This window comes from Janthinobacterium sp. RA13 (genome assembly GCF_000745325.1).
GTDB lineage: Bacteria > Pseudomonadota > Gammaproteobacteria > Burkholderiales > Burkholderiaceae_D > Janthinobacterium > Janthinobacterium rivuli.
This window is the reverse complement of sequence record NZ_JQNP01000001.1, coordinates 4,118,338-4,176,008: the sequence shown is the minus strand read 5'-3', so window position 1 is coordinate 4,176,008 and position 57,671 is coordinate 4,118,338. Positions and strand designations below refer to the sequence as shown.

Genomic DNA, 57,671 nt, shown 5'->3' with positions numbered 1-57,671 from the left:
GGTCCATGTCGACCGCCTGAAACTGGCGTCGAATATCCAGCGCGCGCTACAGCAGCGCAAGCAAGTGTCGCTCGCCACGCTGATCGCCGAATATCCGCTCGAGCAAGGCCTGGCGGAACTGGCCACTTATCTGAGCCTGGCGACGCAGGAATTGCCAAGCGTGATCGACGATACGCAAGAAGAAACGATACACTGGAGCGATGCGCAGGGTCGTGCGCGGCTTGCCACCGTACCTCTTCTTATTTTCAGTGCATGATGAATTCATCCAGCGAAACTCATTACAGCCAGATCCTGATCGCCTTGATGCAAGGCGTGTTGTACCAGGAAAACGATGTCGCCTTATGGCAGCCACTGCTGCTGTTGCAAGCGCGCGTGCGCGATTATTACCAGCAAATCGGCCTGGAATTGATACTCGACGAAGCCGAGGGCTATGCCTATCTGCGCCAGCGTGCCACACCGGAAGGGGAAGTTGCACTACCGCGTCTGGTGCCTCGGCGCCAGCTCAGTTATCCGGTCAGTTTGATCCTGGTGCTGTTGCGTAAAAAGCTGGCGGAGTTCGATAGTCAAGCTGGCGATACGCGTTTGATTGTCAGCCGTGAGCAGATCACCGAACAATTGCGCCTTTTCCTGCCCGACACCGCCAATGAAGCGCGTTTGCTTGACCGCATGGAGGCGCATTTGAATAAAGTGGTCGAACTGGGCTTCCTGTATCGTTTGCGTGGACAGGATCAGCAATTTGAAGTGCGGCGCATTTTGAAGGCCTTTGTTGACGCGCAATGGCTTAGCGATTTTGAACAACGCCTGAACGATTACGCCAGTCATGGCGCGGGACTGTCGGAGGATGCGGAATGACGGCGCGGGATCATGAGGACGGCGTAAGTTCCCAATTAGATTTTGCGGAGCCGGCGCTACTTGAACGTGCGGGCTTCCGGCTGCATCACTTCGAAGTCCTGAATTGGGGGACCTTTCATGCGCGCGTGTGGAAAATGCATCCGGGCGGCGACAATCTGCTGCTGACCGGCGACATCGGTTCGGGCAAATCGACGCTGGTCGACGCGATTACCACCTTGCTGGTTCCCGCTCAAAAGATTTCCTATAACAAAGCCGCCGGTGCCGACGCGCATGAGCGCAGCCTGCGTACCTATGTGCTTGGCCATTACAAATCGGAACGCGGTGACACGGGCAGCACGGCGCGCGCGGTGGCCTTGCGCGACCAGAATACCTATGCCGTGATCCTTGGCGTGTTTTATAACGAAGGCTACGATCAGACGGTGACCCTGGCGCAGGTCTTCTGGCTCAAGGATGCGCGCGGCCAGCCCGAGCGTTTTTATGTTGTGGCGGACAGCGCCTTGTCGATCGTGGATCAGTTCGCTGGCTTCGGTACCGATATCACCCAGCTGCGCAAGCGCCTGCGCGCCAGCAAGGGTATAACCCTATACGACAGTTTTCCACCGTATGGTGCCGATTTCCGCCGCCGCTTCGGCATCGGCAATGAACAGGCGATGGAGTTGTTTCACCAGACGGTGTCGATGAAATCGGTCGGCAACCTGACCGACTTCGTGCGTGAGCACATGCTTGAAGCATTTCCCGTCGAAGAGCGGATTGCCGCCCTGATTGCCCATTTCGATGATCTGCATCGCGCGCACGAAGCTGTACTCAAGGCGAAGCAACAGATCGAGCAATTGCTGCCGCTCACTGCCGATTGCGCACGCCACGCCAGCTTGCAACAGCAGGATGAGCAGTTGCGCGGCTGCCGCGAAGCGCTGCGGCCGTGGTTTGCTGCCTTGAAAAGTGAGTTGCTGGAAAGCCGCCTGGAGCAACTGGTGCTGGAACTGGAAAAAACCGCCGCGCGCCTGCAGCGGCTGCAACAGCAGCGCGGCGAACAAGGCCTGCGCCGCGATGAAATACGGGAAGCCATTTCCGCCAACGGCGGCAATCGCCTGGCGCAGATCGACGCCGAGATCGCGCGCCGGCAAACGCTGAAGGATGAGCGTGCGCGGCGCGCAGCGCTCTACGAGCAATTGGCGCAAGCGCTGGGCTTGCCTGGTGCTGCCGATGACGAAGGCTTTCGCGCCAATTTGCGTGCTATCGACAGTGGCCAGGCGCAATGCGTCGCGCAGCGCGACGAGTGCCAGAACACCCTGACAGAGGCGGGTGTCATGGTGCGCGAACTGGGCGCCAGCCATGGCGAGTTATCGGCGGAGCTCGCATCGTTGCGCCAGCGCCGCTCGAATATTCCAGGCCAGATGCTGAAACTGCGTGACTTGCTGTGCGGCGCGCTTGATCTCGATGGTGATGAGCTGCCCTTTGTTGGCGAGTTGATCCAGGTACGCGACGATGCTGGCGCGTGGGAGGGCGCGGCCGAACGTTTGCTGCACAATTTCGGCCTGGCGCTGCTGGTGCCGGAAGCCCATTATGCGGCGGTGGCGGCATGGGTGGACCGCAGCCATCTTGGAGCGCGCCTGGTGTATTTTCGGGTACGCGCGGTCAATGTGCCGGAAGCACGGCCGCTGCATGCGGACTCCCTGGTGCGCAAGCTGTCCATCAAGCCGGATTCGGCGTTTTATCCCTGGATCGCCGGTGAACTGGCGCGGCGTTTCGACTACGCATGCTGTGAATCGCTGCAGCAATTCCAACGTGAAAAATTGGCCATCACGCACAACGGCCAGATCAAGGCGGGTGGCGAGCGCCATGAAAAGGATGACCGTCATCAGTTGCAAGACCGCACCCGTTATGTGCTGGGCTGGACCAACCAGGCCAAGATCGCGGCGCTGGAAAAGCAGGCGCGTGATTTGTCATTGCGCATCACCGCCCATCGTGCACGCATCAGTGCACTGGGCATTGATGTCAAAACGCATCAGGACCGCCTGGGTCACTGGCAGCAACTGGCAGTGTTCCAGCATTTCGACGAACTGGACTGGAAGCCCTTGCTGCTGGCGATCGAACAATTACTGCGTGAAAAAGAGGCACTGGAAGCGGCGTCCGATCTGCTGCAAGAGCTGCAGGGCCAGCTTGAGGCGTTGACGCAAGCGCAAGCCAAAACGGATGACGACATTAGCCGCCACACCACCGAGCACGCCAGACTCAGCGAACGCCAGGAGCAGGCCAGCGGTCACTTGGGCGATTGCGCACAGTTGCTGGACGCCACGCCGTCGCACGCGCGTGAGCTGTATTTTCCCTTGCTGCAGCGGCTACAGGGGGAAGCGCTGGGCGAACACAAACTGACGGTGGAGTCGTGCGACAACCGTGAAAAAGACATGCGCACTTTCTTGCAGGCGCGTATCGATGCCGACAGCAAGAAAATCGCCGGTTTGCGCGATCGTATCATCAACGCCATGAGTGATTACGTCACGGCGTGGCCGCTCGATACGCGTGAAGTCGATGTCAGCATCAATGCCGCTGGCGAGTTTGGCAAGATGCTGGCGGCACTGCAGGCCGATGACTTGCCACGCTTTGCGCAGCGCTTCAAGGAATTGCTCAATGAAAACACGATACGCGAAATTGCTGGCTTCCAATCACAGCTCAAGCGCGAACGTGAAACCATACGCGAACGTATCGATATCATCAACCGCTCGCTGCACGATATCGATTACAACCCCAACCGCTATATCGCGCTGGAGGCCGAGCCCAACCTGGACGCTGACCTGCGCGATTTCCAGGCCGACTTGCGTGCCTGCACGGAAGGCGCGCTGACGGGATCGAGCGATGAAGAATATACGGAAGCCAAATTTCTGCAGGTCAAAACGATTATCGAGCGCTTCCGTGGCCGCAGTGGGAGCGGCGAGGTGGACAAGCGCTGGACGCGCAAGGTGACCGATGTGCGCAACTGGTTTGTGTTTTCGGCCTCCGAGCGCTGGCGTGAAGATGACCGCGAGCATGAACATTACACTGATGCAGGTGGCAAGTCCGGCGGTCAGAAGGAAAAGCTGGCCTATACCGTGTTGGCCGCCAGTCTGGCATACCAATTCGGCCTGGAGTGGGGCGTCGTGCGTTCGCGATCCTTCCGTTTTGTCGTGATCGATGAGGCGTTCGGCCGCGGCTCGGATGAGTCCGCGCGCTATGGGCTGGAACTGTTCAAGCGCATGAATCTGCAATTGCTGATCGTCACGCCGTTGCAAAAAATCCATATCATCGAACCCTATGTTGCCGGCCTTGGCTTCGTGCATAGCGAAGAGGGCCGGCAATCGATGTTGCGCTGCCTGAGCATCGAGCGGTACCAGGCCGAGCGCCAGGCTCGCGGCGCATGAGTGCCATGAGCAGCAACTGGACCACGCCGGCCGACATTCGTACACAGTTACTGCGCCTGTGGGACAGCGGTCGCCTGCTGGCTGCGCATGTCAATCAGAGCGCGCTGTTTCCTTTGCACCTCAATCTGCGCCAGCCAGCCTCGGCGAACCTGGGCGAGCAATTCGATGAAGTGCGGCGCTGGATCCACCAACTTGACGAAGGCAGCAAGAGTCACAAGGGCTACGGCTACACCATCGAATGGCGTGATATCAATCATCGCCAGTTGGGGCGCAATCGCATGCCGGCTGGCTTGACCGTGGACGAAGAGGGCGACGCCTTGCGGCTGATCGGAAAAATGGCGGAGAAGCGGCATTTCGAGCAATTGCTGACGCTGACGCTGCAGGTTTTTCCTGCTTTGGCTGGCTGGATCGCGCGCCGTCCGATGCTGTTGCTCGAGCACGCGCCCGCATGGGAACGCATCGTGCTGATTTTGCAATGGTTTGTGGCGCATCCACGTCCGCAGCTTTACTTGCGCGAACTCGACATCGCTGGGGTGGATGGAAAATTCATCGAAACGCGCAAGGCCTTGCTGGCGGAATTACTGGATCAGCTAATGCTGCCCGAGGCGATCAACGCGCAGGCCGTCGGGGCGCGCCAATTTGAAACGCGTTATGGATTATTGAGCAAACCGGTATTGATACGTTTTCGCCTGCTCGATCCGCGTCATTATATCGCTGGTTTGTCTGACCTGAGCGTACCGGTAGCGCAGTTCGCTGCCTTGCATGTCAATGTAAAACGCGTCTTTATTACCGAGAATGAAATCAATGGCCTGGCGTTTCCGGAGGTTGAAGACAGCATGGTGATTTTCGGTGGCGGTTATAGTGTCGAACGCCTCGGCGATGTGCCCTGGTTGGCTGACAAGGAAGTAATTTACTGGGGCGATATCGATACGCACGGTTTTGCCATACTGGATCGCTTGCGCGCGTACTTGCCGCAAGCACGCTCCATGCTGATGGACATCGCGACCCTGGAAGCGCACCGCTTGTTGTGGGGAAGTGAAGAGCCGCATAAACGCCACGGTGGTAATCTGACCCGCTTGACGCATGAGGAACTGGCCCTGTTTAAAATACTGCATGAACATGCTTTGGGCGAGTGCCTTCGCATGGAGCAGGAAAGACTGGGTTTTCGCTGGGTCAGGACAGCGATACAAAACCTTGACTAATAAATCTTGGATGAAAGACTTGCTGCTATCGCGACGTAGGGCTATAATTCGCCCCCTCGCTGAACGACGCATGCAAATGCCGAGTAAAGCAGGAAAAAAGAAGGTTGACGAAATGCTGCAAACGCTTCATACTCTTCCTTCTTCGCAGCTGACAAACACAACGCTTTGTCGATAGCGCGAAAGTAGCACCGAATACAGTTCTTTAACAATTAACAGTCGATAAGTGTGGGCATTTGATGTAAGTGCAGCGTCAATCTTCGGATTGGCGTAAAACTTAAAATATCAAATGTTCACAAGAAATAATGAAATAGGATACTTCTTCGGAAGTAGCCTGTCAGTTTTTTGAGTGAGCGACCCGTCGCAAGACGGTGCCGGTAAAACGGCAAAGTAACAGAGATTAAACTGAAGAGTTTGATCCTGGCTCAGATTGAACGCTGGCGGCATGCCTTACACATGCAAGTCGAACGGCAGCACGGAGCTTGCTCTGGTGGCGAGTGGCGAACGGGTGAGTAATATATCGGAACGTACCCTAGAGTGGGGGATAACGTAGCGAAAGTTACGCTAATACCGCATACGATCTAAGGATGAAAGTGGGGGATCGCAAGACCTCATGCTCGTGGAGCGGCCGATATCTGATTAGCTAGTTGGTAGGGTAAAAGCCTACCAAGGCATCGATCAGTAGCTGGTCTGAGAGGACGACCAGCCACACTGGAACTGAGACACGGTCCAGACTCCTACGGGAGGCAGCAGTGGGGAATTTTGGACAATGGGCGAAAGCCTGATCCAGCAATGCCGCGTGAGTGAAGAAGGCCTTCGGGTTGTAAAGCTCTTTTGTCAGGGAAGAAACGGTGAGAGCTAATATCTCTTGCTAATGACGGTACCTGAAGAATAAGCACCGGCTAACTACGTGCCAGCAGCCGCGGTAATACGTAGGGTGCAAGCGTTAATCGGAATTACTGGGCGTAAAGCGTGCGCAGGCGGTTTTGTAAGTCTGATGTGAAATCCCCGGGCTCAACCTGGGAATTGCATTGGAGACTGCAAGGCTAGAATCTGGCAGAGGGGGGTAGAATTCCACGTGTAGCAGTGAAATGCGTAGATATGTGGAGGAACACCGATGGCGAAGGCAGCCCCCTGGGTCAAGATTGACGCTCATGCACGAAAGCGTGGGGAGCAAACAGGATTAGATACCCTGGTAGTCCACGCCCTAAACGATGTCTACTAGTTGTCGGGTCTTAATTGACTTGGTAACGCAGCTAACGCGTGAAGTAGACCGCCTGGGGAGTACGGTCGCAAGATTAAAACTCAAAGGAATTGACGGGGACCCGCACAAGCGGTGGATGATGTGGATTAATTCGATGCAACGCGAAAAACCTTACCTACCCTTGACATGGCTGGAATCCTCGAGAGATTGAGGAGTGCTCGAAAGAGAACCAGTACACAGGTGCTGCATGGCTGTCGTCAGCTCGTGTCGTGAGATGTTGGGTTAAGTCCCGCAACGAGCGCAACCCTTGTCATTAGTTGCTACGAAAGGGCACTCTAATGAGACTGCCGGTGACAAACCGGAGGAAGGTGGGGATGACGTCAAGTCCTCATGGCCCTTATGGGTAGGGCTTCACACGTCATACAATGGTACATACAGAGCGCCGCCAACCCGCGAGGGGGAGCTAATCGCAGAAAGTGTATCGTAGTCCGGATTGTAGTCTGCAACTCGACTGCATGAAGTTGGAATCGCTAGTAATCGCGGATCAGCATGTCGCGGTGAATACGTTCCCGGGTCTTGTACACACCGCCCGTCACACCATGGGAGCGGGTTTTACCAGAAGTAGGTAGCTTAACCGCAAGGAGGGCGCTTACCACGGTAGGATTCGTGACTGGGGTGAAGTCGTAACAAGGTAGCCGTATCGGAAGGTGCGGCTGGATCACCTCCTTTCTAGAGTTTGCACGAATCAGAAATGATTCACGCATCAAATGTTCACACTTATCGGCTGTTAAATGAAGAAGAAACAGTAGTCGTAGTAGTTCCGCGTTGGGGCTGTAGCTCAGCTGGTTAGAGCACCGTGTTGATAACGCGGGGGTCGTTGGTTCGAGTCCAACCAGCCCTACCAGTCATTACCCAGGGGGATTAGCTCAGCTGGGAGAGCACCTGCTTTGCAAGCAGGGGGTCGTCGGTTCGATCCCGTCATCCTCCACCAAAGTTTTACTCGAAAGTGCAAACGTAAGCCGGTCAATAAGACTTGGGTTTAGGTTTGATCTTTTAGCGATCAAAGCTGTTTCGTTCTTTAACAATCTGGAAGAAGTAAAGATTATTTATTGATCAAGTCTATGCGTGCAGCAATGCATGAGGCGACTTGATGGGTAATGATTGTATGTATCAACAAACAAGCAACAACGTTGTACTTTCTTATCCCTGTAGCGCTCTTTGATTATTTAGGTAATCAGAGGCTAACGTTATAGGGACAAGCGAATAAGTGCACATGGTGGATGCCTTGGCGATTACAGGCGATGAAGGACGTAGTAGCTTGCGATAAGCTGCGGGGAGTGAGCAAACACACTTTGATCCGCAGATTTCCGAATGGGGCAACCCACCCTTTTAGGGTATTGCATACTGAATACATAGGTATGCAAGGCGAACGCGGCGAACTGAAACATCTAAGTAGCTGCAGGAAAAGAAATCAACCGAGATTCCCAAAGTAGCGGCGAGCGAAATGGGAAGAGCCTGTACGTGATAGTCGGACCGATAACAGAATCCTCTGGAAATAGGAGCCATAGTGGGTGATAGCCCCGTATGTGAAATCGGACCGGTGGTACTAAGCGTACGACAAGTAGGGCGGGACACGTGACATCCTGTCTGAATATGGGGGGACCATCCTCCAAGGCTAAATACTCGTAATCGACCGATAGTGAACCAGTACCGTGAGGGAAAGGCGAAAAGAACCCCGGAAGGGGAGTGAAATAGATCCTGAAACCGTGTGCATACAAACAGTAGGAGCGGACTTGTTCCGTGACTGCGTACCTTTTGTATAATGGGTCAGCGACTTACATTCAGTGGCAAGGTTAACCATATAGGGAAGCCGTAGAGAAATCGAGTCCGAATAGGGCGATCAGTCGCTGGGTGTAGACCCGAAACCAAGTGATCTACTCATGGCCAGGATGAAGGTGCGGTAACACGCCCTGGAGGTCCGAACCCACTAATGTTGAAAAATTAGGGGATGAGCTGTGGGTAGGGGTGAAAGGCTAAACAAACTTGGAAATAGCTGGTTCTCTCCGAAAACTATTTAGGTAGTGCCTCAAGTATCACCATCGGGGGTAGAGCACTGTTATGGCTAGGGGGTCATTGCGACTTACCAAACCATTGCAAACTCCGAATACCGATGAGTGCGAGCTTGGGAGACAGACGTCGGGTGCTAACGTCCGGCGTCAAGAGGGAAACAACCCAGACCGCCAGCTAAGGTCCCAAAGATTGGCTAAGTGGAAAACGAAGTGGGAAGGCTAAAACAGTCAGGATGTTGGCTTAGAAGCAGCCATCATTTAAAGAAAGCGTAATAGCTCACTGATCGAGTCGTCCTGCGCGGAAGATGTAACGGGGCTAAGCCAGTCACCGAAGCTGCGGATATTGTTCTGTGATTTATCACAGATATATATGGTAGGAGAGCGTTCTGTAAGCCTGCGAAGGTGTCTTGTAAAGGATGCTGGAGGTATCAGAAGTGCGAATGCTGACATGAGTAGCGATAATGGGGGTGAAAAGCCTCCACGCCGTAAGCCCAAGGTTTCCTGTTCAACGTTCATCGGAGCAGGGTGAGTCGGCCCCTAAGGCGAGGCAGAGATGCGTAGCTGATGGGAAGCAGGTTAATATTCCTGCACCGTCGTATGATGCGATGGGGGGACGGATCGCGGAAGGTTGTCCAACTGTTGGAATAGTTGGTTTTTGGCTCATAGAAGGCACTTAGGCAAATCCGGGTGCGGAATTCAAGGGGTTGAGACGAGTGAACTTGTTCACGAAGCAATCGGAAGTGGTTCCAAGAAAAGCCTCTAAGCTTCAGTCATACGAGACCGTACCGCAAACCGACACAGGTGGGCGAGATGAGTATTCTAAGGCGCTTGAGAGAACTCGGGAGAAGGAACTCGGCAAATTGGTACCGTAACTTCGGGAAAAGGTACGCCCCGGTAGCTTGAATGGTTTACTCCATGAGGGTGAAAGGGTTGCAATAAACTGGTGGCTGCGACTGTTTAATAAAAACACAGCACTCTGCAAACACGAAAGTGGACGTATAGGGTGTGACGCCTGCCCGGTGCTGGAAGATTAAATGATGGGGTGCAAGCTCTTGATTGAAGTCCCAGTAAACGGCGGCCGTAACTATAACGGTCCTAAGGTAGCGAAATTCCTTGTCGGGTAAGTTCCGACCTGCACGAATGGCGTAACGATGGCCACACTGTCTCCTCCCGAGACTCAGCGAAGTTGAAATGTTTGTGATGATGCAATCTACCCGCGGCTAGACGGAAAGACCCCATGAACCTTTACTGTAGCTTTGCATTGGACTTTGAACCAATCTGTGTAGGATAGGTGGGAGGCTTTGAAGCGGGGACGCTAGTTCTCGTGGAGCCAACCTTGAAATACCACCCTGGTTTGTTTGAGGTTCTAACCTTGGTCCGTTATCCGGATCGGGGACAGTGCATGGTAGGCAGTTTGACTGGGGCGGTCTCCTCCTAAAGTGTAACGGAGGAGTTCGAAGGTACGCTAGATACGGTCGGACATCGTGTTGATAGTGCAATGGCATAAGCGTGCTTAACTGCGAGACTGACAAGTCGAGCAGGTACGAAAGTAGGACATAGTGATCCGGTGGTTCTGTATGGAAGGGCCATCGCTCAACGGATAAAAGGTACTCTGGGGATAACAGGCTGATTCCTCCCAAGAGTTCATATCGACGGGGGAGTTTGGCACCTCGATGTCGGCTCATCACATCCTGGGGCTGTAGCCGGTCCCAAGGGTATGGCTGTTCGCCATTTAAAGTGGTACGTGAGCTGGGTTTAAAACGTCGTGAGACAGTTTGGTCCCTATCTGCCGTGGGCGTTGGAAATTTGAAGGGGGCTGCTCCTAGTACGAGAGGACCGGAGTGGACGAACCTCTGGTGTACCGGTTGTCACGCCAGTGGCATTGCCGGGTAGCTAAGTTCGGAAGAGATAACCGCTGAAAGCATCTAAGCGGGAAACTTGCCTTGAGATGAGATTTCCCAGAGCCTTGAGCTCTTTGAAGGGTCGTTCGAGACCAGGACGTTGATAGGCTGGGTGTGGAAGTGCAGTAATGCATTAAGCTAACCAGTACTAATTGCCCGTACGGCTTGTCCCTATAACCTTAGCAGGTACAGAGGATAAGACGGTACAACGTTGCGTGTGTGTTGATACTACTATTCATTACCCCAATCTTTGCTTCTTCCAGATTCAGGCTTTGTCGTCCTACAGGAGACAAACGCCAGTACAAGTTATGCCTGATGACCATAGCAAGTTGGTCCCACCCCTTCCCATCCCGAACAGGACCGTGAAACAACTTTGCGCCGATGATAGTGCTGCAACCAGTGTGAAAGTAGGTTATCGTCAGGCTTGTTATTCGTAGTAAGAGAAAAACCCGTCAAACAATTGGCGGGTTTTTTTTCGTCTAGAGATTCGTGGCTTATGTCTGTGGTGTTTGTCGGCTTACGCGCTGCGCGCTAAGTGACGGTTTAAAAACTTCATAGCAACTTTTGTGTCAAAGCGTCTTTGACGTTTTGGAGTAGCTGTCATGTGGACACAAGAGAATCGTAGCAAGCATCAACAGGTACGGACACCGCTCAAACGTGGTTATCCTACGGATGTGAAAGATGAAGAGTGGCACCTGATCGCACCGCTGTTGCCGAAGCAAGCGAAGACGGGAAGACCTCGCAAGACGGATCTGCGCGCAGTGATCAATGCGCTGCGTTATATGGTGCGATCTGGATGCGAGTGGCGCATGCTGCCCAATGATTTTCCGCCCTATCAGACGGTTTATTACTGGTTCCGGCGACTGATGCGGCGCATGCTGTTTCGCACCATTCATGACTTGGCGCTGATGCTTGATCGCTTGTCCAATGAGCGGGAGGTGCTGCCGAGTGCCGGCATTGTCGATAGCCAGAGCGTGAAAGCGCCAGGGGCACGAACGAGAGGCTATGACGCCAACAAGAAAGTCAGCGGGCGCAAACGCCATATTGCGGTCGACACGGATGGTCGCTTGCTGGCGATGAACCTGACACCAGCCGATATCGCCGACTCCACTGGTGCTCAGATGGTACTCGACGGCTTGGTCAAACGCTGGCCGTGGGTGAAGCATCTGTTTGGGGATGCGGCATACGACCGCAGACAACTGATGGACAAGGCAGAGTTTCTCGACTTTACGGTGGAGGTCGTGCGGCGCCTGCAGCGGCAGCAAGGTTTCGCTGTTCAGCCAAGGCGCTGGGTGGTCGAGCGAACGTTTGCATGGCTGATGCGTTACCGACGCTTGGTGCGCGACTATGAACAGCGCATTGACGTGTCGGAAAACATGATTTACTTGGCCATGGGATCGCTGCTGCTGCATCGACTAAATTTCCGCTAAGTTATTAAACCGTCTCTAAGCCGACCTACGTCGATTTACCGCCGGCCGGGTCGGGTAGGTCGGATTAGCGCGGCAAGGCCGCGCGTAATCCGACAACTACGCCAGCACGACCAGGGTAGCAAAACCATACAAAAGACGAAAAAAAAGCAGCGCTGCGCGCTGCCTTTGTATCACTGCTGCCCTTTATTGACCGGCCACTACCGGCGCGGCGCCACTCCTGGCCACCCACTCGATCAGCGCATCGACGGCCGCGCGGCCGTTGCCATTACCCACCAGGTCGCTATTGATCATGGCGACCACCACACATAGCTGGTTGTTGGCGTCGGGTACGTAGCCGGCGATGGCAACCACATTCTTCAAGGTTCCCGTCTTGATGCGCGCGCGCGCGGCGGCCGGGGTGTTCAGCAGGCGCTTGCGCATGGTGCCGTCCAGCGCCACGATGGGCAGGCTGGACTGGAACTCGGGCGCCCACGGACTTTGCTGCATTGCCTGCAAGACGCCTGCCAGCTGCGCAGGCGCAATGCGCCCTGTGCGCGACAAGCCGGAACCGTTGTCGACCAGCATGCCCTGGGTGTCGATATGGTGTCGCTGGAACCATTCCTGGATGACTAGCCGCGCGCGCGTGGCCGTGTCTTCCGGCGCCGCCATGGCCACGGGGCGGCTGCCCAGCCAGCCATCGCTTTGCAAGCTACCCAGGCTCAGGAACAGGGTACGGGCCAGGGTGTTGTCGGATGTCTTGTTAATATCGCGCAAGACTTCCGGCAAGGCGCGCGCCACGTGGTCGGCCAGCATGCGCGTGCCGACCGGTTCGGCCGTCGGCGGCAAGCCTGTTGCCGGCGCTTCGCGCACCGTGCCCGTGATCGTGCCGCCCAGGCGTTTCCAGGTGGTACGGAACAAGCGGTCCGCATAATCATTGCGGTCGAGCACATTGATGCTGGTGGCCTTGCTGCAATTTTGCGGGAAGGTGCCGTGCAGGATGACCTGCAGCTTGCCGCTCGCATCGCGCCGGTATTCGGGCGGACGCCAGCCGTCTTCCCATCTGGCGCAACTGCCCTTGATGAGCTTCATGTCGCTCGTGATGCTGACGTTCTCCAGCGGCGGCTGCATCAGGATGCTCAATTGCCGCTCCGTCGAAGTCATATTGATATCGAGCAGATTGGTGTTCAGTAACAAGGCATCGGGGATGACGTTGTAGCGGAATTCGGCCGACTCATCGAACGGCGCTGCGCCGATATCGGGCCGGGCCGGCTGGAACAGTTGGCGGTCGAGGATCAAATCGCCCTTGATTTTCACGATGCCCTGGTTGCGCAGGGTCTGCAGCATGTGTGCCAGCACGTCCGCATTGAAATCCGTGTCGGCGCCGCCGCGCAGGATCAAGTCGCCCTTCAGCACGCCATTGATGACGTCGGCGCTGGTGCGCAACTCCGTGCGGCCGCGAAAGATGGGACCCAATTGCTCCAGGCCCACGGCCGCCGTCACCAGCTTCATGGTGGAGGCCGGTTGCATGCTGCGCTCGGCGCCATGCGACAGCACGGTGGTGTTGCCGCGCAAGACGATGGCGCCCATGGCGTCTTCGGGGATATTCGCGCTGCGCAGCAGCAGGCTGACGGATTCGGGCAATTGCGCGTGGGCGGTCGACAGGCCAAGACCGGCCAACAGCGCAGCCATCAGAACAGGACGTAACATGGTGCTCCTTAGTGGAAAAAGACGTAGGCGACGAAGACGGCCGTGATTACGCCAGCCAGATCGGCGATCAGGCCGGCCGTGATCGCATAGCGCGTCTTGCGGATGCCGACGGAACCGAAGTACAGGGCCACGATATAGAAGGTGGTGTCGGCCGAGCCCTGGAAGACGCAGGCCAGGCGGCCGACGAAGGAGTCGACGCCGTAGGTATTCATGGCATCGATCATCATGGCTTTCGAGCCGGAGCCGCTGAGCGGCTTCATCATGGCCGTCGGCAGGGCGGGCACGAAGTCCGTATTGATGCCCAGGTTGGCAAAGAACCAGTTCATGCCGCTCATCAGGAAATTGAACACGCCCGCGTTGCGGATCACGCTGATGGCCACCAGCATGCCGACCAGGTAGGGAATCACGGTAATCGAGGTCTGGATGCCGCCTTTCGCGCCCTCGATGAAGGCGTCGTACACATTCACTTTCTTGCGCAGGGCGCCGATGATGAAAATGGCGATGACGCTGATCAACACCAGGTTGCTGACCACCTTGGAAACCAGCTCGATTTCCTGTTTCGTCAGGTATTGCGTGAAATACCAGATCATGGCGACGATGGCGCTCGTCATGCCGCCCATCCAGCCCAGCACGACACGGTTGAGCAAGTTGATGCGTTGCTTGATGGACACCGTGATGATGCCGACCACGGTGGCCACATAGGTGGCGATCATGCAGGGGATAAAGATGTCGGACGGATCGGCCGCGCCGAGGATGGAGCGCTGCGCCATGATGGCCAGCGGAATCAGGGTCAGGCCCGAGGTGTGCAGCACCAAAAACATGATTTGCGCATTCGTCGCCTCTTCCTTGTTCGGATTCAAGGTTTGCAGGCTTTCCATGGCCTTCAGGCCGAACGGCGTGGCCGCATTGTCCAGGCCCAGCAGGTTGGCCGAGAAATTCATCACCATGTGGCCCGTGGCCGGGTGGTCTTTCGGAATTTCCGGAAAGATGCGCGAAAAGAAGGGGGCGATCACTTTGGCCAGCCAGCCGACGATGCCCGCCTTTTCGCCGATGTTCATGATGCCGAGCCATAAGGTCATCACGCCGGCCAGCGGCAGGGCGATATCCATCACGCCCATGCGCGCCGTCTCGAAGGTGCCGTCGATGATGCGCTTGAAGATATCGGTATCGCCGAGAAACAGCCACTGCAGCACTGCGGCCAGAAAGCCAACGAGGAAAAAGCCGGACCAGATGTAATTAAGTGCCATATGCGATCAGTTCTGTGTGTCGGGAGTGAAAAATGTCTGCAAACAAAGTATAGGGGCAGCCCGATACGAGTTGATGAAAGAATGCAGCAATCGCATGCCAAAAAGTTATAAGCTGGCAGCCTGTTTTCATTGGCGCCCCGTCGCTTGCCCGCGTAGTGTGGGGGATGCCTGTCGCTTACCGCTGTTCCTTACCCTTGTCTGCACTGGATCATTGATGATGTTTTTACGCAAAACCGCCTGCGCCGCCGGCCTGGCCCTGCTGACGCTGTTCACTGTAGCGGCCCACGCCGCCGCCGATGCCCGCGCGAACAAGACCTTGCACTTGTTTTTGAGCACCAGCGAGACGGGCCTGGACCCGGCCGTGGCGTCCGACCTGGCCAGCCTGAATTTGATGGAAAACATTTTTGATCCGCTCTTGCGCTACGACTACCTGGCGCGGCCGGTGCAACTGCAGGGCAATACGGCGCGCGGCATGCCCACCGTGGAAGACGGCGGTCGCACGTATATCTTTCACTTGCAGCCAGGTATTTTCTTTACGCCCGATCCCGCTTTCAAGGGTCAGCCGCGCGAAGTGACGGCGCAGGATTATGTCTACAGCCTGACGCGGCTGTATGACCCCAGCCTGAAGTCGCCGTGGTTGTTCTTGCTGGAAGACAAGCTGGTGGGCGATGCGGTCCTGAAAGCCAAATTCAGCTACGACACGCCGATCGCCGGCCTGCAGGCGCTGGACAAATACACCCTGCGCATCCGCTTGAACGGCGTCGATCCGAACTTCCTGTTTTACCTGGCCATGCCGGCGACAGCGGTGGTGGCGCGCGAAGTGGCCGAAGCGTACCCGGCGGCAGGGCAGATCGGCAACCACCCCGTGGGCACGGGGCCATTCCTGGTCAAGGAATGGAAGCGCAGCGACAAGATCGTGCTGCAAGCCAATCCGACTTTCCGTCCCACCGTGTTCCATACGGAAACCAAGGCGCTGGCCGCCTTGCCTCCGGACGCGCGCGCCATCGCCACCGCCCTGGAAGGCCAGCGTCTGCCCCTGGTCGGGCGCATCGAGGTGCGCATCGTTGAGGAATATCAATCGCGCATGCTGGGTTTCCTGAAAGGCGAATTCGATTACCTGGAACAAGTGCCCGAATCGATGACGGACATGGTGCTGGAAAACGGCGCCCTGAAACCGGCGCTGGCCGCCAAGGGCATGCAGCTGACGCGCTTCCCTGTGCTGCAGACGTATTACATGTGGATGAATATGGACGACCCCGTGCTGGGCGGCACTGGCAAGGACAAGCTGGCCCTGCGGCGCGCCATCGCCCTCAGCTACAACAGCCGCGAAGACATCGCGTTATTAAAAAAGGGACTGGCCTTGCCGGCCCAGTCGCCGCTGCCGCCGAATGTGCTCGGTTACGACAAGAACTACCGCAGTCCCGTCGGCTACGATCCCGTGCTGGCGCGCGCCTTGCTGGAGCGCTTCGGCTACAAGGCGGGTCAAGATGGTTTCCGCACGCAGCCCGATGGCACGCCCTTGATTTTGACCATGCACACGGAGCCGAGCACGGTGGGCCGCTTGCGCGACGAACTGTGGCGCCGCAACCTGAACGCCATCGGCGTGCGCGTGGAATTTAAAAGCGACAAGAAGACGGAAATCATCAAGGCCTCGCGCCTGGGCAAGGTGCAGATGTTCGAGACCAACTGGATCGCCGACTTCCCCGATGGCGATAACTTTATGCAATTGTTGTACGGTGGCAACGTTGGCCGCGCCAACTATGCCCGCTTCAATTTGCCCGATTACAATAAACGCTATGAGGAGGCGCGCCTGCTATCCGATACGCCGCGCCGCCGCAGTCTGTACTTCGACCTGTTTCAGCTGATCCACGCCTACACGCCGTGGGTGCTGCTGACGCATCCCATCTCTGCCGACCTGCAGCAACCGTGGCTAAAAAACTACAGGCGCCACCCTGTGGAATTCACGTCCTGGCGCTATCTGGACGTCGATATGCGCAAGGGTAGCCCCGCAGGCAAGTGACCATGTCACTGAAAAGGGCATTCATTCCAAAAAGTTATGGTTAGGAAAGCATTTTTCATTGGCTGGTCCCGGATGCATCGCGCTACTCTGAAAATGAAAACAAATAAAGTCATGCGCAAATGTCATAAAAAAATGTACTGCGAGACAGACGTTGCGACATATCTAACAGCCTGACTTGAGAACTCAAGTTTCGATTGCCCAAATAAAGGAGAGACCCGTGAAATTGAAGAAGCTAGCGCAATTGGTGGCATTGATGGGGGTGGTGGGGCCGGTGATGGCACAGGAAGCGGCACCAGCAATGCAACGGGTCGAAGTCACGGGCAGCAGCATCAAACGTGTGGCCAAGGAAGGCGCGCTGCCGGTGCAAGTCATCAGCTTTGAGCAGATGGAAAAGCAGGGCATCACGACGGCCGAGCAACTGGTGCGTACCCTGTCGGCGAATGGCACGGGTGCCGAGAACATGACTTCGGGCAATAATGTGTTTGGCGCCGATGCGGACCGCCTGGCTGGCGGCGCCTCGTTCGCCTCGCTGCGCGGCCTGGGACCGGGCGCGACCTTGGTGCTGCTGAACGGCCGCCGCGTGGCCACGCATGGCGCCAGTGGCCGTGCCGTCGACTTGAATTCCATTCCGCTCGGTGCCATTTCACGCGTGGAAATCCTCAAGGATGGCGCGTCGGCCATCTACGGCACGGACGCCATCGGCGGCGTGATCAATTTCATTCTGAAAACCAATTACAGCGGCGTGGAAGCGTCCGTTTCCACTAACGACACGCAGGCAGGCGGCGGCGCCACGCGCCGCGCTTCCATCCTGGCTGGCACGGGCTCGCTGGAAGAGGACGGCTACAACCTCATGGCCAGCCTGACCGTCGACAAGGCGCAGCGTCTGAACGGCAGCGACCGCTCCTTCGTCAATGGCTACCAGCCGGGCCGTGGCCTGTCGCCTGACACCACGGGCACGCCGTTTGCCAACCAGATGGCGGGGGCCGGCACGGCATTGGGCACCGCGTTCCAGCTGCCTGGCGATGCGAATCAATACCTGCAAGCCAATCCCCTGAGCTTCCAGGGCAAGTGCGACAGCGTCGCCGGCATGTCGCAATACCAGACGGCACTGTGGAAAGACGTGACGTCGCCGTTGCGCACCAAGTATTCCTGCGCCTACGACTATGGTGCCGACTATGTGCTGCAATTCCCTGTTGAACGGGCCAATTTCCTGTCGCGCGGCACGTTCAAGCTGGCACCCGACCACCGCATGTTTGTCGAAGCGCTCGGTTCGCGGACCAAGGCCACGGCGATTTTGACGCCGATGCAGGTGCAGACCAGCATCGCCAACAAGGCCGTGTATCCGGTGGGTGGCGCGTATTACCAGGATTTGTCGGCCTATATTCCCACGTTCGACAATACCAAGCCGATTGCCTACAAATGGCGCGCCAATGACGTGGGCAACCGCACGCAGGAAAACACGACCGACAATGCCCGCGTGCTGCTGGGTTTTGAAGGCAACTTCGGCAAGTGGGATTACAAGACCGGTATTTCCTACGCGCAAAGCACCACCAAGACCAAGCTGACGGATGGCTATTCCTACACGGACAAGTTGTACGCGGCACTGGGGACAGGCATCATCAATCCGTGGGTGGGCGCGGGCCAGAGCCAGACGGAAGCGGCCAGGCAATTGATCGAGTCGACCAAGTTCCGTGGCGCCTTCCAGCATGGCAAGACGACCCTGACCCAGATCGATGGCGCCGTTTCCGGTGAGCTGTTCCAGCTGCCGGCTGGCGCCGTGGCGATGGCCGCCGGTTTTGATTTGCGCCGTGAAGGCTACAGTTTCGGACAGGATGTCGATGCCAACCTGATTCTGTTGGCGCCAGGAAATGCCGCATTGAAGGATGTCAGCCGCAACGTCAAGGCCGTGTATGCCGAGTTGCTGGTACCCGTCATGAAAGACCTGGAAATGCAGCTGGCCGTGCGCCGTGATGATTACAGCCAGGTGGGCGCCACCACGAATCCGAAGATTGCCTTGCGTTACCAGCCGGCCGACTTCATCCTGTTCCGCGCCTCGGCCAGCAAGGGATTCCTGGCACCGAGTTTCGACCAGCTCTATTCAGGTGTATTGACGCAGGAATTGCCGAATGGCGTGAAAGATCAGGAAGGCTGCGCCAAAAATCCTGGCGTGAAGGAATATTGCAGCATCGATCGTCTCAGCTACACGACGGGTGGCAACCTGAACCTGAAGCCGGAGACGTCGAAGCAGGGCAGCGTCGGCATCGTCATCGAACCGGTGAAGGGGTATTCCGCCTCGTTCGATTACTGGGCCATCAATACCCAGGACCAGCTCCTGAAACGCACGCCGCAAGTCGTGCTGGCCAATTACCAGGCGCTGAACCAGTACATTTTCCGCAAGGCCGATGGCACCATCGATTACGTACAGGCGGGCTGGTTCAATGCGGGCGGCAGCCGCGTGCGCGGCCTGGACGTCAGCTTGCGCGGCGAAGGCAAGGTCAAGGACGCGAAATGGACGGCCACCCTGGACGGCACGTACATGGACAGTTTTAAATTTGCCGAATACAAGGGGCAAGAATACAAGGAGCTGGTCGGCAATTTCTACACGCGTGATTTGTACCTGCGCTGGAAACACAACGCCAGCTTCAGCGTGTCGCGCGGCGACTGGAGCGGCTTGCTGGTCCAGAGTTTTGCTTCCGGCTACAAGGACCAGGTACCGAATGACGGCAAGGGCACGCCGCCGCCGGGCTTCAAGGCCGATGTGTCCAGCTACACCACGTATAACTTGTCGGGCACGTACACGGGCTTCAAGAATACCACCTTGACCCTGGGCATCCAGAACCTGTTCGACCGCGATCCACCATTCACCGCGCACAACGTGGATGAAGTGGTGGGCGCCGGCTGGGATCCGCGCGTGGCCGACGCGCGTGGCCGCGCCTTCACCTTCCAGCTGAAGTACAAGTTCATGTAAGGCGGCCATGCCGGCGGCAAGCTTGCCGGCATGCTACTCTCGTGCGGCGGCGCCTGGCGTCGCCGTTTTTATTTCAGGAAAGGGCCGCATGTCCAGTCAGACCAATCTCAGCCGGCGCCACTTCGGCGGCTTGCTGGCCGCCACCCTCGGGGCGGCAGGCACACCGGCCTGGGCGGCGGCCGCGCAAGGGAAGGGCAAACGCATGCAACAGCCACACGCATTGATCAAGCCGGCGCGCCTGCAGCCGGGTGACCTGGTCGCCATCATCGCACCGGGCGGCTTTACGGATGAAGACGCCATCGCCAGGGCCCAGCGCAATATCGAAGCGCTGGGATTGCGCGCCAGCCTGGGCGCGAATATTCGCGCCGTGCACGGCAACTATGCGGGCACGGTGCAGCAGCGCCTGGACGACCTGCACGCGGCGTTCCGCGACCCGGAAGTCAAGGCGGTGTGGGCCATTCGCGGCGGCTCCGGCTGCATTTCGCTGCTGGCGCTGCTCGATTACGCCTTGATTCAGCGCAACCCGAAAGTGCTGATCGGCTATTCCGACATCACGGCCTTGCACCTGGCCATCGCCAGCCAGACGGGCCTGGTGACCTTCCACGGCCCCGTGGCTTCATCGACGTTTTCCGAGTACACGGTGACGCAGCTGCAAAACGTGCTGATGACGCCGCAAGAGCAGTACACGATCCCGATGGCGCAGGACAACCACCGCCGTGCGCAGACGCAGCCGAACTTCGCCATCCGCACCGTGCACGGCGGCCAGGCGACGGGGCGCTTGACGGGCGGAAATCTGTGCATGGTCAGCGCGCTGGCCGGCACGCCGTATGCGGCCGATTTCCGCCAGCATATTTTGTTCCTCGAAGAAATCAATGAAGTGCCGTACCGCATCGACAGGATGTTGTGCCAGCTCGACCTGTCCGTGGGGTTCAACAAGGCGGCGGCCCTGATGCTGGGCATCTTCGAGCATTGCGAGGCGGCCGACGGCGACACGTCGTTGACCCTGAACGACACCCTGGACCAGCATTTGCAGCCATTGAAGGTGCCGGCCGTCAGCGGCTATTCGTTTGGCCACATCCGCCACCAGTTCACGCTACCGATGGGCATCCTCGCCACCCTGGACGCGGACCGGCAAACCTTGACCTTATTGGAGCCAGGCGTCTGCTAGCGTACGGTGCAGCGGGGTGATTGTCAGTATGCTAGTGTGATTGCAGGCGTGGCACGAGGCCGCGTCGCCTTTTCACCGCACCCGACATGATCAACCGCCACGCCAGTACCTACATCCTCAGCCATCCGCTGGCCTTCGTGCTGCAGGTGCTGAAGGGCTTTCGCGCCAACCAGGGATTGCTGCTGGCGGGCGCCGTCGCGTATTACTCGCTGCTGTCCATCGTGCCCCTGCTGATGCTGGTGGTGGTGGCCCTGTCGCACGTGATCGCGCAGGACGAATTGCTGCAAACCATAGGCCATTACCTGGAATGGCTGGTGCCGGGGCAATCGAAAGCCATCGTGGGCGAGATCGCACATTTTCTCGACAACCGGGGCGTGATCGGCTGGCTGCTACTGCTGACCATGCTGTTCTTCAGCTCCTTGGCGTTTACCGTGCTGGAAAACGCCATGAGCGTGATCTTTATCCACCGCGTGGCCATCCGCCGCCGCCATTTCCTCATTTCCGCCGTGCTGCCGTATTGCTACATCCTGTGCCTGGGCGTGGGCATCTTGCTGATTACCCTGGTGGCGGGCGGCTTGCAGGTGATGGGCGAGGAAAGCGTGCGTTTCCTGCGCCACGACTGGGGCCTGGAAGGCGTGTCCGGCGTGCTGCTGTATCTGCTGGGGCTGGCGGGCGAAATTCTCGTGCTCAGTTCGATCTACCTGGTCATGCCGGTGGGAAGATTATCGATCACGCATGCGCTGATCGGCGGCGTGACGGCGGCCCTGCTGTGGGAAATCGCCCGTCACGTGCTGGTCTGGTATTTTTCCACCTTGTCGCAGGTCAATGTTGTGTATGGCTCGATGACGACGGCCATCGTCGTGATGTTCAGCCTGGAAATCGGCGCCACCCTGCTGCTGCTGGGCGCGCAAGTGATTTCCGAATACGAAAGAGTGGCCCGTGGCGGGCAAGAGGACAAGCCGCTGGCGCTAAGGACTTGATTTTAAATATTTATTGCACCGCACAAAATGCTGTGCTATACTCCGTTCAGTGATTGAGATTTGGCAGCAAATCATCTCACCATCCAGTTTCAGCGCGGCGACCGACAGGTGTAATGTCGATGGCGTGACAGTGCGAAGAAATGGATTTTGTAATTCCGGATACGATGGTCGATTTTACACTTGGAGTCACCATGCAGATAGCATGGGAGTCCGAAAATCAGGAGGCACTTTGCAGATAGCACTGGCGTCCATGACACGATTAAAGCATTGGTAATACATTGGAACGAAGCCCGCGCTAGCGGGCTTTTTTTTCGTCTGGTGGGCGCGTTTATAAACCTACTGCGCAGCCCGCTATCGAATTGGCGTTACTCGCCGTACCGAAGTACGGCTGCGTTACTCAATCCGATATCGAGCTTGCTCGCTACGGTTTCTAAAAGCGCTGAGACCGCTACTTCTAGATATTTTTACAAGGCTCTGGCGATAAGAATTTTCTGAATATCGCTGGTTCCCTCATAAATCTGGCACACGCGCACGTCGCGGTAGATGCGCTCGACGGGGAAGTCGGACACATAACCATAGCCGCCGTGCACCTGGATGGCGGCCGAGCACACTTTTTCCGCCATTTCTGACGCAAACAGCTTGGCCATGGCCGCTTCCTTCAGGCAGGGCAAGCCCGCATCCTTCATCGATGCCGCGTGGCGGATCAGCTGGCGCGCCGCTTCGATTTGCGTGGCCATGTCGGCCAGGCGGAATTGCACGGCCTGGTGTTCATAGATGGGTTTGCCGAAACTTTCGCGCTCGCGTGCGTACTGCAGGGCTGCTTCATACGCGGCGCGCGCCATGCCCACGGCTTGCGAAGCGATGCCGATGCGTCCTCCTTCCAGGCCGGACAGGGCGATCTTGTAGCCTTGTCCTTCTTCACCGATCAGATTTTCCGCCGGGATGCGGCAATTGTCGAACAGGATTTGCGCCGTGTCCGACGAATGCTGGCCCATCTTCTGTTCCAGTCCCGCCACAATGTAGCCCGGCGTGTTCGTCGGTACCCAGAAGGCGCTGATGCCGCGCTTGCCAGCCGCCTTGTCGGTAACGGCCATGACGATGGCCACGTCCGCATACTTGCCGCTGGTAATGAACTGCTTCGTGCCGTTGAGCACGTATTCATTGCCGTCGCGGGTGGCCGTCGTGCGCAGGGCCGAGGCGTCGCTGCCCGTGTGCGGTTCAGTCAGGCAAAACGCACCGAGCATGGCGCCTTGCGCCAGCGGGCGCAGCCATTGTTCCTTTTGCGCGTCGTTGGCGTACATCATGGCGATGCTGCACACGGGGCAATTATTCACGGAAATGATGGTCGAGGTGCCGCCATCACCGGCGGCAATTTCTTCCAGCACCAGGGCCAGCGACACGTAGTCGAGGCCGGCGCCACCGAGCGCTTCCGGCACGGCCACGCCAAAGGCACCCAGCGCGGCCAGTTCCTGCAATTCTTCTTTCGGGAAATGATGTTCCTTGTCCCAGCGGGCCGCGTTGGGCGCCAGGCGCTCGCGCGAAAAACTGCGCAGCGCTTCCTGGATCATCGTTTGTTCTTCATTGAGTATCATGGGACGTCGTCTCGTATTTTTATAGTGGAGGCAGGAATTACCAAGCGATGGGCTTGCCATCGTAGTTGCGGAACACGGCCTTGTCCGTGGCCGGCAGGCTGGCCAGGGTGGCGCGGATGCCGGCAGCGCTTTGCTCGGATGAAATATCGGCACCGGCGCCGCCCATGTCCGTGCGCACCCAGCCCGGGTGGAAGGCCACGCAGCTGACGCCTTGCGGGCCATGCACGAGGGACGTGTCGATCAGCACGGAATTCAAGGCCGCCTTGCTGGCGCGGTACAGCGAACCGCTGGGATTGCCCCGCTCGCTCAAGGAGCCCATGTGCGAGGACAGTACGGCCAGTTTCCCTTTGGCATTGCCGACCAGCGGCGCCAGGAGCGGCAGCAGCCGCATGGCCGCCAGCACGTTCGTGTGCATGACGGCATCGAAATCTTCTTGCGTGGGGGTACCGTCGTGACGGGGGCCGTACACGCCCGCGTTGAGGATGGCCACGTCGAGTTTTTCATCGTCGAGCTTCCAGCCCAGGCCGGCACAGCCTTCCACATCCGTCACGTCGAGCTGGTGCGCTTCCGCGCCCAGTTGCGCGAGGGCGTCGCAAGCGTCTTGCGTGCGCGCCGTGGCGATCACCCGCCAGCCATCGTGGCGGTATTGACGGACGATTTCGTGGCCGATGCCGCGCGAGGCGCCGATGATCAATGCGGTAGGCATATTTATTCTCCCTGAAAATAAAATGAAAGCGCACACCGTAAACCGCGGTGCGCGCCCGTGCTCAGGAAGAGCTTATACCAGTTCGATCGCCATCGCCGTCGCTTCGCCGCCGCCGATGCACAACGCTGCCACGCCGCGCTTGCCGCCGGTTTTTTTCAAGGCGCCCAGCAGGGTGACGATGATGCGCGCGCCCGAGGCGCCGATCGGGTGGCCCAGCGCGCACGCGCCGCCGTGGATGTTGATCTTGCTGTGCGGAATGTCGAGGTCGTGCATGGCGGCCATCGGCACGGCCGCGAACGCTTCATTGATCTCGAACAAGTCCACATTGCTGCTGTTCCAGCCCGTCTTGGCGTACAGCTTTTTCACCGCGCCGATGGGGGCTGTGGTGAATTCGTTTGGCGCCTGCGCATGCGTGGCGTGGCCATGGATTTTCGCGATGACGGTGCAGCCGAGTTTTTTCGCCGTCGACTCGCGCATCAGCACCAGGGCTGCCGCGCCATCGTTGATCGACGAGGACGAGGCGGCCGTGATGGTGCCATCCTTCTTGAACGCCGCCTTCAAGGTCGGGATTTTTTCCAGGCGGGCTTTTTGCGGGCCTTCATCGATGCTGACCACGGTGTCGCCGCCGCGGCCGGAAACGGTGACTGGCGCGATTTCCCACTCAAAACTGCCATCCTTGGTGGCCGCTTGCGCGCGTTTCACGGATTCGATGGCGAACGCATCCTGCGCTTCGCGCGTGAAGGCGTATTGGCTGGCGCACTCTTCGGCAAACGTGCCCATCGAGCGGGCATTGCCCTTTTCATCGCGGCTGTAGGCGTCTTCCAGGCCATCCATCATCATGTGGTCATAGATCATGCCGTGGCCGATGCGGTAGCCGCCGCGCGCCTTCGGCACCAGGTAGGGAGCGTTGGTCATCGATTCCATGCCGCCCGCCACCACCACGTCGGCGCTGCCGGCGAGCAAGGTGTCATGCGCGAACATGGTCGTCTGCATGGCCGAGCCGCACATTTTCGACAGGGTCACGGCGCCCGTGGAATCGGGCAAGCCCGCCTTGCGCAAGGCCTGGCGCGCGGGCGCCTGGCCTTGGCCAGCCATCAGGCAATTGCCGAAATACACGTGTTCCACGGCATCCGGCGCCACGCCGGCCCGTTCGACGGCGGCGCGGATGGCCACGGCGCCCAGGTCGCTGGCGGTGACGTTGGCAAAGTCGCCCTGGAAGGCGCCCATGGGGGTGCGTGCGGCACCGACGATTACGACTGGATCATTCATGTTGGATCTCCGGTTAAAGGTGGGGATGGTGACTGCATACAAAAACGCAGGTGCTGCGGATACGGGAAGACGTCCTCGATATGGCCGTCTTCGATGCGCTGCTTGCGCGCCTGCCAATATTGCGCCGTCAGCAGGTCGGCATGGTGCTGCATGAAATACTTGCGGATGCGGGGATTGCCCAGCAGGAAGGTGCCGAATTGTTCGGGAAACACATCGTGCTTGCCGATGGGATACCACGGTTCGGCCGACATTTCCTCCTCCTCCGTGCGCGCCTCGGGAATGACGCGGAACTGGCAATCGGTGATGTACTCGATTTCATCGTAATCGTAAAAAACGACGCGCTGATGACGGGTCACGCCAAAGTTTTTATACAGCATGTCGCCGGGGAAAATATTGGCCGCCACCAGTTCCTTGATGGCATTGCCGTACTCGACGATGGCGTGTTCGACCAGGTCAGCGCGGCCTTCCTTCTCGGCATTGCTCAGCCACATGTTCAGCGGCACCATGCGCCGCTCGATGTACAGGTGGCGGATGATGATCTGCTCGTGGTCTTCTTCGATCAGCGAGGGGGCGAACTGTTTCAGCTCGGCCAGCAGTTCTTCTGCAAAACGGGCGCGGGGAAAGGCCACGTTGGAATACTCGAGCGTGTCGGCCATGCGGCCCACCCGGTCGTGGTGTTTCACCAGCAAATACTTTTGCTGGACTTGCGCGCGCGTGGTTTCCTTGGGCGGCGGGAAAAAATCCTTGATGACCTTGAAGACATACGGAAACGAGGGCAGGGCAAACACCAGCATCACGAGGCCGCGGATGCCGGGCGCGCTTTCGAAGTGGTCCGATGAGTGTTTTAAATGCTGCAGGTAGTCGCGGTAAAACAAGGTCTTGCCCTGCTTCTGCAAGCCCAGGATCGTATAGATTTCGCTGCGCGGTTTGCGCGGCAGCAAGCTGCGCAGGAATTGCACATAGGCCGACGGCACTTCCATATCGACCAGGAAATAGGCGCGCGTAAATGAAAACAGCACGGCGATTTGCTGTTGCTCGAACAGCACCGTGTCGAGCACCAGCTTGCCGTGCCGGTTGTGCAGGATGGGCACGACGAACGGATATTCGCGGTTGCCGTTGATGCCCTTGCCGACCAGATAGGCGCCCTTGTTGCGGTAAAACAAGCTGGTCAGGACCTGGATCTGGTGGTTCGGTTCGATCCGCTCGCCGCCGAACAGCTGCTGCAGCCGCGCTTCCACCTGGGCCACGTCACGCTCGAGGTTGGCAAAGGCGCAGTCCAGCTGGAAGTCCGTCACCATGCCTTGCAGGGTATGGCGCAAGCCATCCTTGCCCGGGTAATACACGCGGTAGGTGGGGATTGGATCCTGCGTTTCGATGTATTCCGTGGACACGACGGGGCGCACGAAAATATAGTCGTTATTGAAATACGTGCGGTGCAGGATGTTGCAGCAGACGGAATTGAAGAAGGTTTCCGCCAGTTCCGGCTGCTTGTGTTCCGTCAGCATGCCGATGTAGTGCAGCTTCAGTTCGCGCCACACTTCGTCGCTCAACTCCGACTCTTCGTACTCATCTTCGAGCATCTGCACGCATTCCTGCACGCGCTTGTCATAAAAGTCGATGCGTTCGCGGGCTGCCGTCTGCGCCGCGCTCCAGGCGCCTTGCTCGAAATACTGCTTGGCTTGCTGGCTGGTTGCGCGGAACAAACGATAATGCTTGTCGAAGCCGTCGCGGATGGTGCGCGCGATATCGAATGCAATCTGGGAAGAGAGCAATTTGGGGAAGGCAATGTGCGTCATAGTTGTGCTCGCATGAATGGCTCATCACCCAGTCGATCGTCGCGCGCCCGTGCTTACTTGGTTTCCGCAAACAGTTCGCGGCCTATCAGCATGCGGCGGATTTCGCTGGTCCCGGCGCCGATTTCATACAGCTTGGCATCGCGCCACAGGCGCCCGGCCGGATACTCGTTGATGTAGCCGTTGCCGCCCAGGGCCTGGATCGCTTCACCCGCCATCCAGGTCGCTTTCTCTGCACTATACAGAATGGCGCCGGCCGCATCCTTGCGCAACTGGCGCACGGCTTCCGGCGTGGTGGCGCGGTCGCAGGCCTGGCCCACGGCGTAGACATAGGCCTTGCAGGCCATCATGGTCGAATACATATCGGCCAGCTTGCCCTGCATCAACTGGAATTCGCCGATGGCCTGGCCGAATTGCTTGCGGTCATGCACGTAGGGCACGACCAGGTCCATGCAAGCCTGCATGATGCCCAGCGGGCCGCCGGACAGCACGGTGCGCTCGAAATCGAGGCCCGACATCAGCACGTTGACGCCCTTGCCCAGGCCGCCCAGCACGTTTTCGGCCGGCACTTCGCAATCCTGGAACACCAGTTCGCCCGTGTGCGAGCCGCGCATGCCCAGCTTGTCGAGCTTTTGCGCGATGGAGAAACCCTTGAAATTCTTTTCGATCAGGAACGCCGTCATGCCGCGCGGACCCGCTTCCAGGTCGTTTTTCGCGTACACCACCAGCACGTCCGCGTCGGGGCCGTTGGTGATCCACATCTTGGTGCCGTTCAAGACCCAGCGGTCGCCCTTGAAGTCGGCGCGCAGCTTCATGCTGACGACGTCCGAGCCCGCGTTCGGTTCCGACATGGCCAGCGCGCCGATGTGCTCGCCCGTGATGAGCTTTGGCAAATACTTGGCTTTTTGTTCGGCCGTGCCGTTGCGCTTGATCTGGTTCACGCACAGGTTCGAGTGGGCGCCGTAGGACAAGCCGACGGACGCCGAGGCGCGCGAGATTTCTTCCATGGCAATGATGTGCGCCAGGTAACCCATGCCGGCGCCGCCGTACTCTTCGCTGACGGTAATGCCGAGTAAACCCATGTCGCCCATCTTGCGCCACAGGTCCATGGGGAACTGGTCCGTGCGGTCGATGTCGGCCGCGCGCGGCGCGATTTCGGCGGCGGCGAATTGTTGGATCGCTTCACGCAGCGAGGCGATGTCGTCGCCGTGGTCAAAGGTCAAGCCTGGGAGATGGAGCATGTCGTCCTCGTCGTCGTTATCTTCGTTATATTGGTGGCGGTCATGGATGCCGGGTCAGTGAAGCTATGATACTCAGTTGTGACGTTTACGTAAACGTCAACCGATGCGCGGCAGCGGTCTGCTGCCCGCGCCTTTAGTTGGTTTGCGCCTTATCAAGGTTCAAGTCCGCCAGCATGCGCGCGCAAGCGTCTTCATGCGCGCTGATTTCCGCCAGCGCCATTTCGATATCGATGCGCTGCTGCTCCAGCGTTTGCCGGTGCTGCGCCAGCACGCCCAGGAAGCGGTCCATCTGCGCGCGCGTGTCCTTCGGCGACTCGTACATGTCGACCAGGCTCTTGATCTCCGACAACGCCAGGCCCAGGCGCTTGCCGCGCAGGGTCAGCTTCAGGCGGGTGCGGTCGCGCGGCGTGTAGACGCGGCTGCGCCCGCCGGCGCCTTCGCGTTTCGGGCTGAGCAAGCCCTGGTCTTCATAGAAGCGGATGGCGCGCGCCGTGATGTCGAATTCCCGCGCCAGTTCGGTAATCGTATAGGTCGTCATGGGTGCGGGCGGTGTCGGTTGCATGGGCGGTCGATAGCTGGATGGATACTGTGAGGCAATGGGTGGCAAAGTGCCGTTTACGTCAACGTCAATACTATTGTAGCGTGCCCTGCCCGTGCTGCAACAAAGAAAAGAGAAGGCGTGAACGCGGGAATTTGGCGAATCAGACAACAATTACTGAAAATAAATTGATTCTTCTTGCGCAAACGCGCTTAAGATCGAGAGTTGGTGGCCAAGATGACACCAAAAAGAGCTTTCCTGGCATAACGGCGACATTCTTTTCGCTGCGATGGCAGTAAAATTTTTGGACGCAGTCTCTTTCCAGTGGGCACGATCAAAAAACAATGTCTCGCGATAAGCACGCTGTTCAGATCGTTTCCATGTTGGAAACAAAATGGCCCTTCTGAAAACTTTGTCTACAAGAAATTGTATGGCATGGGCATTGCGTGTATCGGTAGAGCAGGGCATTATCCGATACCGTACGTTGTAATGCCAAACCGAGGCTTTGAATCGTGCTGCAGTGCGAAAATCAAGGCTAACCGCGAATTTGACCCGAAGCCACGCAGAATCGCAAGAGAAAATTCGGCCCACTTTTTGACCTGAAAAGGCCGGCCGGAGTGTTAATTGTTAATTGATACTCTTTTCAAATGTAACAATCTGTATGGTCATTCAAGAAACTGACTTTCATGTTACAACATGAAATAGTACACCTATGAATTCTTCTAACGAACGCGAAAGCTTCAGCCAGCGACTTCAGTTGGCTCTCAAAAACGCCCATTATTCTCCAGACAGCCCGACCAGACTGGCCCGGGAATTCAATATCCGTTTCGACGGGCGCCCGATTACCGTGCATGCAGCTAGGAAATGGTTAGTAGGTGAAGCAATTCCGACGCAAGAGAAATTGCGCATGATTGCTCAATGGTTGGGCGTTCCGGCGGAATGGTTGCGCTTTGGCGGCCCGGAAAGCGCCACGCCGAATGGCGAAGCGGGCAGCGCTTTGTCGCGTTTTGAGTCCGCCGATGTGAAATTAATTGCCGATTTGCAAAGATTAGATGAACATCATCGTCAAATCGCGCGAGAATTTATTCGCATGCTGGTAAGAGTCAACTACCAAAAGTAAGCATTCAGGCCCTCCCCGGCCGGCACCGTCCGCCTTTCGTGGGCGGTGCTCCCCCTGTCCTTTTATTTGCGCAAGGTCATACTGGAGACATGATTTTGCCGCACAATAAGACCTCGCATGTTGCGCTGCAGCGGAATTATTTGACAATAATCCCGCACGCAGCGGCGCAGCGGCCAATACCAGCGCATAATCACATCAGAAGCAGCCAGTTCATCCACTACGGAGCCGAGCATTTGAGCCGTCTTATGAAAAGTAACTACAGCAATACCGCGCAGCTGAAGGACTTGATGACCGTGCCCCCCATGACTGCCGCGCAACATGCGGAAGTGATGCGCAAACGGATCGCCCACCGCAGGATGGTTGAAGAAGCCAGGGATTTGAAGCAGGCAAGTGCCACGCAGTTCGAAAAACGCTGAGTGGTGGATGCCTGACCAAAGCTACTGCGCGTCGCGCTTTGCGGCCGGCGATGCTCACCGTGCTTCAGCACGGTTGCGCTTCTCGGCCACAAATCACTGACGCTCGCTACGCTTTTGTCAGGCATCGTGACGCCAGAGCTAGATCGTGACGCCAACTAGAGGATAGGGGTGTCGCCAGTGGACTTAAGACCATTCCACCGCGGCGCCAGGGCATGCTCAATGCCGAGCAGGTCGATGACGCGCGCCACCGTATGGTCGACCATTTCCGCGATGCTGTGCGGGTGGTGATAAAAGCTTGGCAAGGGCGGGAAGATGATGCCGCCCATTTCGGTCACGGCCGTCATATTGCGCAGGTGCGCCAGGTTGAACGGCGTTTCGCGCACCATCAGGATCAGGCGGCGGCGCTCCTTGAGCACCACGTCGGCTGCCCGCGTGATCAAATTATCCGACAAGCCATGGGCCACGGCCGCGAGTGTCTTCATCGAGCACGGTGCGATGACCATGCCGTCCGATTGAAACGAGCCGCTGGCGATAGAGGCGCCGATATCGCGCAGCTTGTGCACCACGTGCGCCTGCGCTTCGATGTCCTTGCGCCCCACGCCCGTTTCCTGGTGCAGGGTCAGTACGGCCGCATCCGACAAGACCAGATGCGTCTCGACGCCGGGGATGGCGCCGAGTAATTGCAGCAGCCGCAAGCCATACACGGCGCCCGTGGCGCCCGTGATGGCCACGACGATACGGCGCGGCCGCTGCGTTTGGCTATCAGGCATCCAGCAGGGACTTCAGCTCGCCCGATTCAAACATTTCATTCATGATATCGGAACCACCGATGAACTCGCCTTTGACATACAGCTGCGGAATGGTTGGCCAGTTCGAGTAATCCTTGATGCCCTGGCGCACTTCCGGGTCATCCAGCACGTTGACGGTAGCGATGTTTTCCACGCCGCACGCTTTCAGGATCTGGATGGCGCGGCCGGAAAAGCCGCACTGCGGGAATTGGGCCGTGCCCTTCATGAACAGCACGACTGGCGTGCTCGTCACGGTTTCTTTGATCCAGGTTTGTACGTCGCTCATAGCTGCCTCTGATGGGGTAAATAAATAGATGCCGTCATTTTATAAGAAAACGCCGGCACGGGTATGCGCTCAAGTCATAAATCGGGCAAGTCAGCCACGTTGACGCTTATAAGGTCTTGCCCAGGCACACCGATTGTGCCGCACCCACGTATTTGCCCCAGGCAATGACGGGTGCATAGCCGTGTTTGGCATAAAACGCCACGGCGCGGGTATTTATCACGCGGGTGGACAGGTGCAAGGCCTGGTAGCCATTCCGGCGCGCCTGTGCCTCCACATGGGCCAGCAGGGCCGCGCCCACGCCGCAGGAGCCGGGGCGCGCATACATGCGCTTGAGTTCGCCTATGGGGCTGTCCGCCTCGCCCAGCGGCCGCAGAGCGGCGCAGCCGAGCAATTCTCCAGCCGCATCGCGGGCCAGGTAAAAGCCGCCGCGCGGCGTTGCCGCCTCGACATCGAAGGAAGAACGGCCGCTGTCGCCATTGATGCGCAGCAATGCCTCCGACAATGCATCGAGCAGCAGCTGCGCATCCAGGCTGGCAGCGTCCACCGCCAGGATGATCAGATCATGCCTGGCGGCCATGGACTTAGCCGCGCAGCTTGGCGAACGCGGCGGCCATGCTGCCGGCCGGCTCGGGCGCGTTGCGCGACTGCGACTGGTGCTGCGCCATGCTGCGGCGGTCGTTGCGGTCGCCCTTTTGCTCGGGCTTGCTGCCCGCCTGCGGCGCGCTGTCCGTCAAACGCATGGTCAGGGCGATGCGCTTGCGCTTTTCATCGACTTCCAGCACTTTGACGCGCACGACCTGGCCAGCTTTGACCACCGTGTGCGGGTCTTTCACAAACGTGTTCGACAGGGCCGAAATGTGCACGAGGCCATCCTGGTGCACGCCGATGTCGACGAAGGCACCAAAGGCGGCCACGTTGGTGACTACGCCCTCTAAAATCATGTCCGGGCGCAAGTCGCGGATCTCTTCCACGCCTTCCTTGAAGGTGGCGGTGGTGAATTCCGGACGGGGGTCACGGCCCGGCTTTTCCAGTTCCTTCAAAATGTCGGAAATGGTCGGCACGCCGAATGTTTCATCCGCATATTTTGCCGGGCTGAGGGTTTTCAGCAAGGCCGTTTCGCCGATGACGGCCTTGATGTCCTTCTTGATGTCCGCCAGGATCTTTTCCACAAGCGGGTACGATTCCGGGTGGACGGCCGAGGCGTCCAGCGGGTTTTCGCCGCCCATCACGCGCAAAAAGCCGGCTGCCTGTTCGTAGGTTTTATCGCCCAGGCGCGGCACGGCTTTCAAGGCCGCGCGCGAGGTGAACGCGCCCTTCATGTCGCGGTAGGTGACGATGCTTTGCGCCACGCTGGCCGACAGGCCGGACACGCGCGCCAGCAGGGGCGCCGACGCCGTATTCACGTCCACGCCGACGGCGTTCACGCAATCTTCCACCACGGCATCGAGCGAGCGGGCCAGCTGGCTTTGGCTCACGTCGTGCTGGTACTGGCCCACGCCGATCGATTTCGGGTCAATTTTCACCAGTTCGGCCAGCGGGTCTTGCAGGCGGCGCGCGATCGAGACGGCGCCGCGCAGGGACACATCCATGTCCGGCAATTCTTTCGAGGCGAATTCGGACGCCGAATACACCGACGCGCCCGCTTCCGAGACGACGATCTTCGTCATCTTCGCTTCCGGATGCTGCTTGATCAGGTCCTGCGCCAGTTTGTCCGTTTCGCGCGAGGCGGTGCCGTTGCCGATGGAAATGAGCGACACATTGTGCTTGGCGGCCAGGCGGCCCAGCGTATGCAGCGAGCCATCCCAGTCGTTCTTCGGCTGGTGCGGGTAGATCACGGCCGTGTCGACGACTTTACCGGTGGCATCAACGACAGCAACCTTGACGCCCGTGCGCAGGCCAGGGTCCAGACCCATGGTGGCGCGCTGGCCGGCCGGCGCTGCCAGCAGCAGCGCTTTCAAATTGGTGGCGAAGACGTTGATGGCGTCGAGTTCCGAGCGTTCGCGCAGCGCGCCCATCAGTTCCGTTTCCAGGTGCATGAAGCTTTTCACGCGCCAGGTCCAGCGTGCCGTGTCGGCCAGCCATTTGTCGGCCGGGCGGCCTTGTTGCTTGATGCCGAAGCGGGCGGCGATGCGGCCTTCGCACGGGTTGTGCGGCGCATCCCATTTCGGCTTTTCCGCTTCCGTGTCCAGACGCAGGGTGACGTCGAGGATACCCTCGCGGCGGCCGCGCAGCAGCGCCAGCGCGCGGTGCGAAGGGACGGTCGAGATGGTTTCCGAGTAATCGAAGTAATCGGCGAATTTTTCGCCTTCGTCCTGCTTGCCTTCCACCACTTTCGATTCGACGATGCCGTGTTCCTGCACGTATTCGCGCAAGGTTTGCAGCAGGGTCGCGTCTTCGGCGAAACGCTCCATCAGAATCTGGCGCGCGCCGTCGAGGGCCGCCTTGGTGTCCGCCACGCCCGGATTGTTGCCGTCGGCACTGGTAAACGCGTCGCGCAGGAACTTGCCCGCTTCCATTTCCGGCGTCAGTTCCGGATTGTCCAGCAAGCCGTCGGCCAGCGGCATCAAGCCCGCTTCGATGGCGATCTGCGCCTTCGTGCGGCGCTTCTGTTTGTACGGCAAGTACAAATCTTCGAGGCGCGTCTTGTCTTCCGCGTGCATGACGGCGTCCAGCAGCTCGGGCGTCATCTTGTTCTGTTCCGTGATCGAGGCCACGATGGCGGCGCGCCGCTCTTCCAGCTCGCGCAGGTAGCGCAAGCGCTCTTCGAGCAGGCGCAGCTGGATATCGTCGAGGCCGCCGGTCGCTTCCTTGCGGTAACGGGCGATGAAGGGCACGGTGGCGCCTTCGTCGAGCAGTTCGATGGCGGCGGCAACCTGCACCGGTTTGGCGGCAAGTTCAAGGGCAAGACGTTGTTCGATAGTGGGCAGCATGGTTGTTTCCAGAGCGATCAAGCCTGGAATGATACGCAATCGGCGCGATTGCGCAATCTTGACAGCGCAAATGGACTGTGCGTTGACAACAAGGTCAGCGGGCCGGCAGCAGCGGGCTGGCGGGCGCGGGAGCTGGCGGCCTCTGCGGCGTGACGGATTTGCCAAAGGCATTGCCCATGCGGTGTTCGAGGGCGGCGCGGTTGTACAGGCCCAGCTGGTTCGACGGGCGCTGCATGACGGCTTCCGCACCGGACAGGGCAGGCGGCGGCCGGTTCATGGTGTTGCTGTTTGGCAATAATTTTTCACTCAGGCAAGACATCGACGGCGCGCGCTGGCCATCGATGTCCACTTCCACGCAAGCCTTCTGCGGCGCGGCGGCCTTCACGACGACGGTGTGCTCGTCCGCCTGTACGGGCAGGGCGGCGCAGGCCAGCAGCAACAGTGAGAACAGGCGTGCCATGACGGCTCCCGGAGCGGTGGATGAAGCGTTCAGCATAGCAAGATCATGTGTCGCGGCGATGACACAGGCGGGGATGCGGGCTGGCGCCATGTCATGCAGTTGTCATTTTATGAAGCTACCATCTTGCCATTCTGCAGACAACATTGCAGTCAAGACACTTCATGAGCAGGATTTTTCGTTGCTTCCCCTGGAAAATGACACTAAGCCACCGCCGCGCCGCAAGGGGCAATGCCCTGTCCGCCTGCTTGCTGATGACATTGATGACCTTGATGACATTCGTGCGGCCGGCTGCGGGCGCGGACGGTGCTGATGCCGGCGCGCACGCCCTCCTACGCTTCGACTTGCCCGCCCAGCCGCTCGATGTGGCCCTGGTGGCGTTTGGCGAAGTGACCGGGTATTCCGTGCTCGTCAGCAGCCAGCTGGCGGCCGGTAAAGTGGCCGCACCCGTGCGCGGCGACTATACGCCGGCCGAAGCGCTGCAGCGCCTGCTGGTCGGCACGCAGCTGGGCGCGCGCTTCAGCGGCAGCAATGCGTTTACCTTGCTGGCGCTGGCCGATGCGCCCGTGGCAGCAGCGCCCGTGCCGGCCGAAGTGACCCCCGCCAGCGCAGCATTGCAAGGCTATGCAGCCATCCTGCAGCGCTCGCTCACGCGCGCCCTGTGCCGCTTGCATCCGGAGACCTTCGGCCGCTACCGGCTGGCCTTCCAGCTGTGGCTTGACGAGCGGGGCAAGGTGCGCGCCGTGCATGTGCTCGAACCGAGCGGCGTGGAACAGCGCGACCGCGCCGTGCTGCAGCGCCTGCGCAGTTTGCTGATCGATGGCGCGCCGCCGGCGGGCTTGCCGCAGCCGCTGACGATTTTACTGACGCCGCGGCCTGATCCCGATGCCGATTGCGCGCCCTACCTCGTGGCCGGGGCGCCCTGAGCATGCCGGAACTGCTCAAAACCACCTTGCGCAAGCTGTTCCTGGAACGCTACGGACAGTTTCGCCGCCACCTGCAGCGCCGCCTCGGCTCGGAAGACCTGGCCAATGACGCGTTGCATGAAACGTATTTGCGGGTGGAACGGATGAACGCGCCCGAAGCGATCAGCTACCCGTCCGCCTACTTGATGCGCATCGCCATCAACATTGCGGAAGATCAACGCCGCGACAATGCACGCCTGCTCAGCCTGCCCGACATCGACGATCTGTACGAGATGGCCGATGAGCTGGCCGACCCGGCGCGCACCTTCAGCGCGCGCGCCGAACTGGAAGAATTGGAACGGGCCTTGCAGGAATTGCCGAAACGCCGGCGCGCCATCGTCATCGCCGCCCGCGTCGACCAGTTGCCGCACCGCGACATCGCCGAGCGTTTCGGCATTTCCGCCCGCACCGTCGAGAAGGAATTGCGCGCCGGCCTCGAACATTGCTGCGAACGCATGGGACGCGATTTCATCCAGCGCTTCGGTCCCGGCGCGGGAAAAACGTCTAAACATCATGACTGAACAAGCGGAAGACGATATGGGTGTCATCCAGAAGGAAGCGCAGGCGTGGGTCGTGCGCCTGGCCTCGGGCCAGGTCAGCGAGCGCGACGCGCAAGTGTTTCGCCACTGGTGCGCGCGCAGCCGCAAGCATGCCAACGCCTTTGCCGAGGCGCGCGCCGTGTGGGGCGCCATGGCGCCGGCCGCGCGCGCCGTCAAGCGGGCGCAGGCGCCTGTCAACGTGGCGCGGCGCGCCTGGCTCGGCGGCGCCGTGGCCGCCTCGCTGGGTTTACTGGTGCTGCGTCCGCCCACGGATCTGTGGCCGGCCGTGGCCGGTCTTGCCGCCGACTATGCCACCGGCACGGGCGAGCAGCGCGAAGTGGCGCTCGACGGCGGCGTGCTGGTGCAGATGAATACGCAGACGCGCCTCGATGCGGCGCCGCTGCAGGATGGCGCCGCGGCGCTGGTGCTGCTGGCGGGCGAGGCGGAATTCCAGGCTGGCTTGCGCGGCGCGGCGCGGGTGCGCGTGCAGGCGGGCGACGGCACCGTGTCGGCCGGCAGCGCGCGCTTCAATATCCGGTTATTCGGCCAGGAAGTGTGTGTAACGTGCCTGGCGGGCCGCTTGCGCGTGGCGCAGGCCGGCAACGACGCGGAACTGGCGGCCGGCCAGCAACTGCGTTACCGGCCCGAGCATTTCGGCATCGCCCGCGCCGTGGCAAAAAGCGACGTCAGCGCGTGGCGCCACCGGCTGCTGGTTTTTAAACAAAGCACCCTGGCCGAGGTGGTGGACGAGGTGAACCGCTACCGTCCCGGCAAGCTGATCCTCAATGGCGAGGCCTTGAAACTGACGCGCGTGCAAGCGAGCTTTTCGCTCGACCGCCTCGACGACGTGATCGCCCTGATCCAGGACGCGTATGGCGCGCGCGTGACGCGGCTGCCGGGCGGCATCGTGCTGTTCGGCTGAGCCCCGCCTTGGCGCCCCGAGGTGCTCACCCAATTATGACATTTTCATGACCTTTTGCAGTCCCGGACCTTGTTCCCTGTCAATGCTGCTGGAAGCCGCGAATCAGTGCCTGCCGCCCGCCACCGTGCGTGCCGCGCGCCGCCTCGCGATATCGGTCAGCAACGGAACATGAAAAGGGAATGTCGCCATGCAGCGAAGCAAGTCGGTCACGAAACACGCATCCTCCTCCGCCATGGCGGGCAGCCACAACGGGCGCCCGGTGCGCTTGAAACCGCTGGCGCTGGCCATCGCCATGCTGCTGCAGGCGGGCGGCGCGCAGGCGCAGCAGCCGTTCAGCGGCGCCTGGTTCGCGGGCAAGGGCGCGCAGCAGGGCACGGCCGCCGCCACGGGACGCTTGCCGAATGGCCAGCCGGCCACATCGCTGAACAATCCTTTGCTGCAGCAGCAAAAGGCCGAAGGCAAGCTGCAGCAATCGCTGAACAACCTGTTGCTGGCCGCGCGCGGCATCGCCGCCGAACAGGCGGTGCAGGCGGCCGCGCGCCAGGCGGCGCTGGCCGCCGGCGGTGCGTCCGATGGCCTGGTCAAGGGCGGCTTGCAGGTCGACACTAACAGCCTGACGGCGGGCTGGCTCAACGCCCAGGGCCCGGTGCAGACCCAGGCCGACGGCAAGACCGTCGTGAAGGTGGTGCAGACGGACGACAAGGCGATTTTGAACTGGGAAAGTTTTAACGTCGGCAAGAACACCACCTTGCAGTTCGACCAGAAATCGAACTGGTCCGTCTTGAACCGGGTCAACGATCCGCTGGCGCGCCCCAGCCAGATCCAGGGCCAGATCAAGGCCGACGGCACGGTGATGATCGTCAACCGCAATGGCATCGTGTTTACGGGCAGCAGCCAGGTCGATACGCGCAACCTGGCGGCGGCCGCCATGGGCATGAGCGACAGCCAGTTCAAGAGCGGCCTGTACGGCAAGGCGCAGGGCGCGGGCGCCGTGCCGACCTTCGCGAATGATTTATTGCTGGGCCAGAATACCTTTACGCATGGCAAGGCCGAGGCCGACGTCGTCGTCGCCGCCGGCGCGCGCATCGACACGCGCAAGCCGCAGACGGTGACGGAAGGCGGCGGCTATGTGCTGCTGGCCGGCCGCAGCGTCGACAATGCGGGCGCCATCACCACGCCGAATGGCCAGACCACCCTGGCCGCCGGCGACGCCATCGTCGTGCGCCCGGGCCAGGGCACGGACAAGAACCAGTATTCGAGCACACGCGGCAATGAAGTCGAGATGCTGCGCACGGCCGGCAGCGGCGCCGGCGCCGTCGTCAACCGCGGCTTGATCCAGTCGGCCGGCGGCGACATCACGCTGAGCGGCAACACGCTGCGCCAGGACGGCATGCTGCTGTCGAGTACCTCCGTCAACGGACGCGGCGCCATCCACCTGTCGGCGGCGGGCGAGGACGCCAAGGTCACCATGGGACGCGGCAGCGTCAGCGCCATTTTTATCGACGACAACGGCGCCACCGCCCTTGACGTGCAGCGCGATACCTTGCTGAAAGATACGGGCAAGGGCACGGACACGCCGCTGGACCGGCGCGACCAGTCGCTGGTGCGCATCGTTTCGGCCGGCAACGTGGAATTCGAAGGCGATTCGCTGACCCTGGCCACGGGCGGCCAGGTGCTGGTCGACGCGGCCCGCCGCAGCCACGTGGCGCGCGACGCCGCCATCGACGTCTCCGGCGCCGTCGGCGTGAAGGTCGACATGAGCAGCAACAATGTGCTGATCAATGTGCAGGGCAACGAACAGCGCGACGCACCGGGCAGCCGCGACGCGAAATACCTGAACAACAGCGACGTGTGGGTCGACCGCCGCGACCTGGTGCTGGTGCCGGCCGGCACGAATGGCTACGCCACGGATCGCTGGTACACGGCCGGCGGCTTGCTGGAAGTGAGCGGCTACCTCAATACCAGCGGCCACGGCATCGGTGAATGGGCGGCCCAGGGCGGCACCGTCGGCTTTGGCGGCGGCGAAGTGGTGACGCAGGCCGGTTCGCGCATCAACATCGCCGGCGGCTCGCTGGACGTGCAGACGGGCATGGTCAAGCAGACGTGGCTGAAGGGCGCCGATGGCGCGATGTACAAGCTCAGCACTGCACCCGGCGACAATCTGTACACGGGCTTGTACCGCGGCTATGAAAGCACGCATGCGCGCTGGGGCGCGAACACGACGGAGACGTACGCGAATGCCTTGATCGGCCCGCGCGAACGCCTGGAAAACGGCTACACGGTGGGCCGCGACGCGGGCCGCCTGATCGTGTCCACGGGCGCGGCCGTGCTGGAAGGCGATATCGACACGTCCGTGTTCCAGGGCGAGCGCCAGCAGCGCAAGCGCGATGACGGCATGGATAGCTACAAGCAGGCGCAGACGTCGGCCGCGCGCGCCGGTCAATTGATCGTCGGCAAAATGACGCCCGTCTTCGATACGAAGGCGGGCCAGCTGCGCGACAGCCCGCAAGCCGTGCTGGAAAAAGTCGAGATCGGCAAGGTGGCGCCCGTCGCCGATGGCCAGCTGCTCACTGAAGCCTTGCCGGCCGCGCGCAGCAAGACCCTGCAGCTCGATGCGGACTGGCTCAATGGCCTGGAACTGGGCGCCCTGAATATCTACGCCTACGACAAGCTCGACGTCAACGCGGACGTGCGCGTGGCCGATGGCGGCGACGTCGCCCTGCACGCCACCGACGTGGCCATCAAGGCGAACGTCAGCGCGCGCGGCGGCAGCATCGCCGCCGGTGACATCATCTCGCGCTACCTGGCGAATGCGGGCGCGGTATGGGTCGAAGGCAAGCTGGTGCCGGACAACCGTCCCACGGGAGCGGCCGGCGTGCGCGTGGCGCCCGGCGTGCGTCTCGATGCGCGCGGCCTGTGGAGCAACCTGGAACTCGATCCGGGCGCGGTCGCCGGCTTGCCGTATGTGAATGGCGGCAAGGTCACATTGAAAAGCTCAGGCGGCGTTGAGCTGGCGGGCGGCAGCGTCATCGACGTCTCGTCCGGCGCGGCCCTGATGAGCAATGGCAGCCTGCAGGGCGGGCGCGGCGGCGACATCACCCTGGCGGTCGATCTGCCGACGGAGAAAGCGCCGACGGGCGCCATGCTCAAGCTCGACGGGGAATTGCGCGGCCATGGCGTGAAAGGCGGCGGACGCCTGGTGATCGACAGCGGCGCGGCCGTCAGCATCGGCGGCAAGCTGCAGGGTGGCGACGTGTTGCCAGGTGGCAGCAGCGCCCCCATCGGCCTGCGCCTGGCCGATGAATTCCTGATCGCCAAGGGCGAGAAGATCCCCTTCGATTTTGCACTCAGTACCAGCCTGATCAAGCCGGGACAGGCCTTGAGCAAACCCGTGACGGCGGACGTGTCGGCGCAGAAACCGCTGGTGCTGGGAGCCGACCTGCTGGTGCCGCCGGGCGCCTATGTCACCACCGCCAGCGGCGCGTCTGTCTACCAGGGTTCCATTGCGCCCGCCGGCAGCGTGCTGACTGCCATCAATAGCCTGCCTGCCGGCTTCGTGGTCTCGGCGGCGGTCTTTCCAAACGGCTTGCCGATCCAGCCGGTGATGACGCAGTATGCGGCCGGCAGCGTCGCCGCCGACGACTTGCGCGCGCCGCGCGGCATGCTGCTGCCGGCCGGCACGGTGCTGGGGCGCGACGTGACCGTCCAGCCTATGCTGGCGCTGGACGCCAGCCTGTTCCAGAGCGGTTTTGCCGACTACGCCATCACGGGCCGCGATGGCGTCGTGGTGGTCAAGGATGCGCATGTCGATGTGAAGATGCCCGTGCTGCGCTTCAATCCCGCCACGGGCCACACGGTGGCGAGTGGCACGGATCCGGCTGCCGCGCTGGAACTGTGGACGCCGGAGCTGTACCAGGAAGATGCGCGCAAGGCCCGTCTGACGCAGCGCGCCGGCGCCGACCTGTCGCTGACGGCCGGCAGCCCGCACGTGAAAGGGGATCTGGCGGTGGCGCAAGGCGCCGTCGTCACGGTCGATCCGGGCCGCCAGATCAGCCTGACGGGCAATGCGCAGATCACCATCGATGGCCGGCTCGAAGCCCGGGGTGGCAAGATCGCCGTCCTGCCCGGCACGTTTGGCACGGGCAATGATGTGGATGTACCGAACGGCAAGGGACAAGCCACGTCGATCTGGATCGGCGACAGGGCCGTGCTCGACGTCGCCGGCCGCGCGACGGTCGCCACCGACATGCGCGGCGACCGCTATGGCCGTGCCGACAAGGGCGGCAGCATCGAGATCGGCGCCCGCTACAAGGCCGACGCGGCCAGCGTCGACGCGGCCGATGCCTTTGTCGTCGTGCGTCCTGGCGCGCTGCTTGACGCCAGCGGCGCGCAAGCCACGCTGGACTTGCCGAACCAGGGCGCCGTCAACGTGGCCGGCAACGGCGGTTTGATTTCGCTCAGTTCGTATAACGGCATCTTTGCCGACGGCACTCTGCGCGCCGTGGCCGGGGGCGCCGGTGCGGCCGGCGGCACCCTGGCGCTGGCGCTGGACACGCCCAATTATGGCAAGGTCAACCGCTACAACTTGCAAGGCGACAACGTGGACAACGCGGTGCGCGTGCCGCGCGAAATGCAGCTGGCGCAGGTGCAGGGCGACAGCGCCTTGCCCGAGGACTTGCGCGCCGGCCAGCAGGATGCGGCGCTGCGCTACGGCAGCGCGCGCCTGGGCGCCGACCGCGTGCAGGCGGGCGGTTTCGACAACCTGGCCCTGCATGTGAACGGCATGCTCAGTTTTGACGGCGACGTCAAGCTGTCGCTGGGCCAGAGCCTGCGCCTGAGCGCCACCTCGCTGGGGCTGGCGCAGCAGCCTTTGCCTGATGGCCAGGACAAGGCGGGCAGCCTTGCCAGCCAGGTGCACCTGGCGGCGCCGTACGTGCGCCTGGGTACGGCCGTGCGTGCGCAGAAGGACGATTACATCGTGCCCAATGCCGTGAAAGGTTCGAAGAACCTGGGCAAGGGACGCGGCATCCTGGGCGTGCCGCTGGTGGCCGAGGATTCCCTGCTGCAGATCGATGCGGGCATGCTCGATATCGCGGGCGAGGTCAACATGGGTACGCGCGGCACCATCGCGCAGAGCAGCGGCGCCGACCTGGTGGTCGAGCGCGATGCCTTCGAGCAGCTGACCCTGAACAGCCGCGGCGACATGCGCCTGTCGAACAGCGCCGCCCTGTACCAGCCCGGCAATGCCACGCTGGTGGCCGCGCAAATCTACCCGGCCACGGGCGACAGCGGCATGGTCACGGTGGGCCAGCAGAGCGGCATCGACGAATACGGCAACCTCCGCGTCACGCTCGATCCGCTGCGCACGCTCAATATCGGGCGCAGCGGCGACGGCGCCACGCCAAACCAGCCGTTCTCCGTGTTCGGCACCCTGAGCCTGGTTGCGCCCACCATCAACCAGCATGGCGTGCTGCGCGCGCCGCTGGGCCAGATCAACCTGGGCGCCGAAGGCTTTGAAGCCAATACGGGCCGCGTCAACCTGTTGCCTGGCAGCCTGACCTCGGTCAGCGCGAAAGGCTTGACGATGCCGTACGGCGGCACGCTCGATGGCTTGAGCTACCTGTATGACGGCAACGATGTCGTCTTCAAGGGCGTGGGCAACGGCCCCGAGATCGCCTTGACGGGCGCCGCCATCGACGTGCAGGCCGGCGCCGTGCTCGACATGTCGGGCGGCGGCACCTTGACGGGCGCGGCCTTCCTGGCCGGACGCGGCGGGTCCACCGACGCGCGCCTCAATCCGCTGGTGCAGATGAAGCCGAACGGCGGCTTTACCTTGCCCGGCCTGAATACCAATCCCGTGTACGCCATCATTCCCGGGGTACAGCCTGACGTGGCGCCTTTGATGGCGGAGCAGGGCGCGGGCCAGCCCGCCGTGGGACGCCAGATCACCATCGCGGCGGGCGTGCCTGGCCTGGCGGCCGGCACCTACACCCTGCTGCCGTCGAATTTCGCCCTGCTGCCCGGTGCTTTCCGCGTGGAACTGAATGGCCTGGCCGGCGCCGTCGAGACGGGCGGCACGATCGCCATGCGCAACGGTTCGTTTGCCACGGCGGCGCAGACGGGCGTGGCGGGCACGGCGATCCGCGACGTGGTGGCGCAACAAGCGATCCTGACGCCGGCCGACGTGCTGCGCAGCTATTCGCAATACAATGAAACGGGCTATGCCGCCTTTGCCGTGGCGCAAGCCACGCGCGACGGCGTGCCGCGCGCCGCGCTGGAGCGCGATGCCAAGGGCGTGCGGGTGCAGCTGATCGCCCCATCCGTGCACAGCGTCAAGGATAACCACACGCCGTTGATGATGGATGGCAGCGCCCTGTATGCACCGGCCGAGGGCGGCTTCGGCGGCTCCCTGTTGCTGGGCACGGGCAACCATGCGTCGACGCGCTACGAAGTGCTGGCCGACGGCACGGCGCCGCTGGCCGATTTCGATGGCGTGTCCGTGCATGCGTCGCAGATCAATGCCTTCGGCGCTCAGCGCGTGGGCATCGGCGGCTTGCCGCGCGTGAACTACAGCGATTTTGGCACGGGCAGCAACCAGCACGCCAATATCGCCGCCATCAACGAATCGGCGGGCGGCATCGTGCTGCGCGACGGCGCCATGCTGAAGGCGGCCGAAGTGTTTCTGGTGACGGCGAGAAAAGACGGCGGCATCATCCTGGAGCAGGGCTCCGGCATCAATACGCTGGGCCGCGGCAAGGCCGCCTGGGATTCGCGCGATGGCTATGTATACGAGCCCATGGGCAGCGTGCTGGCCGTCTCGAACGGCTGGCTGGACATGCTGCCGGCCGCGCCGCCGTCGTCCGAATCGTATGGCCCCGGCATCATCGATATCGGCGCCTGCACGAAAGTTGGCGGCGCCTGCGGCGGCAGCACCTCGCTGTATTCCGAGGGCACCATCGCGGCCGTGACGGAGCGCGCGTTTACCCTGCGCGACAACGTGCGCTACGGCACGCGCAACCTGGTGCTGGGCATGGGCTCCATCAATGTCGGCAGCGAGGCGTCGCTGGCGGACGCCAGCGCCCGCGGCGCCTTGCCCGACGGCCTGGCACTGAACCAGGGCGTGCTCGACCGCCTGCTGCGCGGCGACACCAGCACGGGCGCACCGGCGCTGGAAAGCCTGGGTTTGACGGCGCGCAATTCCTTCAACTTCTATGATTCGTCGCAACTGTCGACCATCGACGCGGCCACGGGCAAGTCTTCGCTGTCGCGCCTGGTGCTCAATACGCCGGCCATCTACGGCTATGGCGGCACGGACGCGCTGGCGCGCATCCACACGGACACCCTCGTGTGGCAGGGCGCGACGAATGCGCCCGGCGCCGTGGTCGCCAATGGCCCCGGCACGGGCAGCGGCCGTTTGCAGGTCGACGCCAGGCGCATCGAGTTCGGCTTCACGCCGGACAGCCGTCCCGACACCATCCATCACCTCGACCGTCTGATGCTGGGCTTCGGCCAGGTGGCGCTCAATGCCAGCGAACAGCTGACGGCCAACAACAAAGGCGGCCTGTCCGTCTACCAGTCGCAAAGCGCGTGGGATACGGCCACCAATGGCTACCGTTACAGCGGCGGCGATTTGCTGATCAACACGCCGCTGTTGACGGGTGCGGCCGGTTCCGTCAACCGCATCACGGCGGGCGGCGACCTCAAGGTGAGCGCACCGGCAGGTGCGGCGGCCGCCACGCCGACGAATGCGGCGCTGGCCGGCGCCCTGGGTGCGGAAGTGGCGCTCAGCGGCAACAGCGTCAGCGTCGATACCTCGGTGGTTCTGCCAAGCGGAAAGCTGACCCTGTCGGCCGAGCGTGATGTATTGCTGGGCGACAAGGCCAAGCTGGACCTGGCGGGCCGCAAGATCGATTTCTACGACACCAGCAAGTACAGCTGGGGCGGCGACGTGATCCTCGACAGCCGCGCAGGCGATGTGCGCCAGGCGGCCGCTTCCGTGATCGACGTGTCGGCCGTGAACAACCGCGCCGGCAAGCTCAGCGTGGTCGCCACGGGCGACGCGGCAGGCACGGCCGACTTGCGCGGCAGCCTGCTGGGCGGCGCCAGCGGCCATTATGACGCGGGCGGCACCCAGGTGCCGTACGCGGCGGGCGGCGTGGAGGTGCGCGCCCAACAGATCGGCGACTTCGCCGGCCTGAACCAGCGCCTGAACACGGGCAAGGTGTTCGGCAGCCGCAGCTTCCAGCTCAAGCAGGGCAATCTGACCATCGGCGACGAGGTCAAGGCGCGCGAAGTGAGCGTCTCCGTCGACGGCGGCAGCTTGACGGTGAGCGGCCGCATCGACGCCAGCGGCGAGCAGGTGGGCAGCATCCGCCTGGCCGGCCGCGACGGTGTCACCATCGAGTCAGGCGCCGTGCTCGATGCGCACGGCACGGTGCTGCGCACGGACAGCTATGGCCAGGTGATCGAGGCGCCGAACCGCGCCGTGATCGAACTGGCCGCGCCAGGCGGCCGCTTGAGCCTGGAAAACGGCGCGCGCTTCGACCTGCGCAGCGGAGACAAGGGTGGCAACTACGGCAGCATCGACCTGAACGCGCGCCGCCTGGGCGGCGCCACGGGCGACGACATCGACATCGACGCGGCCGGCGCGCTGAACATCGCCGGCGCGCGCACGGTCAACGTCAATGCCTTCTGGCAATACAAGGATGCCCCGGCCGGTACCGGCAAGGATGCGGACGGCCGCAGCTACCAGAGCATCAACCAGGCTTACCTGGACGAGAAACACGCGGACAGCCAGGCCTTCATGGTCCACGCGCTGGCCAACGGCAACTTGATGAACAACAAGCTGCGCGGCTTGCGCGGCGACGCCAACGCTTTTCACCTGCGCCCCGGCGTCGAGATCGTCAGCGCCACGCCGGGCGGCGACTTGCATATCGATGGCGACATCGACCTGTCCGGCCACCGCTACGACGGCGTCAATCCGCTGGCCCGCCTGAGCGGCGTGTACGGCTCGGGCGAGGCCGGTGCGCTGGTGCTGCGCGCCGGTGGCAAGCTCAGCGTCTTTGGCAGCATCACCGATGGTTTCGATACCAGCGCCCTGCCAGTCACGGTCGATGACAAGGGCTGGCAGCTGGTGAAAGGCCGGCTGCCGTGGGGCGGCGAAGTCGTCGTGCCGCAAGCGGGCCTGGTGACCCTGGCCGAAGACACGTATTTCAAATCGGGCACGAGCGTCAATTTCGCCGTGCCGATGAAAGCCATGGAGTTGCGCAGCGGTACCTTGCTGGCGGCGCGCGCCACCTTGACGGCGGAGTTGAATCTGCCGGCCGGCAGCGTGCTGGGCGGCGCCGTGCGCAATGCCGACGGCAGCGTGCTGTACGCGGCCGGCACGGTCTTGCCAAAGGCGCTGACCTTGTCGAGCGGCATGCAGCTCGATGCCGGCCTGCGCCTGCCTGGCGCGGCCAGGGTGGCGGCCATGCTGTGGCCGGCGAACGTGGCCCTGCCTTTCCCCGAAGGCAGGCCGTGGGATGTGGCCGATGCCACGAATGCCGTCAATGGCGTGGTGCTGGCCTCGGCGCTGGCGCTGGACAAGGGCAGCGTGCTGCCCGCCGGCACCGTGGTCAGGCTGCCGGGCGACGTCACCATGGTGTCGCTGCGCAGCGCGGATGGCAGCGGCAGCCAGGGCCGCAACCTGGCGCTGGCGCCCATGCTGGCCCAGGGTTCGCAAGCGTGGTCGCTGCGCCTGGTGGGCGGCGCCGATACGGCGGCCGCCGACACGCGCGCGCTGAAACCGCATGCGAAGGACGCCCATCTGATGCTGGCCGATGCGCATTACGGCATGGGCAAGGTGACTTCCATCAAGCCGGGCACGGGTTTGCCGGCCAAATATATCTACAGCGATGCGGCTATCGCCGAGGGCTACGGACCGGGCGACGTCAATGTCGAAGACTTTGGCGGCGAGGAAATCATGCTGGAGTACTTTGCGCACTTTGTGATCAAGGTGGCGGAGGGCACGCCGCCCGTTGAGGTGATCAGCGTGGAGCCGGCGCGCCAGCCCCTGTTCAGCGTGCTGCGCACGGGCGCTGGCGACCTCGATTTGCTCGCCGCGGGCGACTTCGACATGCGTTCCCTGTATGGCGTCTACACGGCGGGCACGCAGTCGGCCTCGCCGCTGGTGGGCGGCAAGGACCTGTTCAATCTGCCGCGCGCGCGGACCGTCAAGGGCCAGCTGCTGGGGACGGACGGCGATGCCTTCATCCCGTTCGTCGACGGCGGCAGCCAGAGCCTGTACCGCGCCTGGTATCCCGAGCATGGCGGCAACCTGCTGCTGCGCGCCCAGGGCGACGTCAAGGGCGATACGCTGGCCGCTTCCGTCAGCCGGCGCGAAGACGCGATCGGCTGGCTGCGTCCACAGCAGGACACCAGCGACATCGGCACCTGGCTGTGGCGCCAGGGCAGCGGCAGCACGGGCGGCGGCGTGCCGACGGCATGGTGGATCAACTTCGGTACCTATATTCCGGGCACCGAAGGGGCGGACCTGTATTCGGGCATGCCTTTCCTGTCGGGCTTTACGGGCATCGGCACCCTCGGTGGCGGCAATCTGCTGCTGCAGGCGGGCGGCGACGCCGGCATGCTGGCCTCGCGCGCCGATGCGGGCGGCGAGTTCGCGCCGCGCAGCCAGGGCCTGAACGTGGCCGTGGGCAGCACGGGCAGGGTGACGCCGGACGGCAAGCTGTTGCTGACGGGCGGCGGCGATCTCGATATCCGCATCGGCGGCGGGCTGAACCCTGTGGCCGAGGTGCGCAGCTTCGACAGCAATAGCGACCGGCCGAACCCGAACACGCGTTTCGAACGCCAGCTGCCGGGCCTGAACAGCACGCTTACCAACCTGCGCGGCGCGCTGCGCCTGGAGGCGGGCGCCGTGGGCGGCATCGAATTGCGCTTCGACCGCGCCGATCCGAAGGAATCGCGGCCGTATGAAACCTACACGGCGGGTACGGCGATCGCCAGCGGCGGGCCTATCCTGGTGCCGGGCGACAGCGGCGTGCGCATCGATGCGCGCGGAGATGTGGTGCTGGGCGGCGTGGCCGATGCGGGCCGCGTGAAGCAACTGGGCTATGGTTCGCCGTTCAGCTACCAGGGCGTGGAGCGCACCGGCGAAGGCTGGAGCTGGTTCTCGCTGTGGACGCCGGCCACGGCCATCGACCTGTTCAGCGCGGGCGGCAACCTGACGCCCACCTCGTCCTGGATCAATGCGACGGTCGGCGACAACTACGCGCCGTCGGACGGGCGTTTCGTCATGCCGTCCGTGCTGCGCGCCGTGGCCGCCAGCGGCAGTTTGTACTACGGCAATGCCAGCCTGGGCAGGCTGGGTGATGGCGGCAAGGTCGACATGCCGCAAAACGGCGTGATCCTGGCGCCGTCGCCTGTGGCGCCGCAGTTTGTCAGGACGGGCGCGGGCCAGCTGGAAATGCTGGCCGCCGACTCCATCCATGCGGCCGGCTATCCGATCACGCAATCGGGCGCCGATCCGCGACGCTTGCCGAACCCGTTCAATCCCGGTTTCGTCGGCGCCCTGGGCCCGGTGTGGTTCGGCCACTTGCCGCTGCATAACGTCAGCCAGGAGGCGCTGGCGCCTTCAGCGCTGAAATTGCTGGGGGCGACCAGCAACGGCGCCAGCGGTGCGCAGCAGACGTATCCGCTGTTCAGCATGACCCCGCCGACGGTCTCCGATTATGTGCCGGCGGGCCAGGTGCCCGCGCACTTCTATGCCAACAGCGGCGACATCGTGGGCTTGCGCACGGGCGGCATCGTGTACCGGGGAACACTGAAGGGCGAAACGGGCCCGCTGGGCGTGTGGTACGAAGGCGGTGGCGCCGTGGCCGTGCGGGCCGGGCGCGACATCGTCAATTCCGGCACGCCGCTCGGCAGCGTCGAAGGCGTGCCGGACGGCGCGGCGGGATGGACCGGCCAGCCCTTTGCCAACAGTCCCGAGCTGCCGGAAAAGCCGATCGTCTTCGCCAGCTCGTCGGCGCGCGGCAACCTGTTCGTGCACCGCCATGCTGATGACGTTTCCGTCGTCAGCGCCGGGCGCGATATCCGCTACAGCACTTTCTATGTGGCGGGACCGGGCCAGCTGAACGTGAGCGCCGGGCGCGACCTGTACATGGCCGACAAGGCGGAATTGCGCAGCCTCGGCTCCATCGTCAATGTCGGCCAGGACAAGCGCGGCAATGGCGCCGGCATCAGCGTGGCGGCCGGCGTGGGCCGCAACGGTCCCGACTATGCGGCCTTCGCGGCGCGCTACCTGGACCCGTCCAGGCTGGCCGATCCGGCCAAGCCGCTGGCCGACCAGGCCGGCAGCGCCGTGTATGTCTACGGCGGCAAGCTGACCCTGGCCGACTGGCTGCGCGGCCAGTTCGCCTACAGCGGCGATGAGGCGGGCGCGTCCGCCTTCCTCGGCACGAAGCAGGCGGAACTGGAAAAGGCTGGCCAGCAGACGGGCGCCGTGCGGCGCGACCTGGCGCGCGAATACGCGCAGGTCAGCCAGCTGCACCTGGTGAACTGGCTGACGACGCGCTTTGGCGGCGACAGCGGCCTGGGCATCCGCTACGACCCGGCCACCGATGCGCGCAGCTTCTTTGCCGCCTTGCCGAAGGAGCAGCAGCAGGTCTACCTGAGCAATGTCTACTTTGCCGAACTGAAGGCGGCGGGGCGCGAATACAACGATCCGGACGGCATGCGCCGCGGCAGCTACCTGCGCGGCCGGGAAGCCATCGCCACCCTGTTCCCATCGCAGGACAAGGCGGGCCAGAAGATCGAGTACCAGGGCGACCTGACGATGTTCAGCAGCGCGCTGTACACGGTCAACGGATACGGCGGCGTGTACACCAAGCGTCCCGTCGCGGGCGTGCGCTACCTGAGTCCGCAGGAATGGGTCGAGGCGGGCCGTCCCGACTACAACGTGCCTTACGTGACCGTCAACGACGCGGGCATTCACACGGATGCCGGCGGCGACATCGGCATCACGGTGCCGGGCGGGCGGGCGCTGATCGGCGTCGATGGCGGCTATGCGCCGGGCGAAGGCTCGGGCGTGCTGACGCAGGGACAGGGCGACATCCAGATGTATGCGAAAGACAGCATCCTGCTGGGCCAGAGCCGCATCTTCACCACCTTCGGCGGCAACATCCTGGCCTGGTCGGCCACGGGCGACATCAATGCGGGCCGCGGCACCAAGTCCACCGTCGTCTACACGCCGCAGCGCCGTACCTACGACAGCATCGGCCTGGTCAGCCTGTCGCCGAGCACGCCGGCCACGGGCGCCGGCATCGCCACCCTGAACCCGATCCCGGAGGTGCCGCCCGGCGACATCGACCTGATCGCCCCGCTGGGCAGCATCGACGCGGGCGAGGCGGGCATCCGCGTCTCGGGCAACGTCAACCTGGCGGCCTTGCAGGTGATCAATGCGGAAAACGTTCAGGTACAGGGCAAGTCGGCGGGCCTGCCCGTGGTCGCCACCGTGAACGTGGGCGCATTGAGCAACGCCAGCGCGGCCGCCACGCAAGCCGTGACGGCGGCGCAGGACGTGCTGCAGCGCGAACGGGCCGCCACGCGCCAGGCGCAACCGTCGCTGTTCACGGTGAAGGTGCTGGGCTTTGGCAACGAGCAGGCGGACGAGGGCGGTGTTGGCAAGCACCAGGGCGGCGAACCGCAGGCGTCCAGCTATCAGCCGGCCGGCGTGGTGCAGGTGCTGGGCGCGGGGCCGTTGACGGCGCCGCAGCTGCAGGCGCTCACGCCGAACGAGCGGCGCGGCCTGCAACCGTGAGTTTTATGAACATTTGATGACATTCGGCAGTCGCCGCGCGCGGCGGCTGTCTAGGCATCAGTAGATCAGCATTAGCAACAAAAAAACGCCGGCCCAGCGCCGCAACACAGGGCAACCGTTTGATTTTAAGGTGAATGGAAGATGCGTGAGATGAAAAAACAGGGCAAGGGGGCAGCACCCGCGGCACCCGCGACCGCCTTGACGATGCTGTGCCTGGCCATGCTGGCGCTGCCCGGCATGGCGCGCGCGCAGGACGCGGTGCCGGCAGCCGCTCCCGTGGCCGCGCCGGAACGGCAGGTGACGATCGAGGAATACCTGGTGCGCGGCAATACCGTGCTCGATGCGCGCGCCATCGAAGAGGCGGTCACGCCCTTCCTGGGGCCGGGCCGCACCCTGAAGGACGTGGAAGGGGCGCGCGACGCCCTCGTTGCGGCATATCAAGCCCGCGGCTACCAGTCCGTCTACGTGGACTTGCCGGAGCAGCAGGTGGAGCAGGGCGTGGTGGTGCTGCAGGTGAGCGAAACGAAGGTGGGACGCTTGCGCGTGGTCGGTGCGCAATACAACTCGCCGCTCGACGTGCGCCAGCAAGTGCCGGCCCTGACGGAGGGCAAGGTGCCCGACTTTACCCAGGCGCAAGTGGAGCTGACGGCCCTGAACCGTGGTCCCAAGCGCCAGGTGATGCCGCTGGTCAAGCAGGGCAGCCTGCCCGGCACCATGGACGTGGACTTGAAAGTCGAGGACAGCAGCCCGTGGCGCGCCAGTGTCGGCTTGAACAATGATTACAGCGCCGATACCAAGAAACTGCGCAGCAGCGTCTCGGTCGGCCACGACAACCTGTGGCAGATGGGGCATAGCGCCACCATCAGCTTTTTCGGCACGCCGGGCGACCTGAACCAGACCAAGGTGTGGTCCGCCTCGTACGTGGCGCCCATCGGCACGCAGGGCTGGAGCCTGGAAGCGACGGGCTACCAGTCGAACAGCAACGTGGCCAGCACGGGCGGCACCAGTGTGCTGGGCAAGGGCCACGCGCTGGGCATGAAAGTCAACTACACGGTGCCCAACAGCGGCATCTGGTGGCACAGCTTTAGCGCCGGCATCGATTTCAAGGATAACCAGGAAGCGCTGCAGCTGAATGGCGCCGGCTCGAGCATTCCCTTGAAATATGTGCCGCTCAGCGTGGCCTACAACGGTTTTGCGCAGACGGATGCGGCGACCTACGGCCTGGGCCTGTCGCTGGTGGCCGGTACGCGCGCCGCGTTCGGCTATGGCAGCAACAGCGCCGCCTACGACAACAAGCGCTACAAGGCTACACCCAGCTTCCTCGTCCTGAAGGGCGACGCCAACGCCACCTACACCCTGGGCAGCGGTGCGCAGCTGCATGGGCGCATGTCGGGCCAGCTGGCCGATGCGGCGCTCGTGTCGGGCGAGCAGATGGCCGCCGGCGGCGCCAATTCCGTGCGCGGCTACCTGTCGGCCGAAGCGACGGGCGACTACGGCATCTCGGGCACGGTCGAATGGCGCACACCCCAGCTGACGTATTTCAGCCGCCTGGAAAACTGGCGTTTGTTTGCCTTTGCCGATGGCGCGCGCCTGCGCTTGCGCGACCCGCTGCCGGAGCAGAAAGATCTGTTCGGCCTGGCCTCCGTGGGCGTGGGCAGCAGCTTCCAGTTCCTGCGCTACCTGAATGGCCGCATCGATTTTGCTTACCCGCTGCGCGATGGCCCGCGCACGCACAAACACGTGCGCCGCATCAATTTCAACCTGTCGGCCAGCTACTGACGGGCCAGCTCACCAGCACTGCACTTTTTTAGACTTTTCTTCGGAGAATCACTGTCATGCAACGTTTTCTTTTTTTGCTCACGATCCTGGGCACGCTCGTTCCCGGCCTGGCGCATGCCTGGTGGCAGCCCGACTGGGCTTACCGCAAACCCGTCACCGTCGACGCGGGCCCGAAGGCGGGCGCCGTGGGCGGCGATCCTGGCCGCATTCCCGTGCTGCTGCGCTTGCATTCGGGTAACTTCAACTTCGAAGGCGTCAGCGACAACGGCGCCGACCTGCGCTTCGTGGCGGGCGACGATAAAACGGTGCTGAACCACCAGATCGAACAGTTCAACCCGCTCTTGGGCATCGCCCTGATCTGGGTCGACGTGCCGGCCCTGACGGCCGGTACGCCGCAGCAGTTGTGGATGTACTACGGTAATCCGAAGGCGCCCGCTTCCGGCAATGGCCAGCGCACCTTCGACCCCGATTACAGCCTCGTGTACCACTTCACCGAGCCTGGCGTGCCTTCGCGCGACAGCACCGCCTACGGCAACCATGCCCAGACGGCCGTGCCGGCGCTCGACGGTTCCGTCATCGGCGCCGGCGCCCGCCTGGGTACCGCACCGCTGATGCTGCCTGCCTCGCCTTCGCTGGCGCTGGCCGCCGGCGCGCCGTTCACCTTTTCCGCCTGGGTACGTCCCGACAACCTGGGCCCGCAGCAAGTGCTGTATGCGCGCCGCGATGGCGCCAGTGAATTGCTGATCGGCGTCGACCAGGGCGTGCCTTTCGTGCAGGTCAATGGCCAGCGCAGCAAGCCCGGCCAACCGATCCAGGCCGCGCAATGGTCGCACCTGGCTGTCAAGGCCGACAAGAACAACGTGGCCCTGTACGTGGGCGGCCGTCCGGCCGTGTCGCTGGCCACCGCGCTGCCAGCCTTCACCACGGCCGCCTCGGTGGGCGCCGATGCGCCGCCGGTCGCTGCCGGTACCTCCACGCTGAACAACTTCACGGGCGCCATCGACGAGCTGCGTCTGTCGCGCACGGCCCGCGCCGACGCCCTGCTGCTGGCCGACGCCGTCTCGCAAGGTTCCGAATCGCGCCTGGCCGTGTTTGGCGCCGATGAACAGCAAGCGGGCAAAAGCCATTTCGGCTTCATCATCGCCGCCATGCCGCTCGACGCCTGGATCGTCGTCGGCGTGCTGGGCCTGATGATGGTCTTGTCGTGGATCATCATGATCGGCAAGGGCCGCAGCTATGGCGCCATCTCGCGCGCCAATGCGCAATTCATGCAGTCCTTCCACGAAGCGGCCGGCGCGCCGCTCGACCATCTGGCGCGCAACGGCAAGCTGAGCAACACCGTGAAGACGGATTCCTCGCTGTGGCGTTTGTATGACGTGGCCATCGACGAGATGCGCCGCCGCCACGACCGCGGCTACGACCTCAATGCCGTTTCGAACGCGACCATCGGCGCCATCCGCGCCGCCATGGATGGCGTGATGGTGCGCGAAAGCGAGCGCATGTCGAAACGCATGATCTGGCTGTCGACCACCATCGAAGGCGCGCCGTACGTCGGCCTGTTCGGCACCGTGATCGGCATCATGCTGGTGTTCGTCGTGGCGGCCATGGCCGGCGCCGTGGACATCAACTCGGTGGCGCCGGGCATGGCGGCGGCGCTGCTGTGTACGGCTGCTGGCCTGGGCGTGGCGATTCCCGCGCTGTTCGGCTACAACTGGCTGTCCTCGCGTTCGGACGCCATCGTCGCCGATATGGCCGTCTTCGTCGACGAATTCGCCACGCGCCTGGCTGAAGAGCAGGGCGACGGACGCCAGATGCGTCCCGTGCTGCAACAGGCGTGAGGGGCGCATAACCATGGCCACCTCCGCCAAGTTTACCCCCCGCAAGCGTAGCGGCGGCATCAACATCACGCCCTTCGTCGACGTGCTGCTGGTGGTGCTGGTGATTTTTATTCTGACCAGCAACGCCAGCATTCCCGGCATCAAGGTCGACCTGCCCAAGGCCAGTTCGGCCATGGCGCTGGAAAAACCGAAGACCAAGGCCATCACCATCGACAACGCGGGCCAGGTCTTCCTCGACGCCTATCCCGTCACCTTGCCCGAGCTGGAAGAGCGCTTGCGCACGGAAAAGGCGCTGACGCCCGACTTCCCCGTGATCGTGCGCGGCGATGCCGCCGTGCAATACGCGAAAGTGGTCGAAGTGCTGGACTTGCTGCGCCGCATAGACCTGAACCAGGTGGGTCTGGTGACCGGCAAGCCGGCATGAGGAGCGCAAGGTGAAGCGTGACGACATGATGAAGATGGCCGCCCCGGAAGCGTCGGGCGCGGCGCAGTGGTGGCGCCGCTGGGGCGGCGTGGCCGGCGGCGTGCTGCTGGCCGGCGCGCTGGCCGCGCTGGTCTGGTATTTGCTGTCGGACACGGCCGCCACCAAGCGCGAAGTGGCGGCCCCGCCCATGCTGATGCTGCCCCCTCCGCCGCCACCGCCGCCGGAACCGGAAAAACTGCCGGAACCGACGCCGGACAAGGTGGTGCCGGAAGTGTCGGAGCCGGAACCGACGCCGGCCGACAAGCCCATGGATGACGCGCCGGAAAGCCCGTCGCCGGACAAGGGCGACCCCGTCACCATCGACGGCGCGGCGCAGGCCGGCAGCGACGCCTTCGGCATCCAGGCAGGGCGCGGCGGCGGCATGACGGGTGGCGGCGGTGGCGGCGGCCTCGGCGCGGGATCGTATGGCCGCTATGTGGCCAACGCGCTGCAACTGGCCTTTGCCCGCGACCCGCGCACGCGCCAGCTGGCGTTTGCCGACATCCGCGTCGACCTGTGGCTCGATGCGGAAGGCCGGACGTTGAAGGTCCACCTGGTGCAAGGCACGGGCAATGCGCAGACGGACGAGCAAGTGCTGGCCATGGTGCGCGATTTCCGCGCCGATGAGCGGCCACCGGCGTCCCTGCGTTTCCCGGCCCGCGTTTCCATTAAAGGTCGGCGCCCGTAAGCGCATGAACCAATTCCTCATTTACCGAAAGAAGCGATGAATTCCTTATTTTCTCCCTCACAGCACCTGCGCCGCCTTCCGCTGGCGCTGGCTGCCCTGGCCCTGAGCGTGGCGGCAGGCGCGGTACAAGCGCAGACGGCACCGGCCGACAGCACCATGGTCAAACTGATCCGCGGCCTGATCCAGAGCGGCGCCCTGAACAAGGATGCCGGCGAGGCGCTGCTGGCGCAGGCGCAGAGCGAAGCACTGGCGCAAGCGCAGGCCCGTCCGGCCGCCGCGCCGGCCGCCCTGGCGCAGGTGCAGCCGGGCGACGTGCGCGTGCCGTATATTTCGCAAACCGTGCGCGAACAGATCCGCGACGAGATCAAGGGCCAGGTCATGGCCGAAGCAAAAGCGGGCGGCTGGGCGGCGCCGAATGAAACGCCGGCCTGGACCAAGCGCATCCGCCTGGAAGGCGACGTGCGCGCGCGCTACGAATCGCGCTACTACGACATGGCCAACAGCAATATCGAGATCGACTGGCGCTCGCTCAACAGCGGCAGCGGCTACGACGTCAATTCGAACACCAACCTGGCCCTGCCGGCGTTGCTCAACACGCGCGAAGACCGCAAGCATTTGCTGCGCGCGCGCGCCCGCCTGGGCATCCTGGCCGACATTTCCGACACCACGCAAGCAGGCATACGCCTGGCCAGCGGCAATGACGACAGCCCCGTGTCCACCACGCAAACCCTCGGTGGCGGTCTGGGCAAGAAAAACATCTGGCTGGACCAGGCCTGGCTGTCGTATCAGCCCGCTTCCTGGCTGAAACTGACGGCGGGCCGCTTCGATAACCCGTTCGTGTCCGGCGACGAACTGTTCTCCAGCGAACTCAATTTCGACGGCATCGCCGCCAAGGTGCAGCAACCGCTCGGCGACAGCAAGGACGTCACCGTTTTCGGTACCCTGGGCCTGATTCCGCTCGAGTATTCGTCCGACAATGCGCCTAGCCGCAGCCAGGCAAAAATGTCCAGCGAAAACAAGTGGCTGCTCGGTGCGCAAGTGGGCGCCTCGTGGAAAATCAATAGCGACCATCAATTGCGCGGCGCCTTGGCCTACTACAACTTCCGCAACATCAGCGGCGAGTATTCGCAGCCGTGCGCGCTGTACGCGGGCGCCGATGGCTGCAACACGGACTGGTCGCGTCCATCGAGCATGCAAAAAGGCAATAGCTTGATGTTATTGCGCAATATCGCCCTGAACCCGCTGGACCCGGCCAATACGCCGCAGCCGCAATTCGTGGGCCTGGCCTCGAAATTCCGCCTGGCCAACCTGAATGCGCGCTGGGATAGCAAGGTGGCGGGCGGCACGGACTTGCGCATCGAAGGCGATTATGTGCGCAACATGGCGTATGACAAGAACGC

Annotated in this window: 33 protein-coding genes, 2 tRNA genes and 3 rRNA genes (2 of these 38 only partly in view); 25 read left to right on the top strand and 13 right to left on the bottom strand. The window is 62.0% G+C overall.

The window, feature by feature from the left end; genetic code table 11:
- The 10 genes from FG13_RS18400 to FG13_RS18355 form a co-directional block, all read left to right on the top strand.
- Nucleotides 1-256: the 3' portion of a DUF3375 domain-containing protein gene (locus FG13_RS18400; protein ID WP_035823189.1), read on the top strand. Its footprint begins 1,181 nt before the window's first position; 256 of the gene's 1,437 nt are visible here — the last part of the coding sequence; its start codon lies off the left edge, out of view; its stop codon occupies nucleotides 254-256.
- Nucleotides 256-852 carry a DUF4194 domain-containing protein gene (locus FG13_RS18395; protein ID WP_200880401.1) on the top strand — a complete coding sequence of 199 codons (597 nt, stop codon included), beginning with the start codon at nucleotides 256-258 and terminating at the stop codon, nucleotides 850-852. Before FG13_RS18400 ends, FG13_RS18395 begins: the two co-directional genes overlap by 1 nt.
- Nucleotides 849-4,247, top strand: a complete 3,399-nt coding sequence (locus FG13_RS18390) for an ATP-binding protein (RefSeq protein ID WP_035823185.1) — start codon at nucleotides 849-851, stop codon at nucleotides 4,245-4,247. The genes FG13_RS18395 and FG13_RS18390 overlap by 4 nt, the downstream gene beginning before the upstream one ends.
- A 5-nt stretch (nucleotides 4,248-4,252) precedes the next feature.
- Complete coding sequence (locus tag FG13_RS18385) at nucleotides 4,253-5,449, top strand: DUF3322 domain-containing protein (RefSeq protein WP_235211768.1); 1,197 nt, start codon at nucleotides 4,253-4,255, stop codon at nucleotides 5,447-5,449.
- Nucleotides 5,450-5,848: 399 nt separating this feature from the next.
- Nucleotides 5,849-7,379: ribosomal RNA gene (locus FG13_RS18380) — 16S ribosomal RNA — on the top strand.
- A 98-nt stretch (nucleotides 7,380-7,477) separates the two neighbouring features.
- A tRNA-Ile gene (locus tag FG13_RS18375) sits at nucleotides 7,478-7,554 on the top strand.
- An 11-nt stretch (nucleotides 7,555-7,565) separates the two neighbouring features.
- A tRNA-Ala gene (locus FG13_RS18370) sits at nucleotides 7,566-7,641 on the top strand.
- A 262-nt stretch (nucleotides 7,642-7,903) separates the two neighbouring features.
- Nucleotides 7,904-10,793 (top strand): 23S ribosomal RNA (locus FG13_RS18365).
- A gap of 138 nt (nucleotides 10,794-10,931) precedes the next feature.
- A 5S ribosomal RNA gene (rrf, locus tag FG13_RS18360) occupies nucleotides 10,932-11,044 on the top strand.
- The 16S, 23S and 5S rRNA genes sit together here with 2 tRNA genes alongside, the layout of an rRNA operon.
- Nucleotides 11,045-11,222: 178 nt before the next feature.
- On the top strand, nucleotides 11,223-12,050 hold the full coding sequence (locus FG13_RS18355; protein ID WP_035823181.1) for an IS5 family transposase: 828 nt from the start codon (nucleotides 11,223-11,225) through the stop codon (nucleotides 12,048-12,050).
- Nucleotides 12,051-12,233: 183 nt separating this feature from the next.
- On the opposite strand, the gene dacB is transcribed toward FG13_RS18355, so the two are convergent.
- Together dacB and FG13_RS18345 are read right to left on the bottom strand one after the other, a co-directional pair.
- The gene (dacB, locus tag FG13_RS18350) at nucleotides 12,234-13,736 is read right to left on the bottom strand and encodes a D-alanyl-D-alanine carboxypeptidase/D-alanyl-D-alanine endopeptidase (protein ID WP_035823179.1); all 1,503 of its coding nucleotides are present in this window, start codon (nucleotides 13,734-13,736) and stop codon (nucleotides 12,234-12,236) included.
- An 8-nt stretch (nucleotides 13,737-13,744) separates the two neighbouring features.
- Nucleotides 13,745-14,983 (bottom strand): nucleoside recognition domain-containing protein, encoded by a 1,239-nt coding sequence (locus tag FG13_RS18345; protein WP_035823177.1) that lies wholly within the window; start codon nucleotides 14,981-14,983, stop codon nucleotides 13,745-13,747.
- A 214-nt stretch (nucleotides 14,984-15,197) separates the two neighbouring features.
- On the opposite strand from FG13_RS18345, the gene FG13_RS18340 reads away from it, so the two are divergent.
- From FG13_RS18340 to FG13_RS18325, 4 genes are all read left to right on the top strand, one after another.
- Nucleotides 15,198-17,003, top strand: a complete 1,806-nt coding sequence (locus FG13_RS18340) for an ABC transporter substrate-binding protein (protein ID WP_035823176.1) — start codon at nucleotides 15,198-15,200, stop codon at nucleotides 17,001-17,003.
- A gap of 217 nt (nucleotides 17,004-17,220) precedes the next feature.
- On the top strand, nucleotides 17,221-19,971 hold the full coding sequence (locus FG13_RS18335) for a TonB-dependent receptor (RefSeq protein WP_035823174.1): 2,751 nt from the start codon (nucleotides 17,221-17,223) through the stop codon (nucleotides 19,969-19,971).
- Nucleotides 19,972-20,059: 88 nt separating this feature from the next.
- On the top strand, nucleotides 20,060-21,139 hold the full coding sequence (locus tag FG13_RS18330) for a S66 peptidase family protein (RefSeq protein WP_035823171.1): 1,080 nt from the start codon (nucleotides 20,060-20,062) through the stop codon (nucleotides 21,137-21,139).
- Between the two features lie 86 nt (nucleotides 21,140-21,225).
- Complete coding sequence (locus FG13_RS18325; protein WP_035823169.1) at nucleotides 21,226-22,119, top strand: YihY/virulence factor BrkB family protein; 894 nt, start codon at nucleotides 21,226-21,228, stop codon at nucleotides 22,117-22,119.
- Between the two features lie 464 nt (nucleotides 22,120-22,583).
- On the opposite strand, the gene FG13_RS18320 is transcribed toward FG13_RS18325, so the two are convergent.
- From FG13_RS18320 to FG13_RS18295, 6 genes are all read right to left on the bottom strand, one after another.
- Entirely contained in the window at nucleotides 22,584-23,711 is a 1,128-nt protein-coding gene (locus tag FG13_RS18320; RefSeq protein ID WP_035823167.1) for an acyl-CoA dehydrogenase family protein, read from the bottom strand.
- A 37-nt stretch (nucleotides 23,712-23,748) separates the two neighbouring features.
- Entirely contained in the window at nucleotides 23,749-24,417 is a 669-nt protein-coding gene (locus FG13_RS18315) for an SDR family oxidoreductase (protein WP_035823165.1), read from the bottom strand.
- A gap of 72 nt (nucleotides 24,418-24,489) precedes the next feature.
- A complete protein-coding gene (locus FG13_RS18310; protein WP_035823163.1) occupies nucleotides 24,490-25,686 on the bottom strand; it encodes an acetyl-CoA C-acyltransferase in 1,197 nt (398 codons plus the stop codon).
- Nucleotides 25,683-27,482: a bifunctional isocitrate dehydrogenase kinase/phosphatase gene (gene aceK / locus FG13_RS18305; RefSeq protein ID WP_035823161.1), complete on the bottom strand. Its 1,800-nt coding sequence runs from the start codon at nucleotides 27,480-27,482 to the stop codon at nucleotides 25,683-25,685. The genes FG13_RS18310 and aceK overlap by 4 nt, the downstream gene beginning before the upstream one ends.
- Nucleotides 27,483-27,535: 53 nt before the next feature.
- A complete protein-coding gene (locus FG13_RS18300) occupies nucleotides 27,536-28,720 on the bottom strand; it encodes an isovaleryl-CoA dehydrogenase (RefSeq protein WP_035823159.1) in 1,185 nt (394 codons plus the stop codon).
- A 133-nt stretch (nucleotides 28,721-28,853) separates the two neighbouring features.
- A complete protein-coding gene (locus FG13_RS18295) occupies nucleotides 28,854-29,258 on the bottom strand; it encodes a MerR family transcriptional regulator (protein WP_034753754.1) in 405 nt (134 codons plus the stop codon).
- Nucleotides 29,259-29,970: 712 nt separating this feature from the next.
- On the opposite strand from FG13_RS18295, the gene FG13_RS18290 reads away from it, so the two are divergent.
- Together FG13_RS18290 and FG13_RS30710 are read left to right on the top strand one after the other, a co-directional pair.
- Nucleotides 29,971-30,378, top strand: coding sequence for a hypothetical protein (locus tag FG13_RS18290; protein ID WP_034753756.1), 408 nt, complete (start codon nucleotides 29,971-29,973; stop codon nucleotides 30,376-30,378).
- 89 nt (nucleotides 30,379-30,467) lie between these two features.
- Nucleotides 30,468-30,794: a hypothetical protein gene (locus tag FG13_RS30710; protein ID WP_035823157.1), complete on the top strand. Its 327-nt coding sequence runs from the start codon at nucleotides 30,468-30,470 to the stop codon at nucleotides 30,792-30,794.
- Between the two features lie 155 nt (nucleotides 30,795-30,949).
- On the opposite strand, the gene FG13_RS18280 is transcribed toward FG13_RS30710, so the two are convergent.
- The 5 genes from FG13_RS18280 to FG13_RS18260 form a co-directional block, all read right to left on the bottom strand.
- Nucleotides 30,950-31,564 carry a UbiX family flavin prenyltransferase gene (locus tag FG13_RS18280; RefSeq protein WP_035823155.1) on the bottom strand — a complete coding sequence of 205 codons (615 nt, stop codon included), beginning with the start codon at nucleotides 31,562-31,564 and terminating at the stop codon, nucleotides 30,950-30,952.
- The gene (gene grxD / locus FG13_RS18275; RefSeq protein WP_010402157.1) at nucleotides 31,557-31,868 is read right to left on the bottom strand and encodes a Grx4 family monothiol glutaredoxin; all 312 of its coding nucleotides are present in this window, start codon (nucleotides 31,866-31,868) and stop codon (nucleotides 31,557-31,559) included. The genes FG13_RS18280 and grxD overlap by 8 nt, the downstream gene beginning before the upstream one ends.
- Nucleotides 31,869-31,974: 106 nt before the next feature.
- Nucleotides 31,975-32,445 carry a GNAT family N-acetyltransferase gene (locus tag FG13_RS18270; RefSeq protein ID WP_035823152.1) on the bottom strand — a complete coding sequence of 157 codons (471 nt, stop codon included), beginning with the start codon at nucleotides 32,443-32,445 and terminating at the stop codon, nucleotides 31,975-31,977.
- Nucleotides 32,446-32,449: 4 nt separating this feature from the next.
- Entirely contained in the window at nucleotides 32,450-34,798 is a 2,349-nt protein-coding gene (locus FG13_RS18265; RefSeq protein WP_035823150.1) for a Tex family protein, read from the bottom strand.
- Between the two features lie 94 nt (nucleotides 34,799-34,892).
- Nucleotides 34,893-35,258 (bottom strand): hypothetical protein, encoded by a 366-nt coding sequence (locus FG13_RS18260; RefSeq protein WP_035823147.1) that lies wholly within the window; start codon nucleotides 35,256-35,258, stop codon nucleotides 34,893-34,895.
- Nucleotides 35,259-35,518: 260 nt separating this feature from the next.
- Between FG13_RS18260 and FG13_RS18255 the strand changes: the two genes are divergently transcribed.
- The 9 genes from FG13_RS18255 to FG13_RS18215 form a co-directional block, all read left to right on the top strand.
- Entirely contained in the window at nucleotides 35,519-36,181 is a 663-nt protein-coding gene (locus tag FG13_RS18255; protein ID WP_051959213.1) for a secretin and TonB N-terminal domain-containing protein, read from the top strand.
- A gap of 2 nt (nucleotides 36,182-36,183) precedes the next feature.
- Nucleotides 36,184-36,741, top strand: a complete 558-nt coding sequence (locus FG13_RS18250; RefSeq protein ID WP_035823145.1) for an RNA polymerase sigma factor — start codon at nucleotides 36,184-36,186, stop codon at nucleotides 36,739-36,741.
- The gene (locus tag FG13_RS18245; protein WP_035823143.1) at nucleotides 36,734-37,681 is read left to right on the top strand and encodes a FecR family protein; all 948 of its coding nucleotides are present in this window, start codon (nucleotides 36,734-36,736) and stop codon (nucleotides 37,679-37,681) included. The genes FG13_RS18250 and FG13_RS18245 overlap by 8 nt, the downstream gene beginning before the upstream one ends.
- Before the next feature lie 187 nt (nucleotides 37,682-37,868).
- The gene (locus tag FG13_RS18240; RefSeq protein ID WP_035823141.1) at nucleotides 37,869-51,503 is read left to right on the top strand and encodes a filamentous haemagglutinin family protein; all 13,635 of its coding nucleotides are present in this window, start codon (nucleotides 37,869-37,871) and stop codon (nucleotides 51,501-51,503) included.
- Nucleotides 51,504-51,644: 141 nt separating this feature from the next.
- The gene (locus tag FG13_RS18235; RefSeq protein ID WP_035823138.1) at nucleotides 51,645-53,282 is read left to right on the top strand and encodes a ShlB/FhaC/HecB family hemolysin secretion/activation protein; all 1,638 of its coding nucleotides are present in this window, start codon (nucleotides 51,645-51,647) and stop codon (nucleotides 53,280-53,282) included.
- Nucleotides 53,283-53,338: 56 nt separating this feature from the next.
- Nucleotides 53,339-55,120, top strand: a complete 1,782-nt coding sequence (locus FG13_RS18230) for a DUF2341 domain-containing protein (protein WP_035823136.1) — start codon at nucleotides 53,339-53,341, stop codon at nucleotides 55,118-55,120.
- 13 nt (nucleotides 55,121-55,133) lie between these two features.
- Nucleotides 55,134-55,544, top strand: coding sequence for an ExbD/TolR family protein (locus FG13_RS18225; RefSeq protein WP_034753784.1), 411 nt, complete (start codon nucleotides 55,134-55,136; stop codon nucleotides 55,542-55,544).
- Between the two features lie 10 nt (nucleotides 55,545-55,554).
- Nucleotides 55,555-56,271: a hypothetical protein gene (locus FG13_RS18220; RefSeq protein WP_235211767.1), complete on the top strand. Its 717-nt coding sequence runs from the start codon at nucleotides 55,555-55,557 to the stop codon at nucleotides 56,269-56,271.
- A 36-nt stretch (nucleotides 56,272-56,307) separates the two neighbouring features.
- Nucleotides 56,308-57,671, top strand: the 5' portion of a protein-coding gene (locus tag FG13_RS18215; protein WP_035823134.1) for a putative porin. It continues 373 nt past the right edge of the window; 1,364 of the gene's 1,737 nt are visible here — the first part of the coding sequence; the start codon lies at nucleotides 56,308-56,310; its stop codon lies off the right edge, out of view.

Bases quoted from the DNA above. Each gene is read 5' to 3' on its own strand.
- FG13_RS18355 (WP_035823181.1), top strand. From the start codon at position 11,223: ATGTGGACACAAGAGAATCGTAGCAAGCATCAACAGGTACGGACACCG.
- FG13_RS18245 (WP_035823143.1), top strand. From the start codon at position 36,734: ATGACTGAACAAGCGGAAGACGATATGGGTGTCATCCAGAAGGAAGCG.
- FG13_RS18345 (WP_035823177.1), bottom strand. From the start codon at position 14,983: ATGGCACTTAATTACATCTGGTCCGGCTTTTTCCTCGTTGGCTTTCTG.
- FG13_RS18340 (WP_035823176.1), top strand. From the start codon at position 15,198: ATGATGTTTTTACGCAAAACCGCCTGCGCCGCCGGCCTGGCCCTGCTG.
- FG13_RS18385 (WP_235211768.1), top strand. From the start codon at position 4,253: ATGAGCAGCAACTGGACCACGCCGGCCGACATTCGTACACAGTTACTG.
- FG13_RS18300 (WP_035823159.1), bottom strand. From the start codon at position 28,720: ATGCTCCATCTCCCAGGCTTGACCTTTGACCACGGCGACGACATCGCC.
- FG13_RS18390 (WP_035823185.1), top strand. From the start codon at position 849: ATGACGGCGCGGGATCATGAGGACGGCGTAAGTTCCCAATTAGATTTT.
- FG13_RS18295 (WP_034753754.1), bottom strand. From the start codon at position 29,258: ATGACGACCTATACGATTACCGAACTGGCGCGGGAATTCGACATCACG.
- FG13_RS18325 (WP_035823169.1), top strand. From the start codon at position 21,226: ATGATCAACCGCCACGCCAGTACCTACATCCTCAGCCATCCGCTGGCC.
- FG13_RS18255 (WP_051959213.1), top strand. From the start codon at position 35,519: ATGACCTTGATGACATTCGTGCGGCCGGCTGCGGGCGCGGACGGTGCT.
- grxD (WP_010402157.1), bottom strand. From the start codon at position 31,868: ATGAGCGACGTACAAACCTGGATCAAAGAAACCGTGACGAGCACGCCA.
- FG13_RS18315 (WP_035823165.1), bottom strand. From the start codon at position 24,417: ATGCCTACCGCATTGATCATCGGCGCCTCGCGCGGCATCGGCCACGAA.
- FG13_RS30710 (WP_035823157.1), top strand. From the start codon at position 30,468: ATGATTTTGCCGCACAATAAGACCTCGCATGTTGCGCTGCAGCGGAAT.
- FG13_RS18260 (WP_035823147.1), bottom strand. From the start codon at position 35,258: ATGGCACGCCTGTTCTCACTGTTGCTGCTGGCCTGCGCCGCCCTGCCC.
- FG13_RS18250 (WP_035823145.1), top strand. From the start codon at position 36,184: ATGCCGGAACTGCTCAAAACCACCTTGCGCAAGCTGTTCCTGGAACGC.
- FG13_RS18320 (WP_035823167.1), bottom strand. From the start codon at position 23,711: ATGATACTCAATGAAGAACAAACGATGATCCAGGAAGCGCTGCGCAGT.
- FG13_RS18280 (WP_035823155.1), bottom strand. From the start codon at position 31,564: ATGCCTGATAGCCAAACGCAGCGGCCGCGCCGTATCGTCGTGGCCATC.
- FG13_RS18240 (WP_035823141.1), top strand. From the start codon at position 37,869: ATGCAGCGAAGCAAGTCGGTCACGAAACACGCATCCTCCTCCGCCATG.
- FG13_RS18230 (WP_035823136.1), top strand. From the start codon at position 53,339: ATGCAACGTTTTCTTTTTTTGCTCACGATCCTGGGCACGCTCGTTCCC.
- FG13_RS18310 (WP_035823163.1), bottom strand. From the start codon at position 25,686: ATGAATGATCCAGTCGTAATCGTCGGTGCCGCACGCACCCCCATGGGC.
- FG13_RS18270 (WP_035823152.1), bottom strand. From the start codon at position 32,445: ATGGCCGCCAGGCATGATCTGATCATCCTGGCGGTGGACGCTGCCAGC.
- dacB (WP_035823179.1), bottom strand. From the start codon at position 13,736: ATGTTACGTCCTGTTCTGATGGCTGCGCTGTTGGCCGGTCTTGGCCTG.
- FG13_RS18330 (WP_035823171.1), top strand. From the start codon at position 20,060: ATGTCCAGTCAGACCAATCTCAGCCGGCGCCACTTCGGCGGCTTGCTG.
- aceK (WP_035823161.1), bottom strand. From the start codon at position 27,482: ATGACGCACATTGCCTTCCCCAAATTGCTCTCTTCCCAGATTGCATTC.
- FG13_RS18235 (WP_035823138.1), top strand. From the start codon at position 51,645: ATGCGTGAGATGAAAAAACAGGGCAAGGGGGCAGCACCCGCGGCACCC.
- FG13_RS18290 (WP_034753756.1), top strand. From the start codon at position 29,971: ATGAATTCTTCTAACGAACGCGAAAGCTTCAGCCAGCGACTTCAGTTG.
- FG13_RS18265 (WP_035823150.1), bottom strand. From the start codon at position 34,798: ATGCTGCCCACTATCGAACAACGTCTTGCCCTTGAACTTGCCGCCAAA.
- FG13_RS18395 (WP_200880401.1), top strand. From the start codon at position 256: ATGAATTCATCCAGCGAAACTCATTACAGCCAGATCCTGATCGCCTTG.
- FG13_RS18225 (WP_034753784.1), top strand. From the start codon at position 55,134: ATGGCCACCTCCGCCAAGTTTACCCCCCGCAAGCGTAGCGGCGGCATC.